The sequence below is a fragment of the Citrobacter sp. R4 genome, from assembly GCF_026719175.1.
Classification (GTDB): domain Bacteria; phylum Pseudomonadota; class Gammaproteobacteria; order Enterobacterales; family Enterobacteriaceae; genus Citrobacter_A; species Citrobacter_A sedlakii.
This window is the reverse complement of record NZ_JAPPSU010000004.1, coordinates 55,755-113,425: the sequence shown is the minus strand read 5'-3', so window position 1 is coordinate 113,425 and position 57,671 is coordinate 55,755. Positions and strand designations below refer to the sequence as shown.

Below are 57,671 nucleotides of genomic sequence, written 5' to 3'. Positions count from 1 at the left end.
ATCGACTTTGTTTATTACGGCGGGTACTACCCGGAAATGGGACAAATGCTGCGACAGGCGCGTTCGGTTGGCCTGAAAACCCAGTTTATGGGGCCGGAAGGGGTCGGTAATGCGTCGCTGTCGAACATCGCCGGTGATGCCGCAGAAGGCATGCTGGTGACGATGCCGAAACGTTATGACCAGGATCCAGCCAACAAAGCGATTGTCGATGCGTTGAAGGCAGACAAAAAAGATCCAAGCGGTCCTTATGTGTGGATCACCTATGCGGCGGTGCAGTCGCTGGCAACCGCAATGGACCGTTCCGGCAGCAAAGCGCCGCTGGATCTGGTGAAAGATTTAAAAGCGAACGGTGCTGACACCGTGATTGGGCCGCTGAAATGGGATGAAAAAGGCGATCTGAAGGGATTTGAATTTGGTGTCTTTCAGTGGCACGCCGACGGTTCGTCTACCGTCGCGAAGTAATTCCTGAAGACAAGTTATCCCACCGCCCGCGCAAAACGGGCGGGTTGAGAAAGGTTACCTTATGTCCGAGCAGTTCCTCTATTTTCTGCAGCAGATGTTTAACGGCGTCACGCTGGGAAGTACCTACGCGCTGATCGCTATTGGTTACACCATGGTGTACGGCATTATTGGCATGATCAACTTCGCCCACGGCGAGGTTTACATGATCGGCAGCTATGTCTCATTCATGATCATCGCCGCGCTAATGATGATGGGTATTGATACCAGTTGGCTGCTGGTGGCGGCCGGGTTTGTCGGGGCGATCGTCATCGCCAGCGCCTACGGCTGGAGTATTGAGCGGGTGGCCTACCGGCCGGTGCGCAACTCCAAGCGCCTGATTGCGCTGATTTCCGCGATTGGGATGTCCATCTTTCTGCAAAACTACGTCAGCCTGACCCAGGGCTCGCGTGATGTCGCGCTGCCAAGCCTGTTTAACGGTCAGTGGATTGTGGGGGCCAGCGAACACTTTTCGGCCAGCATTACCACCATGCAACTGGTGATCTGGATCGTCACCTTCCTCGCCATGCTGGCATTGACCCTTTTCATCCGTTATTCCCGCATGGGACGTGCCTGCCGCGCCTGCGCCGAAGATCTGAAAATGGCCAGCCTGCTGGGGATCAATACCGACCGCGTGATTGCGTTGACCTTCGTGATCGGCGCGGCGATGGCGGCGGTGGCGGGTGTTCTGCTCGGTCAGTTCTACGGGGTGATCAACCCCTACATCGGTTTTATGGCCGGGATGAAAGCCTTCACCGCCGCAGTGCTTGGCGGGATCGGCAGTATTCCGGGGGCGATGATTGGCGGCCTGATTCTCGGCGTCGCCGAAGCGCTTTCTTCTGCTTATCTCAGTACGGAATATAAAGACGTGGTGTCGTTCGCGCTGCTGATTCTGGTGCTGCTGGTGATGCCGACCGGTATTCTGGGTCGTCCGGAGGTAGAGAAAGTATGAAACCGATGCATTTTGCAATGGCGCTGCTCTCTGCCGCCATGTTCTTTGTGCTGGCTGGCGTCTTTATGGGCGTTCAGCTGGAGCTTGACGGCACGAAGCTGGTGGTGGATATCGCTGCCGACATCCGCTGGCAGTGGGTGTTTATTGGCACCGCAGTGGTTTTTTTCTTCCAGCTTCTGCGTCCGGCGTTCCAGAAAGGGCTGAAAAGCGTTTCCGGGCCTAAGTTCATTCTGCCGGCCATTGATGGCTCAACGGTTAAACAGAAGCTGTTTCTGATTGCGCTGTTGGTGGTGGCCGTCGCGTGGCCGTTTATGGTGTCGCGCGGTACGGTGGATATCGCCACCCTGACGATGATTTACATCATCCTCGGTCTGGGACTGAACGTAGTGGTGGGATTGTCCGGACTGTTGGTGCTGGGCTACGGCGGTTTCTACGCAATTGGCGCTTACACCTTTGCGTTGCTGAACCACTATTACGGCCTCGGTTTCTGGACCTGCCTGCCGCTGGCGGGGCTGGTGGCCGCTGCCGCCGGCTTCCTGCTCGGCTTTCCGGTGCTGCGCCTGCGCGGCGACTATCTGGCGATTGTGACCTTAGGGTTTGGCGAAATCGTCCGCATCCTGTTACTCAATAATACCGAAGTGACCGGCGGACCGAACGGCATCAGCCAGATCCCGAAACCGACGCTGTTTGGTCTCGAGTTCAGCCGTAGCGCCCGTGAAGGCGGCTGGGATACCTTCAGCAATTTCTTCGGTGTGAAGTATGACCCGTCCGATCGCGTTATCTTCCTGTATCTGGTGGCGTTACTGCTGGTGGTGCTGAGCCTGTTTGTTATCAATCGTCTGCTGCGTATGCCGCTGGGTCGCGCGTGGGAAGCTTTGCGTGAAGATGAGATCGCCTGCCGCTCGCTGGGTCTGAGCCCGACGCGTATTAAACTGACCGCATTTACCATCAGCGCCGCGTTCGCCGGTTTCGCCGGGACGCTTTTCGCCGCGCGCCAGGGCTTTGTCAGCCCGGAATCATTCACTTTTGCCGAATCGGCATTTGTGCTGGCAATTGTGGTATTGGGGGGGATGGGCTCGCAGTTTGCGGTGATCCTTGCGGCGGTATTGCTGGTGGTTTCGCGCGAGCTGATGCGTGATTTCAATGAATACAGCATGTTGATGCTGGGTGGTTTGATGGTGCTGATGATGATCTGGCGTCCGCAGGGCTTGCTGCCGATGACCCGTCCACAGTTGAAGCTGAAAAACGGGGAAGCGAAAGGAGAGCAGGCATGAGTCAGCCATTATTATCGGTTAACGGCCTGATGATGCGCTTCGGTGGTCTCTTGGCGGTCAACAACGTTGATCTGGAACTGCATCCCCAGGAGATTGTTTCGCTGATTGGGCCGAACGGCGCCGGGAAAACCACGGTCTTTAACTGCCTGACCGGGTTTTACAAACCGACCGGCGGTACGATCATGCTGCGCGATCAGCACCTTGAAGGGCTGCCGGGCCAGCAGATTGCCCGTATGGGCGTAGTTCGCACTTTCCAGCACGTACGTCTGTTTCGTGAAATGACGGTGATCGAGAATCTGCTGGTGGCGCAGCACCAACAGCTGAAAACCGGCGTGTTTTCCGGTCTGCTGAAGACACCCTCGTTTCGCCGGGCCCAGAGTGAAGCGCTGGACCGCGCCGCCACCTGGCTTGAGCGTATCGGTTTGTTAGAGCACGCCAACCGACAGGCCAGCAACCTGGCTTACGGCGATCAGCGTCGTCTGGAAATCGCGCGTTGCATGGTGACCCAACCGGACATTCTGATGCTCGACGAACCGGCTGCGGGGTTGAACCCGAAAGAGACGAAAGAGCTGGACGAACTGATCGCTGAGCTGCGCAATCATCACAACACCACCATCTTGCTGATTGAGCACGATATGAAGTTGGTGATGGGGATTTCTGACCGGATTTACGTGGTGAATCAGGGCACGCCGCTGGCGAACGGGACGCCGGAGCAGATTCGTAATAACCCGGACGTGATCCGCGCATACCTTGGTGAGGCCTAAGATGGAAAAAGTCATGTTGTCCTTTGACAAAGTCAGTGCCCACTACGGAAAAATCCAGGCGCTGCATGAGGTGAGCTTGCATATCAATCAGGGGGAAATCGTGACTCTGATTGGCGCTAACGGCGCAGGGAAAACCACGCTGCTCGGTACGCTGTGCGGCGACCCGCGCGCAACCAGCGGTCGGATTGTTTTTGATGACAAAGACATTACCGACTGGCAAACCGCCAAAATCATGCGTGAAGCGGTGGCGATTGTCCCGGAAGGGCGCCGCGTTTTTTCCCGTATGACGGTAGAAGAGAACCTGGCGATGGGCGGTTTTTTTGCCGAGCGCGACCAATTCCAGGAGCGCATCAAAGGGGTCTATGAACTGTTTCCGCGTCTGCACGAACGCCGTATTCAGCGAGCGGGAACCATGTCTGGCGGCGAGCAGCAAATGCTGGCGATTGGCCGCGCGTTGATGAGCCAGCCGCGCCTGCTGCTGCTGGACGAACCGTCGCTGGGACTTGCGCCTATTATCATCCAGCAGATTTTCGACACCATCGAGCAACTGCGCGAGCAGGGAATGACCATCTTCCTCGTCGAACAGAACGCTAACCAGGCGCTAAAGCTCGCTGACCGTGGATACGTGTTGGAAAACGGTCACGTCGTGCTCTCCGATACGGGCGACGCCCTGTTGGCGAATGAGGCGGTGCGCAGCGCTTACCTCGGCGGGTAACCGCCTGTCGTGCCCGTATGCGTGCAGCATCCGGGCTGACAACACCGTACTCCCCAGGCCGGGTAAGGCGAAGCCGCCCCCGGCTTTTATTCATAACACTTTTCATATTTCCATCATCCCATTGACGCCTGGCTGTCATCTTTTTGTAAATAAACGGTTATTTTTCTGTCATTCGCGCATGGCATGTTAACTCGCGAACAAAAAACGCGTGATATCGCGCATCCGGCACAACAAGAGAGATAACCGAATGACATCGTTACGACATACAGCGTTAGGCGTGGCGTTAAGCCTGGCATTCGTGGGAAATGCTTTGGCCGTGACCACCATTCCGTTCTGGCATTCTATGGAAGGCGAGCTGGGGAAAGAGGTGGATTCTCTGGCGCAACGTTTTAATGCCGCCAATCCGGATTACAAAATTGTGCCGGTGTACAAAGGCAACTACGAACAGAGTCTGAGCGCGGGCATCGCTGCCTTCCGTACCGGCAACGCGCCGGCGTTGCTTCAGGTGTACGAAGTAGGCACGGCGACGATGATGGCGTCGAAGGCTATCAAGCCCGTTTATGAGGTGTTCAAAGACGCGGGTATTCATTTTGATGAGTCACAGTTCGTGCCGACCGTCTCCGGTTACTACACCGATTCCAAAACCGGTCACCTGTTGTCTCAGCCGTTTAACAGCTCCACTCCGGTGTTGTATTACAACAAAGACGCCTTCCAAAAAGCCGGGTTAGACCCCGAACAACCACCAAAAACCTGGCAGGATCTGGCCGACTACACTGCGAAGCTGAAAGCGGCAGGGATGAAGTGCGGCTACGCCAGCGGCTGGCAGGGCTGGATCCAGATCGAAAACTTCAGCGCCTGGCATGGTCTGCCGGTGGCGACCAAAAACAACGGCTTTGACGGTACTGACGCGGTGCTGGAATTTAACAAGCCGGAGCAGGTGAAACACATCACCCTGTTGCAGGAACTCAATAAGAAGGGCGATTTCAGCTACTTCGGACGTAAAGACGAATCCACCGAGAAGTTCTACAACGGTGACTGCGCCATTACCACCGCTTCCTCTGGTTCGCTGGCAGACATTCGTCACTACGCCAAATTTAACTACGGCGTGGGCATGATGCCGTACGATGCCGACGTAAAAGGCGCGCCGCAGAACGCCATTATCGGCGGGGCGAGCCTGTGGGTGATGCAGGGGAAAGACAAAGAGACCTACAAAGGCGTGGCGACGTTCCTCGACTTCCTGGCGAAACCGGAAAACGCTGCTGAATGGCATCAGAAAACCGGCTATCTGCCGATCACCAAAGCTGCCTACGATCTGACCCGCGAACAGGGTTTTTATGACAAAAATCCGGGCGCGGATATCGCTACGCGTCAGATGCTGAACAAGCCGCCGTTACCGTTCACCAAAGGCCTGCGTCTGGGCAATATGCCGCAAATCCGTACCATTGTGGACGAAGAGCTGGAAAGCGTATGGACCGGCAAGAAAACCCCGCAACAGGCACTGGATTCTGCGGTAGAGCGCGGAAATCAACTGTTACGCCGCTTCGAGCAGTCGACCAAATCGTAATGTGAGTTGCCCGGTGGCTTCAGCTTACCGGGCCGACAAGAGTGTAAGCCGGGTAAGCCGAAGCCGCCGCCCGGCGCTGTTCAGGAAAGCCAATTTTCATGTCATCTTCTCGTCCGGTATTCCGCTCGCGCTGGCTGCCTTATCTTTTGGTCGCGCCGCAGCTGGCAATTACCCTTATTTTCTTTATCTGGCCTGCGGGCGAGGCGCTGTGGTATTCGCTGCAAAGCGTCGATCCGTTTGGGCTGTCCAGCCAGTTTGTCGGGCTGGATAACTTCGTCGCACTGTTCCATGACCGCTACTACCTCGATTCCTTCTGGACGACGGTGAAATTCAGCGCGCTGGTGACCGTCAGCGGCCTTTTGGCCTCGCTGTTTTTCGCCGCGCTGGTCGACTACGTGGTGCGCGGCAGCCGCCTGTACCAGACGCTGATGCTGCTACCTTACGCCGTCGCCCCCGCCGTCGCCGCCGTGCTGTGGATCTTTCTCTTTAACCCGGGGCGCGGGCTGATTACGCATTTTTTGGCCGAATTCGGTTATGACTGGAACCACGCCCAGAATAGCGGTCAGGCCATGTTCCTGGTGGTGTTTGCGTCGGTCTGGAAGCAAATTAGTTACAACTTCCTGTTCTTCTTCGCCGCGCTGCAGTCGATTCCCCGTTCGCTGGTGGAAGCCGCCGCCATTGACGGCGCGGGGCCGGTGCGCCGCTTCTTCAGGCTGTCGTTGCCGCTGATTGCCCCGGTGAGCTTCTTTCTGCTGGTGGTTAACCTGGTGTACGCCTTCTTCGACACCTTCCCGGTGATCGACGCCGCCACCGCCGGTGGGCCTGTGCAGGCGACCACCACGCTAATTTATAAAATTTACCGCGAAGGTTTCGCCGGGCTGGATCTGTCAGCTTCCGCCGCGCAGTCGGTGGTGCTGATGTTCCTCGTCATCATCCTCACGGTGGTGCAGTTTCGCTATGTGGAAAGTAAGGTGCGTTATCAATGATTGAGAACCGTCGCGGGCTGAAGATTTTCAGCCATACCATGCTGGTTCTGGGGATTGCCGTCATCCTGTTTCCACTGTACGTGGCGTTTGTCGCGGCGACGCTGGATAACCGGGCGGTATTCGACACGCCGATGACGCTGATCCCAGGATCACACTTGATTGAAAACATGAAAAATATCTGGGTCAACGGCGTGGGCGCCAACAGCGCGCCGTTCTGGTTGATGATGCTCAACAGCTTCATCATGGCATTCGGTATTACGGTGGGCAAAATCACCGTGTCGATGCTCTCGGCCTTCGCCATCGTCTGGTTCCGCTTTCCGCTGCGTAACCTGTTCTTCTGGATGATTTTCATCACCCTGATGCTGCCGGTGGAAGTGCGTATCTTTCCCACGGTAGAGGTAATCGCCAACCTGAAGATGCTCGACAGTTACGCAGGTCTGACGTTGCCGCTGATGGCCTCGGCGACGGCCACTTTCCTGTTCCGCCAGTTCTTTATGACCCTGCCGGACGAATTAATTGAAGCCGCGCGTATCGACGGCGCGTCGCCGATGCGTTTTTTCCGCGACATCGTGCTGCCGCTGTCAAAAACCAACCTCGCGGCGCTGTTTGTCATCACCTTTATCTACGGCTGGAACCAGTACCTGTGGCCGCTGCTGATTATCACCGACGTTAATCTTGGCACTACCGTGGCGGGTATTAAAGGCATGATCGCCACCGGCGAAGGCTCCACCCTCTGGAATCAGGTGATGGCGGCGATGCTGCTTACCCTTATCCCCCCGGTCGTTATCGTTTTAGCCATGCAGCGTGCGTTTGTGCGTGGTTTAGTGGACAGTGAGAAATAAGATGGCAGGTTTAAAATTACAGGCAGTAACCAAAAGCTGGGATGGCAAAACCCAGGTCATTCAGCCGCTCACGCTCGACGTGGCGGACGGGGAGTTTATCGTGATGGTCGGGCCGTCCGGCTGCGGAAAATCCACACTGCTGCGCATGGTGGCGGGGCTGGAGCGCGTGTCCTCCGGGGATATCTGGATCGACCGCCAGCGCGTCACCGAGATGGAGCCAAAAGATCGCGGTATCGCGATGGTGTTCCAGAACTACGCTCTCTATCCGCACATGAGCGTGGAGGAGAACATGGCCTGGGGGCTAAAAATTCGCGGGATGGGTAAAAGCCATATTGAGGCACGCGTGAAAGAGGCGGCGCGCATTCTGGAACTGGATGGCCTGCTTAAGCGCCGCCCGCGCGAACTCTCCGGCGGCCAGCGCCAGCGCGTGGCGATGGGGCGTGCCATCGTGCGCGATCCGGCGGTGTTTCTGTTTGATGAGCCGCTCTCCAACCTCGATGCCAAACTGCGCGTGCAGATGCGCCTCGAGCTGCAACATCTGCATCGTCGCCTGAACACGACATCCCTGTATGTGACCCACGATCAGGTTGAGGCGATGACGCTTGCCCAGCGGGTGATGGTGATGAACAGAGGTATCGCCGAACAGATTGGCACGCCGGTAGAGGTGTATGAAAAACCCGCCAGCCGCTTTGTGGCGAGCTTTATCGGCAGTCCGGCAATGAACCTGCTGGACGGGCGCATCACCAGGTCGGGCACGCATATTGAGCTGGAAAGTGGCATGGCGTTGCCGATTGGGGGAGACTACCGTGGTTATGCCGGGCGTAAGATGACGCTGGGTATTCGTCCGGAGCATATTGCGCTAAGCTCGCAGACGGAAGGCGGCGTGCCGCTGGTGATGGACACCCTCGAGATGCTGGGGGCTGACAATCTGGCCCACGGACGCTGGGGCGAGCAAAAGCTGGTGGTGCGCCTTACCCATCAGCAACGCCCGAAAGCAGGCAGCACGCTGTGGCTGCATCTACCGGGAAATCATTTGCATCTTTTTGACGGTGAAACAGGACAACGTGTATGAGTAACTGGCCGTATCCCCGCATCGTCGCCCACCGTGGCGGCGGTAAACTGGCGCCGGAAAACACCCTCGCAGCAATCGACGTGGGCGCCCGTTTCGGACACACCATGATTGAGTTCGACGCTAAGCTGTCAAAAGATGGCGAAATCTTTCTGCTGCACGACGATAATCTCGAGCGAACCAGCAACGGCTGGGGCGTGGCGGGTGAGCTGAACTGGCAGGATTTATTGCGTGTCGATGCGGGAAGTTGGTTCAGCGGGGAGTTTAAAGGCGAACCGCTGCCGCTGCTGGCGGATGTGGCGGACCGCTGTCGTCAACACGGTATGATGGCCAATATCGAAATCAAACCGACCACCGGCACCGGGGCGCTGACGGGAAAAGTGATTGCCCTTGCCGCGCGTGAGCTGTGGGCGGGGATGACCGCGCCATTGCTTTCATCGTTTGACATTGATGCGCTGGAGGCTGCGCAGGTTGCGGCACCGGAACTGCCCCGCGGGCTGTTGCTGGACGAATGGCGCCAGGACTGGCGCGAGTTAACCACCCGCTTAGGCTGCGTGTCGATCCATCTCAATCATAAATTGCTCGATGAAGCGCGCGTGAGCAGTCTAAAAGACGCCGGGCTGCGCATCCTGGTGTACACCGTCAATAAACCCCAGCGCGCCGCTGAGTTGCTGCGCTGGGGCGTGGACTGCATCTGTACGGATGCCATTGATATTATCGGTCCGGACGTTACTTCTGCTGGTTAAGCATATCGCCGTTCTGCCGCTGGGGCAGCATCTTCTGACTGCTGCTCTGGCCGCCGCTTAGCATCCCGCCGCCGCTGTTGGGGAGCGGCTGTTCACGCATTTGGCCCTGCTGGATCCGTTGCTGATTGCTGTTTATCTGCGTTTGCAGATGCTGCTGTTGTTGTTGAGTCTGGGTTTTGAGCTGTTGGTTCAGCATCCCTTTCTGCTGGATCTGCTGCGACTGCATTTGCGTCTGCATCCGCTGCTGGCTGGGGATCTGATAACCCGGTTGGTTCGGGTTGTTCATGGTATTGATCGGCTGTGCGAAACAGGCAAACGGCAGTAGCGCTGTCAAAATGAAGAGTCGTTTCATCGTCATTCCTCCTGTGTGAGGTATCTCTTAAGTTTACGCCTTTCCCGGCGAAACGATGGTTATTTCAGAGTTATGCACCAGGCTTAGTGGGGCGTTGCCCGTTCAATTCTGGAGAATAACGATGATGAAACCGACGTTTTTGCGCCGGGTAGCCATTGCTGCTCTGCTCTCAGGAAGTTGTTTTAGTGTGGTAGCCGCGCCGCCAGCGCCGCCTCCGGTCTCGTACGGCGTGGAAGAGGATGTATTCCATCCCGTTCGCGCAAAGCAGGGCATGGTGGCCTCGGTGGATGCGATGGCGACAAAGGTGGGGGTGGATATCCTCAAGCAGGGCGGTAATGCCGTCGATGCCGCTGTCGCCGTAGGCTACGCGCTGGCGGTGACCCATCCGCAGGCGGGGAACCTGGGCGGCGGCGGCTTTATGCTGCTGCGCACGAAAGAGGGTACGACCACCGCCATCGATTTTCGCGAAATGGCGCCCGCTAACGCTACGCGCGATATGTTCCTTGACGATCAAGGTAACCCCGACAGTAAAAAATCGCTGACTTCGCATCTCGCGTCCGGGACGCCAGGCACCGTGGCGGGGTTTTCACTGGCGCTGGAAAAATACGGCACGATGCCGCTGAACAAAGTGGTGCGTCCGGCTATTTCATTGGCGCAGGACGGCTTTGTGGTTAACGACGCGCTGGCGGAGGATCTGAAAACGTACGGCAGTGAAGTCATTCCCCATCATGAAAACAGCAAAGCGATTTTCTGGAAGGACGGCGAGCCGCTGAAGAAAGGCGACACGCTGGTACAGAAGAATCTGGCGAAAAGCCTGGAGATGATCGCCGAAAGCGGTCCGGATGCGTTCTATAAAGGCGCCATTGCCGATCAAATTGCCCAGGAGATGCAGAAGAACGGCGGGCTTATCACCAAAGAGGATTTAGCCAACTACAAAGCGGTGGAGCGTACGCCAATTAGCGGTGATTATCGCGGGTATCAGGTCTTCTCCATGCCGCCGCCTTCATCCGGCGGGATTCATATCGTCCAAATCCTCAACATCCTGGAAAACGTCGATATGAAGAAATATGGCTTTGGCAGCGCGGACGCCATGCAAATTATGGCGGAAGCGGAAAAATACGCTTATGCCGATCGTTCGGAGTATCTGGGTGACCCGGACTTCGTGAAAGTGCCGTGGCAGGCGCTGACCAACAAAGCCTATGCCAAAACGATCGCCGACAAGATTGATATCAACAAAGCGAAACCGTCCAGCGAAATTCGCCCCGGCAAACTCGCGCCTTATGAAAGCAATCAGACCACGCACTTCTCGGTGGTGGACAAAGACGGCAACGCAGTGGCGGTGACCTATACCCTGAATACCACCTTCGGTACTGGCATCGTGGCAGGCAATACCGGCATTCTGATGAACAACGAAATGGATGACTTCTCCGCGAAACCGGGCGTGCCAAACGTCTACGGACTGGTGGGCGGCGATGCCAACGCCGTCGGGCCGAAGAAGCGCCCGTTGTCGTCGATGTCGCCAACCATCGTGGTGAAGGACGGGAAAACCTGGCTGGTGACGGGCAGCCCGGGCGGCAGCCGTATTATCACCACGGTGCTGCAGATGGTGGTCAACAGCATTGATTTTGGGATGAACGTTGCAGAGGCAACCAACGCGCCGCGCTTCCATCACCAGTGGCTACCGGATGAGCTGCGCGTGGAGAAAGGCTTTAGCCCGGATACGTTGAAGCTGCTGGAGCAAAAAGGACAAAAGGTCGTGCTGAAAGAGGCGATGGGCAGCACCCAGAGCATCATGGTTGGGCCTGATGGCGAGCTGTATGGGGCTTCCGACCCACGTTCGGTGGATGATTTAACGGCGGGGTATTAACGTGTTGCCGGGTGGCGGCTCCGCCTTACCCGGCCTGCGTTTCAGTCTTATCAGTCCCGGTAGGCGTAGCGCCACCGGGCGATGTGTCACTTTATTCTTGCCATATAATACGCGTCCACGTACTCGCCGTCGCGCAGGGCGTAGCGCTTGCCGGTGCCTTCAATGTCAAAGCCATGCTTTTTATAGACCGCCACCGCTGGCGCATTATCGACAAACACCGTCAGTTCGATGCGATCTACCCGCAGCCAGTTATCGCACATATCGATCATCGTGCGAATCAACGCGCTGGCAACGCCGCGGTTTTGCCAGCGGGCGTCAACGCAGATGCCAAAATCGGCGACATGGCTGCGGCGGGGGCGCTGCGTAACCTCAATGCACAAATGCCCGACAACCTGCTCGTCAATGCAGGCGACAAGCTGTTTAATGCCCGGCTGGTCGGCCAGTCGCGCCTGCCACATTTCCATCGAGGGATGCGGAACCTGTAGCGTGTTGCGATACACCTCAGGCTGGGCGTGGATCTGACGAATCGCGTCATAATCTCTGGTTTCAGCGTGGCGTATCACTATTTCGCTCATTCTTGTCTCTCCGGCGGGGGTAAAGTCCCTTTTAACATCATTGACTTTCACATTGCAGTCAAATGCATTTATTTGCAAAAAGTGTTGGACAACTGCGAATGAGAATGATTATTATTGCTTTGCGTTCAGGGAGACCCTTGCGGAGAACCTGAAAGCACGACATTGCTCACATTGCTTCCAGTATTACTTTAGCCAGCCTCTGCTGGCTTTTTTTTGGGGTCTGTTTCAGCCTGGCTTACTTGTCATTTTGTCCCCGGGAAGTGCTCGTGCTCCTCACGTACATTAAGTACGCTCCGGGCCCTGCGCGCTTGCCGTGAACAAACTGACGGCGACGGCGGCGGCTGATTTTTTGGTTTTGCTTTTGTAGGCCGGATAAGCGTCAGCGCCATCCGGCAACGGTTTCTGGCTCTGACGTGTCGTCTTTCCCTGGTTTGCGCTAAGGTGTAGTCAATCACCTTAAAAAGGACACCTTCATGACGTTACATTGCGCATTTATTGGCTTTGGGAAAAGCACGACCCGTTATCATCTTCCTTATGTACTCAACCGTAAAGACACCTGGCACGTCGCCCATATTTACCGCCGCCGCGCGAAGCCGGAAGAACAGGCGCCGATCTATTCTCATATCCATTTCACCAGCGATCTTGATGAAGTGTTAAATGACCCGCAGGTAAAACTGGTGATTGTCTGTACCCATGCCGACAGCCATTTTGAATACGCGAAGCGTGCGCTGGAAGCAGGGAAAAACGTGCTGGTCGAAAAGCCCTTCACCCCAACCCTGGCAGAGGCCAGGGTGCTGTTTGAACTGGCGAAAAGCAAAGGACTGACGGTATCGCCGTATCAGAACCGCCGCTTTGACGCCTGCTTCCTGACCGCCAAAAAAGTCATCGAAAGCGGCAAGCTGGGGGAGATTGTCGAAATCGAAAGTCATTTCGACTACTACCGACCGGTGGCGGAAACCAAACCGGGTTTGCCGCAGGACGGCTCGTTCTACGGTCTCGGCGTGCATACCATGGACCAGATTATCTCGCTGTTTGGGCGTCCGGATCACGCCGCGTATGACATCCGTAGTCTGCGCAACAAAGCGAACCCGGACGATACCTTTGAGGCGCAGCTGTTTTACGGCGACCTGAAAGCGATCGTTAAAACCAGCCATCTGGTGAAAATCGATTACCCGAAATTTATCGTTCATGGCACCAAAGGCTCGTTTATTAAATACGGCATCGACCAGCAGGAAACCAGCCTGAAGGCCAACATCATGCCGGGTGAACCAGGGTTTGCAGCCGATGAGTCGCTGGGCGTGCTGGAGTACGTCAATGATGACGGTGTGACGGTGCGCGAAGAAGTCACGCCGGAGGTGGGGGACTATGGTCGCGTTTATGATGCGCTGTTCAAAACGATTACCCAGGGGGCGCCAAATTACGTCAAGGAATCTGAGGTTTTGACGAATCTCGAACTCCTGGAACGGGCGTTTGAGCAGGCGTCTCCGGCCACCATTACCCTTGCCAGATAAGGTTTACGGCTCCTCTATGCTTGTTCATATTTTTTGAACAGAGGAGTCAATTTTCACCCTCTATGATCGCAGCGCGATTGGGTCCACACTGACTCCATCGAAAACATCTGGGGGTGAACACAATGATCTACTTACGCAAAGCAAATGACCGCGGCCACGCCAATCATGGCTGGCTGGATTCCTGGCACACCTTTTCGTTTGCCGACTATTATGACCCGAACTTTATGGGCTTTTCGGCGCTGCGGGTGATTAACGATGACGTGATTGATGCGGGACAGGGGTTCGGTACCCATCCGCATAAAGACATGGAGATCCTGACCTATGTGCTGGAAGGCGCAGTAGAACACCAGGACAGCATGGGCAACAAAGAGCAGGTGCCAGCCGGTGAATTCCAGATCATGAGCGCGGGAACAGGGGTACGTCACTCTGAGTACAACCCGAGCAAAACGGATCGTCTGCGTCTTTACCAGATCTGGATCATCCCGGAAACAACCGGCATAACGCCGCGTTACGAACAGCGTCGTTTCGATGCCACGCAGGGGAAACAACTGGTGCTGTCGCCGGATGCCCGCGACGGTTCGCTGAAAGTGTATCAGGATATGGAACTGTACCGCTGGGCGCTGGTAAAAGACGAGCAGTCGGTGCATCAGATTGCCGCAGAACGCCGCGTCTGGATCCAGGTGGTGAAAGGCGAGGTGACGATAAACGGCACCAAAGCGACCACCAGCGACGGTCTGGCGATTTGGGATGAACAAGCGATCTCAATTCATGCCGACAGCGATAGTGAAGTGCTGCTGTTTGACTTGCCGCCAGTATAAATCGACATCACCCTGCCCGACGAGGGCTTACAGGCCGGATGCGACGTGAAAACGTCGCTATCCGGCTTTTTTCGTGTGTCATTAATTCTTCACGTCCGTGGTAAACTGGGAAAATCTATCCCTTTTATATCTTTCAGGACGATGAAAAAGAAAAGACCCGTACTTCAGGATGTCGCCGACCGCGTAGGCGTGACCAAAATGACGGTCAGCCGCTTTTTGCGTAACCCGGAGCAGGTCTCCGTCGCGCTACGCGGCAAGATCGCCGCTGCACTTGATGAACTGGGTTACATTCCCAATCGCGCCCCTGATATTCTTTCAAACGCCACCAGCCGGGCGATCGGCGTGTTGCTGCCTTCATTAACCAACCAGGTCTTCGCAGAAGTGCTGCGCGGGATTGAGGCGGTGACGGATGCCCACGGCTACCAGACTATGCTCGCGCACTACGGCTATAAGCCGGAAATGGAACAGGAGCGCCTGGAGTCGATGCTTTCCTGGAATATCGACGGTCTGATTCTGACCGAACGTACCCATACTCCGCGCACCCTGAAAATGATAGAAGTGGCAGGTATCCCGGTGGTTGAACTGATGGACAGCCAGTCGCCGTGTCTGGACATCGCCGTCGGCTTTGACAACTTTGAAGCAGCCCGTCAGATGACTGCCGCGATTATCGCCCGCGGGCATCGTCATATCGCCTATCTTGGCGCGCGTCTCGACGAACGTACTATCATCAAACAGAAGGGGTATGAGCAGGCGATGCGGGATGCAGGCCTGGTGCCTTACAGTGTGATGGTTGAGCAGTCTTCATCTTACTCGTCGGGGATCGAACTGATCCGCCAGGCGCGCCGCGAATATCCGCAACTTGACGGGATCTTCTGTACCAACGATGACCTGGCGGTCGGGGCGGCGTTTGAATGCCAGCGCCTGGGGCTTTCAATCCCGCGTGATATGGCGATTGCCGGGTTCCACGGTCATGATATCGGACAGGTGATGGAACCGCGTCTGGCCAGCGTCCTGACGCCGCGTGAACGGATGGGCAGCATTGGCGCAGAGCGCCTGCTGGCTCGCATCCGTGGTGAAAGCGTGACGCCGAAAATGTTAGATTTAGGTTTCACCTTGTCACCGGGCGGATCTATTTAAGCCAACAAATTTGAAGTAGCTCACACTTATTCACTTCTGGCACGTTTGGACATTGCGTCCAGGTTTGTCCGGTCGGACAATGTTACCGATAACAGTTACCCGTAACAATTCCTGAACTTTGTACTGTGAGGGCACCACTTTGAGCACGACTAACCATGATCACCACGTTTACGTTCTGATGGGCGTATCGGGCAGCGGCAAATCCGCTGTCGCAAGCGAAGTGGCGCATCAACTTCATGCCGCGTTCCTTGACGGCGATTTTCTCCATCCGCGTAGCAACATTGAGAAAATGGCCTCTGGCGAACCCTTAAATGACGACGACCGTAAACCGTGGCTGCAGGCGCTGAACGACGCCGCGTTTGCCATGCAGCGTACCAACAAAGTGTCGCTGATCGTCTGTTCCGCGCTGAAAAAACACTACCGCGACATCCTGCGCGACGGTAATCCAAACCTTTCTTTTATCTACCTGAAAGGCGATTTCGACGTCATTGAAAGCCGTCTGAAGGCGCGTAAAGGCCATTTCTTCAAAACGCAGATGCTGGTGACACAATTCGACACGCTGCAGGAACCGGACGCTGACGAGAAAGACGTGCTGGTGGTGGATATCGATCAGCCGCTGGACGGTGTTGTTGCAAGCACCATCGAGGTCATTACTAAAAGGCAGTAAGTTTTGAGTACATTAACGCTTGTTTTAACAGCAGTAGGCTCCGTTTTACTGCTGTTGTTTTTAGTGATGAAGGCGCGAATGCATGCCTTCGTTGCTTTGATGGTGGTGTCTATTGGCGCAGGGCTCTTTTCCGGTATGCCGCTCGATAAAATTGCAGCGACGATGGAAAAGGGAATGGGCGGTACGCTTGGCTTCCTGGCCATTGTGGTCGCGCTGGGCGCTATGTTCGGTAAGATCCTGCATGAAACGGGCGCGGTCGATCAGATCGCCGTCAAGATGCTGAAATCCTTTGGTCACAGCCGCGCGCACTATGCGATTGGCCTGGCCGGTCTGATCTGCGCGCTGCCGTTGTTCTTTGAAGTGGCGATCGTGTTGCTGATTAGCGTCGCGTTTTCGATGGCGCGTCATACCGGCACCAATCTGGTGAAGCTGGTGATCCCGCTGTTTGCCGGGGTTGCGGCGGCTGCGGCCTTCCTGCTGCCCGGGCCTGCGCCGATGCTGCTGGCTTCACAAATGCACGCCGACTTTGGCTGGATGATCCTGATTGGCCTGTGCGCCGCGATTCCGGGAATGATTATCGCCGGGCCGCTGTGGGGCAACTTCATCAGCCGTTTTGTGGAGCTGCGCATACCCGACGATATTACCGAGCCACACCTCGGCGAAGGCAAGATGCCATCCTTTGGCTTCAGCCTGTCGTTGATCCTGCTGCCGCTGGTGCTGGTGGGACTGAAAACCATCGCCGCGCGCTTTGTACCGGAAGGGTCAACGGCTTACGAATGGTTTGAATTTATCGGCCATCCGTTCACCGCGATTCTGGTTGCTTGTCTGGTGGCGATCTATGGCCTGGCGATGCGTCAGGGAATGCCAAAAGATAAAGTAATGGAAATCTGCGGTCACGCGCTGCAGCCGGCGGGGATTATTCTGCTGGTGATTGGCGCAGGCGGCGTGTTTAAGCAGGTGCTGGTGGATTCCGGCGTGGGCCCGGCGCTGGGGGAAGCGTTGACCGGCATGGGCTTGCCGATTGCCATTACCTGCTTCGTACTGGCCGCGGCAGTGCGCATCATTCAGGGTTCCGCGACGGTGGCCTGTCTGACGGCGGTGGGGCTGGTGATGCCGGTGATTGAACAACTGAACTTCTCCGGTGCGCAGATGGCGGCATTGTCTATCTGTATCGCGGGCGGTTCGATTGTTGTCAGCCACGTTAACGACGCCGGTTTCTGGCTGTTCGGTAAATTCACCGGCGCGACCGAAGCGCAAACGCTGAAGACCTGGACGATGATGGAAACCATCCTCGGTACTGTCGGCGCGATCGTCGGGATGATTGCCTTCCAGTTATTGAGCTGATTACTGTGCCCGGTGGCGCTTGCGCTTGCCGGGCCTGAGTACTGCATAGGTTGAAACCGTAGCACCCCCGCCGTTTTATCACCCCTTCATCCACATCCGGATACCGTCGAGGAACATCTGGGTCGCCATCATCACCAGAATCAACCCCATCAGGCGCTCCAGCGCGTTTACGCCTTTTTCGCCAAGCAGGCGCAGGAACAGCGATGACTGCATCAGAATGGCAAACGTGCCGCCCCAGGCCAGCAGCAGAGCAATGACCAGATGTCCCATCTGGTTTGGATATTGATGTGACAGCAGCATTAACGTCGCCAGAATGGTCGGACCGGCCACCAGCGGGATGGCCAGCGGCACGATAAAGGGCTCTTCACCCGCCGGTAACCCCGCGCTGTTGCCCGACGCGCTGGGGAAAATCATTTTAATGGCGATCAGGAACAGGATAATCCCCCCGGAGATGGACACTGTTTCGGCGCGTAAATTGAGAAAAGCGAGAATTTTCTCGCCCGCGAAAAGAAAAATCAGCATCAGCAGCAGCGCGATAAACAGCTCGCGAACCATAATCGCGCGACGCCGTTTTGGCTCGGTATGTTTCAGTACGGACATGAAGATAGGCAGATTACCGAGCGGATCCATAATCAGGATCAATAAAACTGCTGCTGAAATGATTTCATTCATAACTCAAATTCCCTGATAATTGCCGCGGACTTTCTGCTTGCTAACGCAGCGGGATAAGTCGCATTACTGATGGCATCGCTATCATTGATTAATTTCACTTGCGACTTTGGCTGCTTTTTGTATGGTGAAGGATAAGCCAGTAGGACACTGGTTAGCATACACAGCACACATCTCTGCAGGAAAAAACGCTATGAAAAATGTTGGTTTTATCGGCTGGCGCGGTATGGTCGGCTCTGTTCTCATGCAACGCATGGTTGAAGAGCGCGACTTCGACGCCATTCGCCCTGTTTTCTTTTCGACTTCTCAGCTGGGGCTGGCTGCGCCGACGTTTGGCGGCACCACCGGCACACTTCAGGACGCATTCGATCTCGAGGCGCTGAAGGCGCTCGACATTATTGTGACCTGCCAGGGCGGCGATTATACCAACGAAATTTATCCAAAGCTGCGTGAAAGCGGGTGGCAGGGCTACTGGATTGACGCCGCCTCCTCGCTGCGTATGAAAGATGACGCCATCATCATTCTCGACCCGGTTAACCAGGATGTCATCAACGACGGCCTGAATAAAGGCATCAAAACGTTTGTCGGCGGTAACTGTACCGTCAGCCTGATGCTGATGTCGCTGGGCGGCCTGTTTGCTAACGACCTGGTGGACTGGGTGTCTGTTGCCACTTACCAGGCGGCTTCCGGCGGCGGCGCGCGGCATATGCGTGAGTTGCTCAACCAGATGGGCCAACTGCATAACCACGTGGCGGATGAACTGGCGACCCCTTCTTCAGCGATTCTCGATATCGAACGTAAAGTCACCCATCTTACCCGCAGCGGCGATCTGCCGGTGGATAACTTTGGCGTACCGCTGGCAGGCAGCCTGATCCCGTGGATCGACAAACAGCTCGATAACGGCCAGAGCCGCGAAGAGTGGAAGGGCCAGGCGGAGACCAACAAAATTCTCAATACCGCTTCCGTGATCCCGGTGGATGGCCTTTGTGTGCGCGTGGGCGCGCTGCGCTGCCATAGCCAGGCTTTCACCATTAAATTGAAAAAAGATGTGTCTATTCCGACCGTGGAAGCACTGCTGGCGGCGCACAATCCGTGGGCCAAAGTCGTGCCAAACGATCGGGATATTACCCTGCGCGAACTGACCCCGGCGGCCGTTACCGGTACGCTGACCACGCCAGTGGGCCGTCTGCGTAAGCTGAATATGGGACCGGAGTTCCTGTCAGCCTTTACCGTGGGCGACCAACTGCTGTGGGGCGCGGCGGAACCGCTGCGTCGGATGCTGCGCCAACTGGCGTAACCGTGAATTGCCCGATCGCGCTTTGCGTATCGGGTCTGCGGGTGATCCGCAAAAATTTGTCAAAGTGTTATCCAGGGTGCTGAGTCACCCTTTTTTATGCGTTATACAGGAGTAATCGCAGATGTTTCATTTTTTCACAGGAGTTAATTAAAGCGTTGGCTATTCTTTAAAGGTGCCCTGATACCTCCGCGGTATTACGGTTTTGCCTGAAGCCAGGACGGCGCAGAGAGGATGCACAATTGTGCTGCGCTGTTAAAGTTAAAAAAGCGTCTCCGCCCGATGCCATAAGCAGCGGGAAAGGGAGGCTGTAAAACAGGATGACAACCATGTCCGTTCGTATCGATAGAGACGTGATTAACGCGCTAATTGCAGGCCATTTTGCGGATCCTTTTTCCGTACTCGGAATGCACCAGACCCCCGCCGGACTTGAAGTCCGCGCTCTGTTACCTGACGCCACCGAAGTGTGGGTCATTGAACCGAAAACCGGACGTAAAGTCGGCAAACTCGAATGCCTTGACTCGCGCGGTTTCTTCAGCGGCGTATTACCGCGTCGTAAAAATCCTTTTCGCTATCAGCTTGCGGTTGTCTGGCACGGCCAGCAGAACCTGATTGACGATCCCTACCGTTTTGGTCCATTGATTCAGGAGATGGATGCCTGGCTGCTGTCGGAAGGCACCCATCTTCGTCCGTATGAAACCCTCGGCGCCCATGCGGATACGATGGATGGCGTGACCGGAACCCGCTTCTCGGTGTGGGCGCCGAACGCCCGACGCGTCTCGGTTGTGGGGCAATTTAACTACTGGGATGGACGTCGTCATCCGATGCGCCTGCGCAAAGAGAGCGGCATTTGGGAGCTGTTTATTCCCGGCGCGCAGAACGGTCAGCTGTATAAATACGAAATGATCGACGCCAACGGCAATCTGCGCGTGAAAGCCGATCCTTACGCGTTTGAAGCGCAGATGCGCCCGGATACCGCCTCGCTGATTTGCGGGCTGCCGGAAAAGGTTGAGCAAACCGAAGAGCGCAAAAAAGCCAATCAATTCGATGCGCCTATCTCCATTTATGAAGTGCACCTTGGGTCGTGGCGTCGTCATACCGACAACAATTTCTGGCTGAGCTACCGTGAGCTGGCGGACCAGCTTGTCCCGTACGTGAAGTGGATGGGCTTTACCCATATTGAGCTGTTGCCCGTTAACGAGCATCCGTTCGACGGCAGTTGGGGCTATCAGCCCACCGGTTTGTATGCGCCGACCCGTCGCTTCGGTACCCGCGATGATTTCCGCTATTTCATCAACGCCGCGCATAACGCCGGGCTGAACGTTATTCTCGACTGGGTGCCGGGTCATTTCCCCTCCGACGACTTTGGCCTGGCGGAATTTGACGGCACGAAGCTGTACGAACACAGCGACCCGCGGGAAGGCTATCACCAGGACTGGAACACGCTGATCTACAACTACGGACGCCGTGAAGTCAGCAACTATCTGGTCGGCAACGCCCTGTACTGGATTGAACGCTTCGGCATTGACGCCCTGCGCGTGGATGCGGTGGCGTCGATGATCTACCGCGACTATAGCCGGAAAGAGGGAGAGTGGATCCCGAACGAGTTCGGCGGACGGGAGAACCTGGAAGCGATCGAATTTTTGCGCAATACCAACCGGATCCTTGGCGAACAAGTGCCGGGCGCGGTGAGCATGGCGGAAGAATCCACCGACTTCGCCGGGGTGTCCCGTCCGCAGGACATGGGCGGGTTGGGATTCTGGTACAAATGGAATCTTGGCTGGATGCACGACACCCTCGACTACATGAAGCTGGACCCGGTCTATCGTCAGTATCACCACGATAAACTGACGTTTGGCATGCTCTACAACTACACCGAAAACTTTGTGTTGCCGCTGTCGCATGACGAAGTGGTTCACGGCAAGAAATCGATTCTCGACCGTATGCCGGGCGATGCATGGCAGAAGTTCGCCAACCTGCGCGCCTACTATGGCTGGATGTGGGCCTTCCCTGGCAAAAAACTGCTGTTTATGGGTAACGAATTCGCCCAGGGCCGCGAATGGAACCACGACGCCAGTCTCGACTGGCATCTGCTGGAAGGGGGCGACAACTGGCATCATGGCGTCCAGCGGCTGGTTCGCGACCTCAACCACACTTACCGACACCATAAAGCGCTGCACGAACTCGATTTTGACAGCTATGGTTTTGAATGGCTGGTGGTGGATGACAACGCGCGCTCGGTGCTGATTTTTGTGCGCCGCGATAAGGTCGGCAACGAAATTATTGTTGCCAGTAACTTCACCCCGGTGCCGCGCCACGATTATCGCTTTGGCGTAAATCAGCCGGGCAAATGGCGTGAAATCCTCAACACCGACTCGATGCATTACCACGGCAGCAACGCGGGTAACGGCGGTGTCGTGCAAACCGACAACATCGGCAGCCACGGACGTCCGCAGTCGTTGAGCCTCACCCTGCCGCCGCTGGCGACCATCTGGCTGGTTCGGGAGGGGGAATGAGCCAACTGGAGACGGGCAATGCGACGCCTCACGGCGCGACGTATGACGGGCATGGCGTGAACTTCACGCTGTTCTCCGCCCATGCCGAGCGCGTCGAGCTGTGCGTGTTTGACCCGCAGGGTAACGAACAGCGCTACGATCTGCCTGCGCGTACTGGCGATATCTGGCACGGCTATTTGCCCGACGCGCGCCCCGGTCTGCGCTATGGTTATCGCGTGCATGGCCCATGGGCGCCTGCTCAGGGGCACCGCTTTAATCCGGCAAAGTTGCTGATTGACCCCTGCGCGCGGCGCGTTGAGGGAGATTTTAAAGACAACCCGCTTTTTCATGCGGGTTATGACGCACCGGATCATCGCGATAACGCCACCATCGCAGCGAAGTGTGTGGTAACAGCCGATAACTATGACTGGGAAGGCGATACGCCACCCCGCACGCCGTGGGGCAAGAGCGTGATCTACGAAGCCCATGTCAAAGGCTTAACGTATCTGCATCCACAGATCCCGGCGGCGATCCGCGGCACTTATCGGGCGCTCGGCCATCCGGTGATGATCGCGCATTTTAAGCGTCTCGGGATCACCGCGCTGGAACTGCTGCCGGTGGCGCATTTCGCCAGCGAGCCGCGCCTGCAACGGTTGGGGCTTTCGAATTACTGGGGGTACAACCCGGTAGCGCTGTTTGCGCTGCATCCGGCCTATGCCTGTTCGCCCGAAACGGCGCTCGACGAGTTTCGCGATGCGGTCAAAGCGCTGCACAACGCCGGTATTGAAGTCATTCTCGACATCGTGCTGAACCACAGCGCCGAGCTGGATCTGGACGGACCTCTCTTCTCCCTGCGCGGAATCGACAACCGTAGCTATTATTGGATAAGGGACGATGGTGATTACCACAACTGGACCGGCTGCGGCAACACGTTGAATCTCAGTCAGCCCAGCGTGGTGGCATATGCTTGCGAATGCCTGCGCTATTGGGTGGAGACCTGCCATGTAGACGGTTTCCGTTTTGATCTGGCGTCGGTCATGGGCCGCACGCCGGCGTTTCGTCAGGATGCGCCATTGTTTACGGCCATCAAAAATTGTCCAGTGCTTTCCCGCGTGAAGCTGATAGCAGAACCGTGGGACATTGGCGAAGGCGGGTATCAGGTGGGCAACTTCCCGCCGCCGTTTGCGGAGTGGAACGACCATTTTCGCGACGCCACGCGCCGCTTTTGGCTACGGCAAAACCTGACGCTCGGCGAATTCGCCGGACGCGTTGCCGCCTCCAGCGACGTGTTTAAACGTGACGGACGTCTGCCCAGCGCGTCGGTCAATCTGGTGACGGCCCATGACGGTTTCACGCTCAGGGACTGCGTTTGTTTCAACCAGAAACACAATGAGGCGAACGGAGAGGAAAATCGGGACGGAACCGACAACAACCAAAGTAATAATCATGGTAAAGAAGGGTTAGGCGGGACGCTGGATGTGGTTGAGCGTCGGCGCGACAGCATTCACGCGCTGTTGACGACGCTGCTGCTGTCACAGGGAACGCCGATGCTGCTGGCGGGCGATGAACAGGGTCACAGCCAGCACGGCAACAATAACGCCTATTGCCAGGACAATGCGCTGACCTGGCTGGACTGGTCGCAGGCAAGCGACGGTTTGATCGACTTTACCGCCGCGTTGATACATCTGCGCCAGCAAATCCCCGCGCTGGTGGACGACCGCTGGTGGGAAGAGGGCGATGGCAATGTGCGCTGGCTTAACCGCTTCGCGCAGCCTTTAAGCGCAAACGAGTGGCAGAACGGTGCCAGACAGATGCAAATCCTGCTGTCGGGCCGTTTTCTCATCACGATCAATGCCACCACTGAAGTGGCTGAAATTGTATTACCTGACGGGGAGTGGCGCGCTGTTCCCCCATTTGCCGGTGAGGATAATCCGGTGATTACGGCTGTCTGGCCGGGACCTGCGCACGGATTGTGTGTGTTCCAGAGAGGATAAAAAGGAGTTAGTCATGGTGAGTTTAGAGAAGAACGACCGTTTAATGTTGGCGCGCCAGTTGCCGTTGAAATCCGTTGCCCTGATTCTGGCGGGCGGGCGGGGCACCCGTCTGAAAGATTTAACGAACAAGCGCGCAAAGCCGGCCGTTCATTTTGGCGGTAAGTTCCGCATTATCGATTTTGCTTTATCCAACTGTATTAACTCCGGGATCCGCCGTATCGGCGTGATCACGCAATATCAGTCTCACACTCTGGTTCAGCATATTCAGCGCGGTTGGTCGTTCTTTAGCGAAGAGATGAACGAGTTTGTCGACCTGTTGCCCGCGCAGCAAAGAATGCAGGGTGAAAACTGGTATCGCGGCACTGCCGATGCCGTGACGCAGAACCTTGATATTATTCGTCGCTACAAAGCGGAATACGTGGTGATCCTCGCCGGAGACCATATCTACAAGCAGGACTACTCGCGTATGCTCATCGACCATGTCGAGAAGGGCGCGCGCTGTACCGTGGCCTGTATGCCGGTACCTATTGAAGAAGCCAGCGCCTTTGGCGTGATGGCGGTGGACGAAAACGACAAGATTATCGATTTCGTTGAAAAACCGGCGAATCCGCCCGCCATGCCAGGGGATGCCACGAAGTCCCTTGCCAGCATGGGGATCTATATTTTCGACGCTGATTACCTTTATGAGCTGCTGGAACAGGACGACGCTAACGACGCCTCCAGCCATGACTTCGGTAAGGACATTATCCCGTCCATCACGAAAGCTGGCATGGCCTATGCCCATCCTTTCCCGTTGTCCTGTGTGCAGTCGGACCCGGAATCGGAACCTTACTGGCGCGATGTCGGAACGCTTGAAGCGTACTGGAAAGCCAATCTTGACTTAGCCTCGGTGACGCCAGAACTGGATATGTACGATCAGAACTGGCCGATTCGCACTCATATGGAGTCCCTGCCGCCGGCGAAGTTCGTTCAGGACCGCTCCGGCAGCCACGGCATGACCCTGAACTCGCTGGTGTCCGGCGGCTGTATTATCTCGGGTTCGGTGGTGGTGCAGTCTGTCCTGTTCCCGCGGGTACGGGTGAACTCATTCTGTAATATTGATTCGGCGGTGTTACTGCCGGAAGTCTGGGTAGGGCGCTCGTGTCGCCTGCGTCGGTGCATTATCGATCGCGCGTGCGTTATCCCGGAAGGGATGGTTATTGGCGAAAACGCGGAAGAAGATGCCCGTCGCTTCTACCGATCCGAAGAAGGCATTGTTTTAGTTACGCGCGAAATGCTGCGCAAACTGCACGTCAAACAGGAGCGATAATGCAGGTTTTACATGTATGTTCGGAGATGTTCCCCCTGCTCAAAACAGGTGGTCTGGCAGATGTGTTAGGTGCGTTACCTGCGGCGCAAATTGCGGACGGCGTGGATGCCCGCGTACTGTTACCCGCGTTCCCGGATATTCGGCGCGGCATTACGGATGCGCAGGTGGTATCGCGTCGTGATACCTTCGCAGGCAAGATCAGCCTGCTGTTCGGCCATTACAACGGGGTGGGGATTTACCTGATCGATGCGCCGCATCTTTATGATCGTCCGGGGAGCCCGTATCACGATACGAACCTGTACGCCTATACCGATAACGTGCTGCGTTTCGCGCTGCTCGGGTGGGTGGGCTGTGAGATGGCCTGCGGACTTGACCCGTTCTGGCGCCCGGATGTGGTGCATGCGCACGACTGGCACGCGGGCCTGACGCCCGCCTATCTGGCGGCGCGCGGGCGCCCGGCGAAGTCGGTCTTTACCGTACACAATCTGGCGTATCAGGGCATGTTTTATGCACAGCATATGAATGACATCGAACTGCCATGGTCGTTCTTTAATATGCATGGTCTGGAGTTTAACGGACAGATCTCCTTCCTGAAGGCCGGTCTGTACTACGCCGACCATATTACGGCGGTCAGCCCAACCTATGCGCGGGAAATCACTGAACCGCAGTTCGCCTACGGTATGGAGGGGCTGTTGCAGCAGCGCCACCGTGAAGGCCGACTGTCCGGAGTGCTGAACGGGGTGGATGAAAAAATCTGGAACCCGGAGACGGATCTGTTGCTGGCCTCGCGCTACACCCGGGATTCACTGGAAGAAAAGGCCGAGAACAAACGTCAGTTACAGATTGCGATGGGGCTGAAGGTCAACGACAAAGTACCGCTGTTTGCCGTCGTGAGCCGCCTGACCAGTCAGAAAGGGCTGGACCTGGTGCTGGAAGCGCTGCCGGGTTTACTGGAACAGGGCGGTCAACTGGCGCTGCTTGGCGCGGGTGACCCCGTATTGCAGGAAGGGTTTCTTGCCGCGGCGGCGGAACATCCCGGTCAGGTGGGCGTGCAGATCGGCTACCATGAGGCTTTTTCGCACCGCATCATGGGCGGCGCGGACGTTATCCTTGTACCGAGCCGTTTTGAGCCGTGCGGCTTAACGCAGCTTTATGGTTTGAAATACGGCACGCTGCCGCTGGTGCGGCGTACCGGCGGTCTGGCGGACACGGTGTCCGACAGTTCGCTGGAAAATCTGGCGGACGGCATCGCCAGCGGCTTTGTGTTTGAGGACAGCAACGCCTGGTCTCTGCTACGGGCGATCCGGCGTGCGTTTGTGTTGTGGTCACGACCTTCGCTCTGGCGGTTTGTGCAACGGCAAGCGATGGCGATGGATTTTAGCTGGCAAGTCGCGGCGAAGTCATACCGCGAGCTTTACTATCGCTTGAAATAGTTATTCAGGAATCACCATTATGAATGCTCCATTTACCTATGCATCGCCGACCCTGAGCGTAGAAGCGCTTAAGCACTCTATCGCTTATAAGCTGATGTTCACGATTGGTAAAGATCCGGTCATTGCCAATAAGCATGAATGGTTGAACGCCACGCTGTTTGCGGTGCGCGATCGTCTTGTGGAGCGCTGGCTGCGTTCTAACCGGGCCCAGCTGTCGCAGGAAACTCGCCAGGTTTACTATCTGTCGATGGAGTTTCTGATTGGCCGCACACTGTCCAACGCGCTGTTATCGCTGGGCATTTATGACGATGTGAAAGGCGCGCTGGAGGCGATGGGGCTCGATCTCGAAGAACTGATCGACGAAGAAAACGACCCGGGGCTGGGTAACGGCGGTCTTGGGCGTCTGGCGGCCTGTTTCCTTGATTCGCTGGCGACGTTAGGGCTGCCGGGACGCGGCTACGGTATTCGTTATGACTACGGCATGTTCAAGCAGAACATCGTCGACGGACGGCAGAAAGAGTCCCCCGACTACTGGCTGGAATACGGCAACCCGTGGGAATTTAAACGTCACAACACACGCTATAAGGTGCGTTTCGGCGGGCGTATCCAGCAGGAAGGCAAGAAAACGCGCTGGATTGAAACCGAGGAGATCCTGGCGGTCGCTTACGACCAGATCATCCCCGGCTATGACACCGACGCCACCAACACCCTGCGTCTGTGGAACGCCCAGGCCAGCAGCGAAATTAACCTGGGTAAATTCAACCAGGGCGACTACTTCGCGGCGGTGGAAGATAAAAATCACTCTGAAAACGTCTCGCGCGTGCTGTATCCGGATGACTCTACCTATTCCGGGCGTGAACTGCGTTTGCGGCAGGAATATTTCCTTGTTTCCGCCACGGTGCAGGATATTCTCAGCCGTCATTACCAACTGCATAAAACCTACAAAAACCTGGCGGATAAAATCGCCATCCACCTCAACGACACCCATCCGGTGCTGTCGATCCCGGAGCTGATGCGCCTGTTGATCGACGAGCATAAGTTTAGCTGGGACGACGCGTTTGAAGTCTGCTGTCAGGTCTTCTCTTACACCAACCACACGCTGATGAGTGAAGCGCTGGAAACCTGGCCGGTGGATATGCTTGGTAAAATCCTGCCGCGCCATTTGCAGATTATCTTTGAAATAAACGACTATTTCCTGAAAACCCTGCAGGAGCAGTATCCGAACGATACCGGTCTGCTGGGACGCGCCTCGATTATTGATGAGTCCAACGGTCGCCGCGTGCGTATGGCGTGGCTGGCTGTGGTCGTCAGCCATAAGGTGAACGGCGTGTCTGAACTGCACTCCAACCTGATGGTGCAGTCGCTGTTCGCCGATTTCGCCACTATCTTTCCGACCCGTTTCTGTAATGTGACCAACGGCGTGACGCCGCGTCGCTGGCTGGCGCTGGCGAATCCGTCACTTTCTGAGGTGCTGGATGAAAACATTGGCCGCACCTGGCGTACCGATCTCAGCCAGCTTAGCGAACTGGAGCAGCACTGCGATTTTCCGCTGGTGAATCACGCGGTGCGTCATGCGAAGCTGGAAAATAAAAAGCGGCTGGCGGTGTATATCGCTCAGCAACTGAACGTGGTGGTGAACCCGAAATCGCTGTTTGATGTGCAGATCAAACGTATTCACGAGTACAAGCGGCAACTGATGAACGTGCTGCATGTGATCACCCGTTACAACCGGATCAAGGCCGATCCGGATGCGCAGTGGGTGCCGCGGGTGAATATTTTTGCCGGTAAAGCCGCGTCGGCGTACTACATGGCGAAGCATATTATTCATCTTATCAACGACGTGGCGAAGGTGATCAACAACGACCCGCAGATTGGCGACAAACTGAAGGTTGTGTTTATCCCGAACTACAGCGTCAGCCTCGCGCAGTTGATTATTCCGGCGGCGGATCTCTCTGAGCAGATTTCCCTGGCAGGGACGGAGGCATCAGGCACCAGTAACATGAAGTTCGCCCTCAACGGCGCACTGACCATCGGTACGCTGGACGGCGCGAACGTCGAGATGCAGGAGCACGTCGGTGAAGAGAATATCTTTATTTTTGGTAATACCGCGGAAGAGGTGGAGGAACTGCGCAGGCAGGGCTACAAACCGCGCGAGTACTACGAGAAAGATGAAGAACTGCATCAGGTGCTGACGCAGATTGGCAGCGGGATGTTCAGTCCGGATGAGCCAGGACGCTATCGTGATCTGGTGGATTCGCTGATTAACTTTGGCGACCACTATCAGGTACTGGCTGACTATCGCAGCTACGTGGATTGTCAGGACAAGGTCGATGAGCTGTATGGTCGACCAGAAGAGTGGACCGCAAAAGCGATGCTCAATATCGCGAATATGGGGTATTTCTCTTCTGACCGAACCATCAAAGAGTATGCCGATACCATCTGGCATATCGATCCGGTTCGGCTGTAACAGGCATAGCGCCGGGGGCTTCGCTTACCCGGCCTACAACACGCGTTGTAGGCCGGGTAGGGCGCAGCCGTCATCCGCCAATGCTGGTTTTACGATGCCAGCGACAGCGCCTGTTTTTCCGTATACGCCGCCAGCCACTGGGTTATGCGTGACTGTTGCTCAGCGTTGAGCCACATTCCCTCTTTGGTGCGGCGCCAAAGTGCATCGTCCGCGCGGCGCACCCATTCATGATCCACCAGATACTTCAGCTCCGCCTCGTAGAATTCATGACCGAAATCTTCGCCGAGATCCGCCAGCGACGTCGCTTCGCCGAGGATCAGCCTGGTGTTGCTGCCGTAGGTGCGGGAATAATGGCGCGCCAGTGATTCGCTCAGGAACGGATAGCGGCGGCGCAATTTAGCGGCATAATCTTCACGGTCGCCGCCAATCTCACCGCCCGGCAGCACGCAGTCTTTGGTCCACGCCGGACCGATACCCTGATAGTACGACGACAGTTTTTCCATTGCGTGTTCGGCGAGTTTACGGTAGGTGGTCAGCTTACCGCCGAACACCGACAGCAGCGGCGCTTTACCATTTTCATCATGAATATCAAGCGTGTAGTCGCGGGTGATGGCCTGCGGAGAATCGGATTCATCATCGCACAGCGGACGTACGCCGGAATAGGTCCAGACGATATCGTCGCGGCCCAGCTGTTTTTTAAAGTGGGCGTTATACACCTTCAGCAGGTAATTGATTTCGCTTTCATCGATTTTCACCGCTTTCGGATCGCCTTTGTACTCAACGTCGGTGGTGCCGATGATCGAGAACTCATCCATCCACGGGATCACAAACACGATGCGTTTGTCTTCGTTTTGCAGAATGTAGGCCTGTTTCTGGGTATGAACGCGCGGCACCACGATGTGGCTGCCTTTGATCAAGCGAATACCGTACGGTGAAGGCAGATGCATGCCCTCGTCGAAAAACTCTTTTACCCACGGACCGGTAGCGTTGACCAGACCACGCGCCTGCCAGGTGTATTTTTTGCCGGAATCAATGTCTTCTGCTTCGACAATCCACAGACCGTTTTCGCGGCGCGCTGAGGTAGCCCGGGTGCGGGTTAACACCTCACCGCCTTTTTGCACCACCATCTGCGCATTCGCCAGCACCAGTCGGGCATCGTCCACCCAGCAGTCAGAATATTCGAAACCGCGCACGATTTCCGGTTTAAGAACGGATTCTGCGCCAAAACGCAAACCGGTCGAACCCGGCAGGCTGGTGCGTTTGCCGAGGTGATCGTACATAAACAGACCGATGCGGATCATCCATGCCGGACGTAAATGGGGGCGATGCGGCAGACGAAAACGCATCGGAAAGGCAATATGCGGCGCCATTTTCAGCAGCACTTCTCGCTCGGCCAGCGCTTCGCTAACCAGGCGGAATTCGTAGTGTTCCAGGTAGCGCAGGCCACCATGAATGAGTTTTGAACTGGCGGAAGAGGTGGCGCACGCGAGATCCTGCGCTTCCAGCATCAGCACGGATAAACCGCGTCCAGCGGCATCTGCCGCGATACCGGCACCGTTAATGCCTCCCCCTATCACAATCAGATCTTTGGTTTCCATGCTGCCCTCTTGCACTTTCGTTATAGCTCATAAATGTTCGTTATCGAACATAATAGCAAAGAAACGCGCTATTGGTAACATCGAATAAACAATTTACAGTGATACATATAACATTATGGCGTTTCACTGCCGCCGGGACGTACACTACACGGTAACATGCCTGAAAAACGTCACCTGCAATAACCTGTACGATAAAGAAGAGAATGTATGGATCAGTTTGAATGTATCAACGTAGAAGAAGCGCACCAGAAGCTGCATCAGGGCGCGGCGGTGCTGGTGGATATCCGCGATCCGCAAAGTTTCGCAATGGGACATACTCCGCAGGCGTTTCATCTGACGAACGACACGCTGGGCGCGTTTATGCGCGAGCATGATTTTGACACGGCGGTCATGGTGATGTGCTATCACGGCAACAGCAGCAAAGGCGCGGCGCAATATTTGTTACAGCAAGGGTATGATGCGGTCTACAGCGTAGACGGCGGCTTTGACGCCTGGCACCGCAACTTTCCCGCCGAAGTGGCGTATGGCGGTTAAGCCAACAAAATGCAGCCTGAAGGAAGAAGGGCCTATATACTGTCCTCTTTTGTGTGGAATAAGCGACAGCAACAATGTTGATGATTACTTCTTTTGCTAACCCCCGCGTGGCCCAGGCTTTTGTCGACTATATGGCGACGCAGGGCGTTATCCTGACCATTCAACAACATCAGCAAAGCGATGTCTGGCTGGCGGATGACTCCCAGGCTGAACGGGTACAGGCAGAGCTGGCGCGTTTTCTGGAGAATCCTGCCGATCCGCGCTATCTTGCGGCCAGCTGGCAGTCGGGGCATACCGGCAGCGGCCTGCACTACCGTCGCTTCCCGTTTCTCGCCACCCTGCGCGAGCGCGCCGGACCGGTCACCTGGTTTATCATGGCGCTCTGCGTTGTGGTATTTATCGTGCAAAATATCGTGGGCGATCAGACGGTAATGGTATGGCTGGCCTGGCCGTTCGATCCGTCACTGAAGTTTGATGTCTGGCGCTACTTCACGCATGCCTTTATGCATTTCTCACTGATGCATATCCTCTTTAACCTGCTGTGGTGGTGGTATCTTGGCGGCGCGGTAGAGAAGCGACTTGGCAGCGGGAAGCTGATAGTCATTACCGTGATCAGCGCGCTACTGAGCGGCTACGTACAGCAGAAATTCAGCGGTCCGTGGTTCGGTGGCCTGTCCGGTGTGGTCTACGCGCTGATGGGCTACGTCTGGCTGCGCGGCGAACGCGATCCGCAAAGCGGTATCTTTTTGCAACGCGGACTGATTATTTTCGCGTTAATCTGGATTGTTGCCGGTTGGCTGGATTTCTTCGGCATGTCGATGGCGAATGGCGCACACATTGCCGGGCTGGCGGTCGGACTGGCGATGGCGCTGGCTGACACGCTGAATGCGCGAAAACGAACATGATTCCAGGGAATAACAATGAAACAAACACAACGACATGACGCGATCATTGAGCTGGTAAAAAAACAGGGATACGTCAGTACCGAAGAGCTGGTGGAGCATTTCTCCGTGAGCCCGCAAACCATTCGCCGCGATCTCAACGATCTGGCCGATCAAAACATGATTCTGCGTCATCACGGCGGCGCCGCGCTGCCGTCCAGTTCGGTGAATACCCCGTGGCACGATCGAAAGGCCACTCAGACGGCGGAAAAAGAGCGCATTGCGCGCAAAGTGGCCACGCAAATCCCCAACGGTTCCACTCTGTTTATTGACATCGGCACCACGCCGGAAGCCGTGGCCCACGCGCTACTCGGTCACAGCAATTTGCGTATTGTGACTAACAACCTGAACGTGGCGAACACGCTGATGGCGAAAGACGATTTCCGCATTATCCTCGCGGGCGGCGAATTGCGCAGCCGCGACGGTGGAATTATTGGTGAAGCGACGCTCGACTTTATTTCGCAGTTCCGTCTTGATTTCGGCATTCTGGGGATCAGCGGCATCGACAGCGACGGTTCGCTGCTGGAGTTCGACTATCACGAAGTGCGTACTAAGCGTGCGATCATTGAAAATTCCCGCCATGTGATGCTGGTGGTGGATCATTCGAAGTTTGGCCGTAACGCGATGGTGAATATGGGCAGCATTAGTATGGTGGATGCCGTTTATACCGACACCCTGCCGCCCGCAGGCATTATGCAGGTGATTTCGGACAACCATATTCAACTGGAACTGTGTTAGTCACACCGCCGGGTGGCCACGCAATGCGCCCTGGCCGCCCTGACGGGATAATTACACCCCATAACCCATCATTTTTAGCAACTGCTGCGCATGCTGTACCGCGTCCTGACGGTGCGCCACGCCAAGTTTCTGATACAGGTTGCGGATATGGGTTTTGATGGTGGTCGCGGCGACGGCCAGCTCGCCGGCGATCTGCTCGTTGCTGTACCCGGAGTAAATCAGCCCCAGCACCTGCCATTCACGTTGGGTCAGTGGGCTGGTGCGGATCAGCTCCGGCACTTCCGGATGGTTCAGCAGACGCTCGACAAAGCCTTCGTCGAAGTGGGCAAACTTGTGACGGTGATGCTGGTTAATTTCGCGCAAGATCCGCTGGGCGCGATGCTGGTCCAGCTCCGGCAAGGTATTCAGTTGAATCAACTGGCGTAACTGCTGCGCCATCGCTTCGCCTTCAATCACAAAATGGCTGATAAAACCGGTGCGGTTGGCAAGCTGTAAGGCGTCGAGCAGCACGCGCTGGGCGTCGTTTTTCCGCCCTGCCTGCCAGTAAAGTTGGTTCAGGAGCAGCAGGTTACGGTTGAGATCGCTCATCAGCCGTAGGCTGCGCGCATTCTCATTCAGTTCTTCAAGCACGATTTCCGCGGGTTCGAATTCCCCCAGCAGGATCTGCGCGCGGGCAATGTTGCGCCACTGGCCCTGCAGGAAGTGGTTATTGGCAAACTCCGGTTTCGGTGTGTGGCGCAACCAGTTAGCGGCGGACTTTTTATCGCCGGTCATCTGCCAGTAGATTACCCGTACTTTGTCGGCGTTGGAGATCCAGTCGCTATGATAGTGACCGTTGCCGAGCAGGTTTTCCAGACGGTTAAGATGGCTGCGGGCATTATCCAGATCGCCGCGCGCCAGCGAGCACTGGATCAGCAGGGCCAGACACTGAAGCTGCTGCTGGGGCTGGAAGGTGGAAAGCACTTCAATGCCGCTACGGGCAGAGGCTTCCGCTTCGTCCAGACGCGCCCATGCCCACAGTAACTGTGCGCGGATGCGTACCAGGAACTCGTGCATCGGCAACTGTTCCAGATGCTGATCTTTGATCAACTGGAACGCTTTTTCCTGTGTTTCCCAGGCGGCCTGCAAAAAGCCCTGGGCAAACAAGATTTCGCTTTGCTGGATCAGACTCCACAGCGCGTAGTGCCAGACGTCATGTTGACGCGCCATCTGCTCGGTCTGCTGCATCAGCGCCAACGAGCGGGAGAGGTCGCCTTTACAGTGCAGCACTTCGCCGTGCACCGAGGTGGCGACAATGCGGCTATAGAACCAGGCAATGGGCAGTTCGTCCAGCGCCAGTTTCGCCAGGCGCTCCGCTTCGTCAGGGTTGCCGTCGTTGATCGCCACCTGCGCCCGCAGCGCGTTAAATTCGGCATGCAGGGTGCTGTCCATCACGCCTTTGATCTCTTGTTCGGCGCGCGCCAGCAGAGTATTCACTTCGCTGTAGCGGTGCTGGCTCTGCATCAGCCAGGCCTGGAGCAGCACCAGGCGCGGGTTTTCCAGCAAACTTTCCCACGGCAGCGCTTTGAGTGACTCTTCCAGCAGCGCCAGTTCGCTGTGGTTGAACAGACCCCAGGCGTGATTCAACAAGATATCGCGCAGCATATGCGCGTCACCTGCCGCCAGCGCGTGGTGGATAGCTTCGCTCGGGAAGCCCTGCGCCATCCAGCTTTCGGCGGCGGCGCGGTGAATCTCCGGCAGTTCTGTCGCCAGTTCCCACTGGCAGCGCTGGCGCAGGAAGCTACCAAACAGTGGGTGGTAGCTGAACCATTCGCCGGTGTCATCCATTCGTTGCAGGAATAAACCCTGACGCTCGATCTCCTCCAGGCGCATTTGACCGTTTTCTTCACCGGTCACCCGGACGATCAGCGCATCGTTCATTGATCGCAGAATGGCGCTTTTCAGCAGGAAATGACGGGTGCTGACGTCGACGCTGTCGAGCACTTCATCAACCAGATAATCTGAGAGATGGCTGGCGTTGATGCCTGCCAGTCGGCGTGCGGACTGGTGGGCTGAGTTGTTATTTTGCCGTGCAGAGAGGGCGATCAGCTGCAGGGCTGTCGCCCAACCGGCAACGTCGTCGCACATCCGGCTACTTTCAGCCGCTTCAATGGGGGAGGATAAACGGCGATCGAAAAACTGCTTCGCTTCCTGATGATTAAAGGCCAACTGCTGGCTGCCGATCTCCAGAAGCTGATCGCGTACGCGCAGATTGGCAATGCCTAACTGCGGTAAATTACGCGACAGCACCACCAGGGTAAGATTTTCCGGCTGATGGCGCAGGAAGAAGCGCATGGATTCGTGAATCACCGGATTGGTGATCAGGTGGTAGTCGTCGATAACCAGGTACAGCGGGCGATGCCATTCGGCCAGTTCAATAAACAGCTGCGCAAACAGCGAGGTCAGACTGACGTACTGGCGTTTTTGCACCATCACTTCACTGGTGGCGCAGTGTCCGTTGGTGGCCTGTTGAATTGCCGCAATCAGATAGCTGGCAAACCGTTCCTGCTGGTTGTCACCTTCATCCAGCGAATACCAGCCGAGATCGGTTTTGCCTGCGGCCCATTGTGAAACCAGCGTGGTTTTCCCATATCCCGCAGGACTTGTGATCAGGGCGAGCCTGTAATTGTTCGCGCCGGAAAGTTTAGCCAACAGGCGCTCGCGAACCACCGTATGGTCGAGACGAACCGGACGACTTAGTTTAGACGGAATCAACATAGTTAACACTTCACTGTGGAAAATGGGGGAACTGCGATTTTTTTTGCGCTTCGTAATTAATGGTTATAAGGTCGGCCAGATTAGAAACTTTTGCAAGTTATGTCCGGTAATGGACTGCCTTAATTTGCACTGCATCACAAATTTTTCTGAAGCCTAATCCGCGTCGGGTCTGGTTTGCCCGGCATGACGTTGGGTTTTTTACTCTTGCTGAAGAATAATTACAGTTTGCAAGGGCTTGCATTCATGAAAGTGACCGCGTTAATTGTAACTTACGGTGATAAATTATTATTAAAAATGCCCTGCGGCGAAGCAGCAGAAAACGGTTTGAAATAGCAGCAGTATTTTTCTGGCAACAGACGTTGTTTAAGGATCATCACCAGAAACTACGATTATCGACGAGCGTTTTGCAGAGCGCGATATCGGTTACATGATAATCGCGAAGCGTGTCCTGAGGGCAGGAATGGTAAGACAACGCCATGAATAAAAAAGGGATAATGCAATCAGCAATGAGACCAAGGATAAAAGAAAAGGTAATGGTAAGAAGCACCCATTTTTCATAAGGGTCTGGAAGTGCCTGGTACTTTACGTCTTTGCTAAATAAAACCCTAACCATAGCAACAACAACATACATGACTAAAGGTATCGCGCCAATAAGTACGCATGTTTTATTATAAGAGATCCTATCCCCCATGCTGATTAAAGATAAAAAGTCAGCCATTACCCTGCCAAATAACAAAAAATGCAGGTTTTCGAGGAAAAAAAGAATAAGCGCAATAGCGCAAAGACGCAAATGACTCTTCTTCATTATCCCTCCTCAGAATGAGTAAAAGTTGGGGTGGGAGGATCCGCAATCATAATGTTTATGATTAAACGTATAGTCATGCAATTTATTTTTTAATTCACTTGATAGCCCTGCTTTTTCATCAATAACATTTAATCTGTTGTTAAAGATTAAACCCATAACAACAATGATAGTCGTGGTGACTATTACCGGTGAACTCATCAAAGCCAAAACGCCTGCGACTAACCCAATCAAAACTCCCGACACCACAGCTTTTGCCATATCCATTGTGATATCGACCAGAAAATCAGTCAGGTTATAGTCAGACTTAAAAATGAGTTCGATAGCTCGCCAGGCCAGCGAAAAATAGATGCAATATCTGACTCCGTTGCGGATGTTGTGGTAAAGCCCCTGTTTACCGATGGCCATTTCCAGTATTTGCGGGTGATTAGCGCCGTAGCGAGTACCGGTAAGTATGCGCCGTAAGCCGGGGTATCCGGTAATTTTTATATAGGTTTTACCGCCCACTTTGTATTCAATGGCTTTGATTTTCAAAACATCAAAGTTAAACATCAACTCCTTAGCAGGGTTGTACCAGGTGGTGAGCTTTGTCAGACTGCGAAAGGCATCCAGCCCATCCTTTATATTGCCAGGCCCTGCCCGATATGAAAAAAAACGATCGACGCCACCCATCAAATCGTCGATAACTTGCTGCGCTTCTTCCAGGGTCAGCAGGAGAATGTGATGATGTTGGGTAATAAATGAACCATCCATAAAAGCCATATCACGCAGCGCAGGATTCATTGAATGCCAGCGGAAGTCTGATGAATCGCGTAGTGGATCTTCCCTGTAATGATCGGTGTTGTATAACGAAGAGGGTCGGTGACGCATACTATTCCCTTATATAAGCTGTCCAGATTCAGAAAAGACGGTCGTTCCAGAAACTGAAAGCGCTGGTGCTCGCTATACAGTGTTCCCAACTGATGGATTCATACGTAAAACAAACGCGTTCCTGTGCTTCGTTACCATTTTCAATAATATTATGTGGTACTATCATTTTGATGCTAGAAATATGCGCTTTGAATAACTTTATTTTATAATAAATCTCTTGATGCCCTTCCGGATTAACCCGATAGAGATGGATCTCACACTCAAGCGTTTCGTTATCATTTATAGCTTTGTTGAGTAACGGCGACGAACGGTCAACGGGCTTGATGATTTGCAATTCATGATGGCAAACATTTTGCTGGCGGGATGTTTCATGCTCAAGTGCGTAAATCATTATCTGATCAATATGACTGGCTTGAGATTTATTACCAATCGAATTCCGTGAGCCGCACCGGGCCGAGATATCACCCTGTAACTCTCCCTTTAGCGTAAGCCAGGATAAATGAGCCATATTATTTCCTTATAACATATTTGCGTAAATAATATATTGAAATAAAGCTATTTAAGTGTGCGCGTGTTATATCGGTAATTCAACTATTTTTATTATGGCATTCCAGTAATAATAAAAGACGTCGTAACACATTCTCATATATACCGGACAGGCGATTCATCCCCATTCACGGAGGTTGGTCTGGCCAGACCAAATTTGGGTTAAAATAAGCAAGTGACGGTAAGCTGAACCGCAGGGAAAGATGCGCGAAAGTGGCCTCGATCACATTTTTGCGCTCATCCCCACTACTCCTCCCTGTCTAATCCCGGGTGGGATGAGGAAGGTCAACAATGAGCCAGGCAAACTAGCGATAACGTTGTTTTATTACCAAAGGACCCGGAATTCCTATGTCACAGCCTACCTTCAATCAAGAGCAATTTCAGGCTGCCCTGACGCGTCAGTGGCAGCGTTTCGGTTTACTGTCAGCTCACGAGATGACGTCCCGCCAGTGGTGGCAGGCGGTCAGCGGCGCGCTGGCGGAATTACTCAGCGCCCAACCTGTGGCGAAGCCGGTGAAAAACCAGCGCCATGTGAACTACATTTCAATGGAGTTTCTGATTGGACGCCTGACCGGTAATAACCTGTTGAATTTGGGCTGGTATGAAGGGGTGAGCGAGACGCTGAAAGCACACGGCGTTCACCTCACTGACCTGCTGGAAGAAGAGATTGACCCGGCGCTGGGCAACGGGGGGCTGGGCCGTCTGGCGGCCTGCTTCCTTGATTCCATGGCGACCGTCGGACAGTCTGCGACCGGCTATGGCCTCAACTACCAGTACGGGCTGTTCCGCCAGTCGTTTGCCGACGGTAAGCAAATGGAAGCGCCGGACGACTGGCATCGCGGTAGCTACCCGTGGTTCCGCCATAATGAAGCGCTTGACGTGCAGGTGGGGATCGGCGGGAAAGTAACGAAGGACGGGCGCTGGGAGCCTGGCTTTACGATCACCGGGCAGGCGTGGGATCTGCCGGTACTGGGTTACCGTAACGGCGTAGCGCAACCGCTGCGTCTGTGGCAAGCCACCCATGCGCATCCGTTTAACCTGACCAAATTTAACGACGGCGATTTCCTGCGTGCCGAGCAACAGGGCATCGATGCTGACAAACTGACCAAAGTGCTCTACCCGAACGACAACCATACCGCTGGCAAAAAGCTGCGCCTGATGCAGCAATATTTCCAGTGCGCCTGCTCGGTGGCCGACATTCTGCGTCGCCATCATCTGGCGGGGCGTAAGCTGCACGAGCTGGCGGATTACGAAGTCATTCAACTGAACGACACCCATCCGACCATTGCGATCCCGGAACTGCTGCGTGTGCTGATTGACGAACATCAGATGAACTGGGATGACGCCTGGGCGATCACCAGCCGCACCTTCGCCTACACCAACCACACCCTGATGCCGGAAGCGCTGGAGTGTTGGGATGAGAAGCTGGTAAAAGCGCTGCTGCCGCGTCATATGCAGATTATTAAAGAGATTAACACCCGCTTTAAAACGCTGGTCGATAAAACCTGGCCTGGCGACAAGCAGGTCTGGGCGAAGCTGGCGGTGGTGCATGACAAACAGGTGCGCATGGCGAACCTGTGCGTGGTCAGCGGCTTTGCGGTTAACGGCGTGGCGGCACTGCACTCCGATCTGGTGGTGAAAGATCTGTTCCCCGAATACCACCAGCTGTGGCCAAACAAATTCCACAATGTCACCAACGGCATTACCCCGCGCCGCTGGATCAAACAGTGCAACCCGCAGTTGGCGGCGCTGTTGGATAAGACGCTGAAAAAAGAGTGGGCCAACGATCTCGATCAGTTGATCAACCTTGAGAAGTACGCTGACGACGCGAAATTCCGTCAGACCTGGCGCGACATCAAACAGGCTAACAAAGTACGTCTGGCCGAGTTTGTAAAAGCGCGTACCGGTATTGCGATTAACCCGCAGGCGATTTTTGACATTCAGATTAAGCGCCTGCATGAGTACAAACGCCAGCATCTGAACCTGCTGCATATTGTGGCGCTGTATAAAGAGATCCGCGAAAACCCCCAGGCTGACCGTGTGCCGCGCGTGTTCCTGTTTGGCGCGAAGGCGGCGCCGGGCTACTACCTGGCGAAAAATATCATCTTCGCTATTAATAAAGTGGCGGACACCATCAACAACGATCCGAAGGTCGGCGATAAGCTGAAAGTGGTGTTCCTGCCGGACTACTGCGTGTCGGCGGCGGAAATGCTGATCCCAGCGGCGGATATCTCGGAGCAAATCTCCACGGCGGGTAAAGAAGCCTCCGGAACCGGCAATATGAAGCTGGCGCTGAACGGCGCGCTGACGGTCGGTACGCTGGACGGGGCGAATGTCGAAATCGCCGAGAAAGTTGGTGATGAAAACATCTTTATTTTCGGCCATACCGTGGAAGAAGTGAAAGCCCTGAAGGCGAAAGGCTACGACCCGGTGAAGTGGCGTAAGAAAGATAAGCTGCTGGATGCGGTGCTGAAAGAGCTGGAAAGCGGTAAGTACAGCGACGGCGACAAGCACGCTTTCGACCCGATGCTGCACAGCATCGGCAAGCAGGGCGGCGACCCGTATCTGGTGATGGCCGATTTCGCCGCTTACGTAGAGGCGCAGAAGCAGGTGGATGTGCTGTACCGTGACCCGGAGGGTTGGACTCGCGCGGCGATCCTGAACTCTGCGCGCTGCGGCATGTTCAGCTCGGATCGTTCTATCCGTGATTATCAGACCCGTATCTGGCAGGCCAAACGCTAAGGGAGCGCGATGGAGAGCAAACGTCTTGATAATGCCGCGCTGGCGGCGGGGATCAGCCCCCATTACATCAATGCCCACGGCAAACCGCAGTCAATTGGCGCCGAAACCAAGCGGCGTTTGCTGGACGCAATGCACCGTATCCCCGACGCCGCGAAGGCGGCGGCGACGCCTGTGCCGGGCGTCAGGGTGTTTACCGCGGGCAAAAAAATGTCGTTCACCGTCGAAGGCAAAGGCGAGTTTAGCTGGCTGTTGACGACCGAACAGGGCGAGCCGTTTAAAGGCCATGCGACAGGCGGCAAAGCGTTCAACCTGCCGGCGAAGCTGCCGCCCGGTTATCACTCGCTGACGCTGACGCAAGGGGAGCAGCGCAGCCATTGCCGGATCATTGTCGCGCCGAAGCGCTGCTATGAACCGCAGGCATTACTGGACGGTAAAAAATTGTGGGGCGCGTGCGTGCAGCTTTATACGCTGCGCTCAGACAACAACTGGGGAATTGGCGATTTCGGCGATCTGAAAGCCATGCTGGTTGACGTCGCCAAACGCGGCGGGGCGTTTATTGGATTAAATCCGATTCACGCGCTTTATCCTGCCAACCCTGAAAGCGCCAGCCCTTATAGCCCATCGTCACGCCGTTGGCTGAACGTGATTTATATTGACGTGAATGCGGTCGACGATTTCCGTCTGAGTGAAGAGGCGCAGGCATGGTGGCAAATGCCAACCACGCAGCAAGCGTTGAAGCAGGCGCGGGAGGCCGAATGGGTCGATTATTCGACCGTCACCGCGCTTAAATTGGCGGCTCTGCGCATGGCGTGGAAACGCTTTGCCGTGCGTGATGATGAGCAGATGGCGGCGTTCCGCCATTTTGTGGCGCAGGAAGGTGAAAGCCTCTACTGGCAGGCGGTGTTTGATGCGTTGCATGCCGCACAGGTGAAAGAAGACGAACTGCGCTGGGGGTGGCCGGTCTGGCCGCAGGCGTATCAGTCGGTGGACTCACCGGCGGTCAAAGCCTTTTGTGACGCACACCGCGACGAAGTGGATTTTTATCTCTGGCTACAGTGGCTGGCGTACACCCAGTTTGCGGCGTGCTGGGAAACCAGCCAGGGCTATAGCATGCCGGTCGGCCTGTACCGTGATCTGGCGGTAGGCGTGGCGGAAGGCGGGGCGGAAACCTGGTGCGATCGCGAGCTGTATTGCCTGAAAGCGTCGGTTGGCGCGCCGCCGGATATTCTCGGTCCGCTTGGGCAAAACTGGGGGCTGCCGCCAATGGATCCGCATATTATGGCGGCGCGTGCTTACGAACCATTTATTGAGCTGCTGCGCGCCAATATGCAGAACTGTGGCGCGCTGCGTATCGACCACGTGATGTCGATGCTGCGTCTGTGGTGGATCCCGTATGGTGAAACCGCCGACCACGGCGCGTATGTTCATTATCCGGTCGACGATCTGCTGTCGATTCTGGCGCTTGAAAGCCACCGGCATCAGTGCATGGTGATTGGGGAAGATTTGGGTACGGTGCCGGTGGAGATTGTTGGCAAGCTGCGTGACAGCGGCGTGTACTCGTACAAAGTCCTCTACTTCGAGAACGATCATGAGAAGACCTACCGTGCGCCGAAAGCGTATCCGGAACAATCAATGGCTGTCGCGACGACGCATGACCTCCCTACGCTGCGAGGCTACTGGGAGAGCGGAGACCTGACGCTTGGAAAAACGCTGGGGCTGTATCCTGACGACGTCGTGCTGCGCGGCCTGTATCAGGATCGCGAGCTGGCGAAGCAGGGGCTGCTGGACGCTCTGCACAAGTATGGCTGTCTGCCTAAACGCGCCGGGCATAAGGCTTCGCTGATGGCGATGACGCCAACGCTGAATCGCGGTATGCAGCGATATATCGCCGACAGTCACAGCGCCCTGTTGGGTTTACAGCCGGAAGACTGGCTGGATATGGCGGAACCGGTGAACATTCCGGGCACCAGCTATCAGTACAAAAACTGGCGTCGTAAGCTGTCCGCCACGCTTGAAGCGATGTTTGCGGATGAAAAGGTGAATAAACTGATTAAGGATCTGGACAAGCGGCGACGCGCGGCCACGAAGAAGAGGTAAAACAAAACCCGTCGAAAGACGGGTTTTTACTGTCCTGATGATGTGCCGGATACGACGTTTCGTGTCGCCATCCGGCACAGAAAGCGATCAGACCACCATCCCCAGCAGCAGACAGCCAATCAGGCCGCAGACTGAGATAATGGTTTCCAGCATCGACCAGGACTTGATGGTCTCGCCGATTGTCAGGTTGAAGTATTCTTTAAACAGCCAGAAGCCCGGATCGTTCACGTGAGAGAAAATCACGCTACCGGAGCCAACTGCAATCACCATTAGCTCAGGACTCACGCCGGTTGTGGCAATCAGCGGCGCGACAATCCCGCCAGCGGTAATTGCTGCAACGGTTGCAGAACCCAGCGCGATACGCAGAACGGCTGCGATAGACCACGCCATCAGGAGCGGGGAAATGTTGGTTTCATGCATCATTGACGCGATGTATTTGTCCACGCCGCTGTCAACCAGCACCTGTTTGAACGCACCGCCGCCGCCGATGATCAACAGCATCATGGCGATAATTTTGATCGAAGAAGTCAGGGTATCGTTAATCTGATCCATCGAACGACCACGGTTCAGGCCGAAGGTGAACAGGGCGATCAGCACCGCAATCAGTGTCGCCATTACCGGGTCGCCAAAGAACTCCGCCACCGGCAGGAAGGCGTGGCCTTTCGGCAAGACCATTTCGGCAACGGCGCGCATTGCCATCAGCACAACCGGGACCAGCGAAGTCCAGACGCTGACGCCAAAGCTCGGCATCTCTTCTTCGCTAAAGGTTTTCGCGCTGTACAGACCCTCCGGGATCGGCTTATCGATGCCTTTCAGGCAGCGAGCAAATACCGGACCTGCCAGAATGACGGTCGGGATCGCCAGGATGGTACCGAACAGCAGCGTTTTACCCATATCGGCCTGGAAAATGGTGGCGATAGCGGTCGGGCCCGGGTGCGGCGGCAGAAAGCCGTGGGTGACGGACAGCGCAGCCGCCATGGGTACGCCGACGTACAGCAGCGGAATGTTGGCCGCAGCCGCAATCGTAAAGACCAGCGGCAGCATCAGCACAAAGCCCACTTCGTAGAACAGGGCGAAGCCAACGGTAAAGCCGGTTAATACCACGGCCCACTGGATGTGCTGTTTACCAAATTTGGCAATCAGGGTGGTGGCGATACGCTGTGCGCCGCCGCAGTCCGCCAGCATTTTGCCCAGCATGGCGCCAAAGCCCATGATCAGGGCGAGGCTTCCCAGGGTACCGCCGACGCCCGCTTTGATCGAGCCGATAACTTTATCCAGCGGCATTCCTTGCATCAATCCAACAGCAAGCGCCACCAGGACGAGAGCGATGAAGCCGTTCATTTTGAAGCGGATCATCAGGAGTAATAGCAAGATTACACCGATAGCAACGATGACTAATGGCATGATTTACCTGGCCTTTCATTTTGTTATGGGTAACGTCAGTGTTTAGACGACAATTTCCGGTTGTCCCAACTGGGAACAGAGACGTAACGGCACCGTGACTGATTTCCTTCGAACTATTTAGTTTAGTCGGATGTTATGTGTGTGTTGGGTGCCCATGCGAATGATACGGGTAACATGTTGTGATTGAAAATCACCCCGGTAGGCAAAATTTAAATTATGCGAGGCAGGTCAAATTATTGGGGTAGCAGAAGGGCATTTTATGACGGATGAAGAGCCGTATGTGCAAGGCAGATACGCGTGAGCAGGCCCGGTAAGCGGTAGCCCACCGGGCAAAAGGGAGGCCGGACTTAGTAGTATGAGTGTTCGCCGCGCTGGTGTTCAGTCAGGTCGCGAACGCCTTTCAGTTCCGGGAATTCGTTCAGCAGTTGCTTTTCGATCCCTTCTTTCAGGGTGACGTCAACCATGGAGCACCCGTTACAGCCGCCACCAAACTGCAGGATGGCGTAGCCTTCGTCGGTGATCTCCATCAGTGAAACGCGACCGCCGTGACCGGCAAGCTGCGGGTTAATCTGCGATTGCAGCATATATTCAACGCGTTCCATCAGCGGCGCATCGTCAGCCACTTTACGCATTTTGGCGTTCGGCGCTTTCAGGGTTAACTGAGAACCTAACTGGTCGGTGACGAAATCGATTTCCGCATCTTCCAGAAACGGTGCGCTCAGTTCATCAACATACGCAGTCAGCAGATCAAATTTCAGGGCGGTGTCGGTTGCTTCCACGGCGTCCGGCGGACAATAAGAAACGCCACATTCAGCGTTAGGCGTACCGGGATTGATCACAAATACGCGGATTTGTGTCCCTTCTTCCTGATTTGCCAGCAGTTTGGCAAAGTGCGCTTGTGCAGCATCGGAAATACGGATCATAGTAATGGCCTAATAGTTGACTATTTTAGTTGGTTATAATACGCCCATCATCGAGGCTCTACAAGGTTCGACACAGGCACCATACCTGGACCGTCGCCGCGCCGTTGCGCAAAAGCAGCTTCGCGAGCTCCCCGACGGTACTGCCGGTAGTGACGACATCATCCACAACAACCATATGGAGTCCCTTTACCGGCAATTCAAGGCGAAAGGCGTTTTTCAGGTTGCGTTTACGCAGTCGGGCGCTGAGATGATGCTGGGGCGCGGTAGGACGTATGCGCGTGACGCAGCGATCGTCCCAGGGACAATTTAGCCAACGCGCCAGCGGTCGGCACAGCAGTTCGCTTTGATTAAATCCTCTGCGCCAGTGGCGACGCGACCAGAGCGGAACGCTAATCAGCCTGTCTGGGCGGATGAATCCGCTCTGACGACGTGCCTGTAACACTGACAGCAACAGCAAACGCGCCAGCGCGGGGGCGATCTCCCCGCGTCGGGAAAACTTAAGCTGGTGAATAAGCGTACTCAACGGCGGCGTATAGTCGTTTACCATAATCAGCCGCTGCCACGGCGGCGGTTTTTGCAGACAGCGGCCGCAGGGCAGGGTTGGATGCGCGCAAGGCAGCCCACAGCGCGGACAAAGCAAGACGCGATGGCCCGTCGCCCGCTGGCAGACGGAGCAAAGACCCCAACGGCTTAGCGCCAGCGGCATCCGACATAGCCAGCATAATCCCGGTACTGTTAGCATAGGTTCATCCTTGTAAGTGAAAAGAGAACAGTAACTGATGAATGACATTTGGTGGCAGACCCGCGGCGAGGGAAAGTGTCATCTTGTGCTGCTGCACGGATGGGGACTGAATGCGGAGGTGTGGCATTGCATTAGCGAGGAACTTAGCTCGCATTTCACGCTGCATCTGGTCGATCTTCCCGGTTTTGGGCGCAGTCAGGGGTTTGGCGCGATGTCGCTTGAGGAGATGGCGGTTCACGTACTGAAACAGGCGCCAGAGAACGCGATCTGGCTGGGCTGGAGTCTGGGAGGGCTGGTGGCAAGCCAGGTGGCGCTAACGCGTCCTGAACGTGTGCAGGCGCTGGTAACGGTGGCGTCCTCTCCCTGCTTTAGCGCCCGTGACGGCTGGCCGGGGATCAAGCCTGAAGTATTGGCGGGTTTCCAGCAGCAGCTAAGTGAGGACTTTCAGCGGACGGTTGAGCGTTTTCTGGCGCTGCAAACCATGGGCACGGCGTCGGCGCGCCAGGATGCCCGCGCGCTGAAGAAAACGGTGCTGGCGTTGCCCATGCCGCCGGTAGACGTGCTCAACGGCGGACTGGAGATCCTTAAAACGGTTGATCTGCGCGAACCGCTGAAAGCCGTGCAGGTGCCTTTCCTGCGCCTGTACGGTTACCTGGACGGTCTGGTGCCGCGTAAGATTGTGCCAGTGCTGGATGCGCTGTGGCCGCAGAGTGAATCGCAGATCTTTACGAAGGCGGCACATGCCCCGTTTATTTCTCATCCAGCGGCGTTTTGTGAAGCGCTGATTGCGTTGAAAAAGTCACTGTAATGCCTGTTGCCAGGCCCGGCACTCACGCACTCGCGCACTCGCGCACTCGCCGGGCAGGGTATCAGTGGCTTAATCGCATTACTTCAGCGGCAGACAGGCCGGTGATTCTTGACACCGTACGCCGATCGATTCCATCCGCCAGCATGGTGCGCGCAATGCGTTGCGCTTCTTCGCGTTTACCTAACCGTAAGCCTTTTTTTATGCCCTTTTTCAATCCATTTTCAAGGCCTTTTTCCAGGCCGCGCTGATGGCCTTCCTGGCGTAATCTTTCGGCAATCGTCATCATCCTCTCCTTGTGCTGGGGTAAACGTTCGGTCACCGCGTGAATAAACTCATCAAAGCGATCGCTGTCGCCGGAACGCAAGAGATAATTAAATAGCGCTTTAAGCTGTTTGTCATTAGCGTGTCCTTTAACAAGCAGCGTCGCCAGCTTTTCCACCAGCCCAAGCAGGTCACGGGTGCGAATATGCTTTTGTATCAGCTCAAGCAACGCCATTCGTCGATGCTGCATGATCTCGTCATCCGGTATGACGGTGATATCCACAAGGGGAAATGCAGTGGCATAAAGCTCTCTTGCCAGTGAGGGGTTATCAAATTCATCAAGCCAGCAAAGGGAAAATGGGTAGGGACTTTCCGTGCCGTGATAAAACAGCATCGGCACCACCAGTGGCAATTTTTTATGCCCCGCGTCCAGGTGCTGCTGCATCGCCGCGATGGCGTAACGCATCAGCCGAAACGCCATGTGAGCATCCGGCGTGCTTTGATGCTCAATAACAATGTAGATATAGGCGTCTCCTTCGCGGGTTTTAAGCGACCACAAGATATCGGAATAATAAGCCCGCAGTTGTTCCTCGATAAAGCTGCCCGATTCCAGCTTCAGCGTTTTCAAATCGCAGAGGTGTCGCACCGCTGCGGGCAGATGGAGTTTAAGGAAGTCCCGCGCGGTTGGGGGATGGCGGAGAAAGGTTTTGAAAATCGCATCATGCGGCGTTGAGGTCATTATGGTGTTCCGTCACGTAAATAGTCAGAGGACGGAAGCGTAAACGTCGGGGCTGTTGGCCGCACCCGGTAAAAGTTCATCCTGCGAAAGAGGACGAAGGAATCATCACGCGTGGTGAAAGCGGTTCATTTTCGCGGAACGGAGCGCGCAAAAAACGACACGGGGCAGAAGGTATCGTTTTTAGCGCCGGGGGAGGGTTTAGCGCAATGTCCACCATTCGCGCAGGCAGGCTTTGCCTTCCGGACAACTTTTACAGCTTCCCGAAAGGCAGCCGTCGGGTTCTTCCTGAACCCGCGCGGCTTTTCCCATCGTTTCCAGTTGATTCAGCATCGCGTCGATCATTGCCTGTGGCGTATGCAGCGTCTGGCTGATTTGCGCCGCCTCCATGCGCCCGCGCAGCGCCAGTAAATCGCGAACCTGAATCAGTGAAGCCATCGTTCAGCCCTTAGTGACAGTCGCCGGTGGTGGTCGACGCGGCGCAGCAGGCGCTGGCGCTTTTACGCGTCGCCAGCAGATTAACATCCACCCGGCTCCGCGCCCGACGCAGCAGGCCAATCACCACGACGTTAAACAGAATCACCGCCAGAATGCACACCAGGCTATAGGTTGGATGTTCGCCGTAGCTGGCGACCTGATAGAACAGGGTCGACAGCGAGTATGCGATGTTCAGCCCCCACAGAATGGAGAAGCCCATCCAGCCGCGGCTGGACTCGCGAGCGATTGCGCCCATCACTGAGATGCACGGAACGTACAGCAGGACGAAAATCAGGTAGCTGTAAGCCGCCGCCGCGCTGCCAAATTTCGCATCCATGACGCCCATCGCGCCGGTCGCCATTTCGCCATCACCCTTGCTGGCTTCGATCGGGTTCGCCAGAACGCTCAGGCTGAGCGTATCTTTCAGGCTCTGCCAGGTTTCTTCCAGCGCGTCGAGCAGTTCGCCGCCAAGGCTGAACTCAGCTGGGTTAAATGCCTCTTCCTGAATGTTTTCCGCGGTGTAAAGGGTGTTGAGCGTACCGACCACCACTTCTTTCGCCATCGCACCGGTGAACAGACCTACTGTGGCCTGCCAGTTATCCTCGTGTACGCCGATCGGCTTGAAGACGGGCGTAATTACGCGGCTAACGGAAGCCAGGGCAGAGTCGTTGATGTTGTCGACGATTTTACCGTCCAGCGAGAAGCTGTTAAACGCGCTCAGGAAGATGCTGACGATGACGATCACTTTACCGGCGCGCAGTACAAAGCCTTTCAGACGCTGCCAGGTCTGGATCACCAGGCTTTTAATGTGGGGGATATGATAAACCGGCAGTTCCATCACAAACGGCGAGGCTTCGCCGCGCATAATGGTGTGTTTGAGCATCAGGCCGGTCAGCACTGCCATCACAATGCCCAGCACGTACAGGGAGAACACTGCCAGCGCGCCGTTTTGCCCGAAGAAGGCGGCCGCAAAGACGGCGAAAATCGCCAGGCGCGCGCCGCAGGACATAAACGGCGCCATCATGATGGTCATCAGGCGTTCACGCGGCGCGTCCAGCGTACGGGCGCCCATCACCGATGGGACGTTGCAGCCAAAGCCGACGATCAGCGGAACAAACGATTTTCCTGGTAGCCCCAGCGCCTGCATCAGGCGGTCCATGACAAACGCGGCGCGCGCCATGTAACCGGAGTCTTCGAGGAAAGAAAGGAACAGGTACATCATGCCGATTTGCGGTACCAGCGGCAGAACAGTATTGATACCGCCGCCAATCCCCTGGGCGAGGAAAATGGTCAGCCAGTCCGGGAAGTGGAGGGTGTAGCCAATCCACTGGATGCCGTGAATAAAGACGGCGACAGAACCGGCGTCGAAGATGGGCGCCAACGCGCCGCCGATGTTAATGGCGAGCAGGAACATCAGGTACATCACAAACAGGAAGACTGGCAGCCCCAGGAAGCGGTTGAGGACGATTTTGTCCACCGCCGTGGTGAAGCGGCTGGGCTCCGCCGTCAGGGTGTTGCTCACCACGTCGCAGATGGCGGCGATGCACTGGTAGCGGGCGTCGGCGATGTGTAGCGCCGGATCGTCCATCTCTTCGCTCAGGCGAGCGAACGAGGCGTCCAGTTGCTGCGCGGCATCCCCGGCGTAAGCGCGGCTGTAAATGTCGCCCTCCAGCATCTGTAAACCGAGCCAGCGACGCTGGTGCGAAGGCATGGTCTGCGCCATCAGGTTTGCCAGATTATCCGCTTCACGTAGCAACGGCTGGGCATAATGTACCAATTCGACGTTTTCATTTTTGCTGTGGCGATCGATCGCCAGCTTCAGTGCTTCGATACCGCGTCCACGGGTGGACACCAGCGGAACTACCGGGCAGCCGAGACGCGCGGACAGCGCATCAATGTCGATCCGGATCTGCTGTTTTTCGGCGATATCCAGCATGTTAAGCGCGACAATGCAGGGGATCCCCAGCTCCAGCAATTGCAGCGTCAGGTACAGGTTACGCTCGAGGTTGGAGGCATCCACGACGTTGATTAACAGATCTGCGTCGCCGCTCAGAATGTAATGGCAGGCAATCTGCTCATCGAGAGAGGTTTGTGACGAAATGGTGGTCAGAGAATAAGTGCCGGGCAGGTCGACCAGCGTCACCTGGTGGTCAGTGGTAGAAAACAGGCCTTCTTTGCGTTCGACCGTCACGCCAGCCCAGTTGCCCACGCGCTGGCGCGCGCCGGTAAGCTGGTTAAATAATGTTGTCTTGCCGGAATTTGGATTACCAATTAAACCAATGGTTAATTTTTTCATTGTTATAGACTCACTGTATTAGCAGGAAACCGCTTCCACTTCTAATAACGCCAGGTCTTTTTTCCGTAATACCAGGCTGACGCGGCGGGTTTCGATATGCACCGGATCACCCAGGGGCGCGACGCGCACCACGTTAAATGAGGAACCCGGCAGCATGCCGAGGGAAAGCAGTTTCTGACGGTATGCAGGACTTATTTCACGGGCAAAGCCGGTAATTTTCCACGCAGTATCTGGAGTAAATTGCATAAGAGCCTACTTGTATCTTGCTTACTGGTTATTACCTCATGGGGCTGAGGAACGCGGCATGAGACCAGCTGATTAGCCAACGAAGGAAAGATTAAATAATCAACAATGCAATGATAATGAGAATGGTTTCTATCATCAATAGAATAAATGTGACGGAATGTTGGTTTGAATAATAATTTGCGTCAACTTTGACATGGCTCAACATTTATTGTCGGCAGGTGAAATGATTCGAGGAATTAATAAATTAACAGTATTAATGTTTAATTATCGTTTCATCTGTTAACGATGTGATAAATATTAGTGCGGGGGTAAAAGAAGAATTGAATGTTGCCGGATGGCGGGTTAACCGCCTTTCCGGCAGACAGCGCGACAATGTCCTCCAGGCCGGACAAGACGCATTCGTGTCGTTATCCGGCACAGGTTTCTGGGTTAGCGTTTTTTACCCATTGCCGCCGCCAGCGCATCCATCATCGCGCTATTGCCTGTCGGCTGCGCGTCGCGACCGCGCGGTCTGGCGGCTTTCGCGGCGGGACGTTCGTTCCCGTTCGTCCCCCCACGGCGCGCCTGAGTCTCTCCTGGCTGTTCATCGAGACGCATGGTCAGGGCAATGCGCTTACGTTGCAGATCCACCTCCAGCACTTTCACCTTCACGATGTCGCCTGCTTTCACTACAGTATGGGGATCTTCCACAAACTTGTTCGACAGGGAAGAGATGTGAACCAGGCCATCCTGATGGACGCCGATATCGACAAACGCGCCAAAGTTGGTGACGTTGGTGACGGCGCCTTCCAGAATCATCCCCGGCTGCAGGTCGTTCATGGTTTCGACGCCGTCGGCAAACTGCGCGGTTTTGAACTCCGGACGCGGGTCACGCCCCGGTTTTTCCAGCTCTTTGATGATGTCAGTCACGGTCGGCACGCCGAATTTGTCGTCGGTGAAGTCAACGGCTTTCAGGTTGCGCAGTTCGCTGCTGTTACCCATCAGATCTTTCAGTGCCTGCTGGGTTGCCGCCAGAATACGTTCTACCACCGGATACGCTTCCGGGTGGACGGTTGAGGCGTCAAGCGGGTTATCGCCGTGATTGATGCGCAGGAAGCCCGCGCACTGCTCAAAGGCTTTTGGCCCCAGACGGCTTACCTTCAGCAACTGCTGACGATTCTGGAATTGTCCGTTTTCATCGCGCCAGGCGACGATATTTTGCGCCATCATACGGGTTAAGCCCGCCACGCGGGTCAGCAGGGGGACGGAGGCGGTGTTCAGGTCCACGCCGACGGCGTTTACGCAATCTTCCACCACCGCGTCCAGCTTACGCGCCAGCTGTGTCTGGCTGACGTCATGCTGATACTGGCCGACGCCGATGGATTTCGGGTCGATCTTCACCAGCTCCGCCAGCGGGTCCTGCAGACGGCGGGCGATAGAGACCGCACCGCGCAGGGAAACGTCAAGATCCGGAAATTCCTGCGCCGCCAGCTCAGAGGCGGAATAAACCGACGCGCCCGCTTCGCTGACAATTACTTTTTGCGCGGTGACTTTCGGGAACTGCTTCTGCACGTCGAGGAAGAAACGCTCGGTTTCACGCGAGGCCGTACCGTTACCAATCGCCACCAGTTCAACGTGATATTTTTCACACAGCGCGGCGACGACCATCGCGGCTTTAGCGGCCTGGCCGGTATGGGGATAAATGGTGTCAGTGGCGACCAGCTTACCGGTACCATCCACCACCGCCACTTTCACCCCGGTACGCAGACCCGGATCGAGGCCCATGGTTGCGCGCAGGCCCGCCGGCGCGGCCATCAGCAAGTCATGCAGATTACGGGCAAACACGTTGATCGCCTCGTCTTCCGCGCGTTCACGCACGGTGCCCATCAGTTCGGTTTCGAGGTGCATCAGGACTTTAATGCGCCATGTCCAGCTCACCACGCCCTTGCGCCAGCTGTCCGCTGGCGCGTTGTTCAGCCGCAGACCGAGGTGATCGAGAATGATCTGCTCACCGTGGCTCTGTTTTGGCGGCTCATCAAACTGTGGGTCGGGGTTCAGTGACAGTTGCAGGACGCCTTCGTTACGGCCGCGAAACATCGCCAGCGCGCGATGAGACGGCACGCCGGAAATGGGTTCGTGATGATCGAAATAATCGCGGAATTTCGCGCCTTCCTCTTCCTTGCCGCTGACCACAGTGGCAACCAGATGCGCGTTTTTCCACAGATAATCGCGCACTTTTGCCAGCAGCGCCGCGTCTTCCGCGAACCGTTCCATCAGGATGTAGCGCGCGCCGTCAAGGGCGGCTTTGCTGTCGGCAACGCCTTTGTCGGCGTCGATAAATTTCGCCGCTTCCGTGTCAGGATCGTGCGATGGATCGTTCCACAGCAGATCCGCCAGCGGCTCAAGACCCGCTTCAATGGCGATCTGACCGCGGGTGCGGCGTTTGGGTTTGTAGGGGAGATACAGGTCTTCCAGCTCGGTCTTACTTAACGTGCCGTTGATGGCGTTAGCCAGCTCATCGGTCAGCTTGCCTTGCTCAGAAATGGACTTAAGAATGGCCTGGCGGCGCTCTTCCAGTTCACGCAGATAGCCCAGTCGGGTTTCCAGATTACGCAGTTGTGTATCATCCAGACCGCCGGTGATTTCCTTACGATAACGTGCGATAAACGGCACAGTGTTCCCTTCATCAAGCAGGCGAACGGCAGCTTCAACCTGTTCGGCGCGTGCCTGAATTTCACCCGCAATAATGCGGCAGAAAGAATTGTTCATCATGGATAGGCTTCATCTTTAGGATCAAAAATCAGGGGATAGTTATACGGACTGGCACGATAAAATGCCAGTCGCGGAGGGCGCTCTCGGATTATTTTACGTACTCGATGGCGTTGACGTACCAGCTGGCTTCTCCGCCGGGCGTATTGACCACAGCAAGGTCGCCGATCTCTTTTTTCAGCAACGCGCGCGCCATCGGCGAGTCAATCGAGATGTAATCCTTACGGCCGAAAATTTCATCGTAGCCGACAATACGAAAGCGGCGGATATCGCCGTCGTCATTTTCAATCTCCACCCACGCGCCGAAAAACACTTTGCCTTCCTGCTGCGGTGAATAGTCGACGATTTTTAAATTTTCCATGCATTTCGTAAGATAACGAACCCGACGGTCGATTTCACGCAGGCGCTTTTTATTATACTGGTAGTCGGCATTCTCGCTGCGGTCGCCAAGGCTCGCGGCCCAGGTCACCTTTTTCGTGACTTCCGGGCGCTCTTCACGCCAGAGATAATTCAGCTCTTGTTTCAGTTTCTCGTACCCTTCCCGGGTGATCAGGGGCGTTTTCATCTTATTGAATACCTTTAAGTCTGTGACGATGCGCACAAATCGTATTACGTCACCCTGCTAACAGAATAAATAATGTGCCGCACGTTTCATTGTATACTTAAGCTGCTGTTAAATATGCTTTGTAACAATTTAGCCTGGAATTCATACCAGAATTCGCTGGTGACGAACGTAAGCTTTTTTAAGAATACATACCTTCAATTGTTGCGAACCTTTGGGAGTACAAACAATGCAAGAGAACTATAAAATTCTGGTGGTGGATGACGACATGCGTCTGCGTGCGCTGCTGGAGCGTTATCTTACCGAGCAGGGCTTCCAGGTTCGAAGCGTCGCGAACGCTGAGCAAATGGATCGTCTGCTGACCCGTGAATCTTTTCACCTTATGGTACTGGATCTCATGCTGCCGGGTGAAGATGGTCTGTCAATTTGCCGCCGCCTGCGCAGCCAGAGCAACCCGATGCCGATCATCATGGTGACGGCGAAAGGGGAAGAAGTTGACCGCATCGTCGGCCTGGAAATCGGCGCCGATGATTACATCCCGAAACCGTTTAACCCACGTGAACTGCTGGCGCGTATTCGCGCGGTGCTGCGCCGTCAGGCCAACGAGCTGCCGGGCGCGCCTTCCCAGGAAGAAGCGGTCATTGCCTTTGGTAAGTTCAAACTGAACCTCGGCACCCGCGAAATGTTCCGTGAAGATGAGCCGATGCCGCTCACCAGCGGAGAGTTCGCGGTGCTGAAAGCGCTGGTGAGCCACCCGCGTGAACCGCTTTCCCGCGATAAGCTGATGAACCTGGCGCGTGGTCGCGAGTATTCCGCGATGGAACGTTCCATTGACGTGCAGATTTCCCGTCTGCGCCGCATGGTGGAAGAGGATCCGGCGCATCCGCGCTACATTCAGACCGTGTGGGGTCTGGGCTACGTTTTCGTGCCGGACGGTTCTAAAGCATGAGGCGAATGCGCTTCTCGCCACGAAGTTCATTTGCCCGCACGCTGTTGCTCATCGTCACGTTGCTGTTTGTCAGCCTGGTGACGACCTATCTGGTGGTGCTGAACTTTGCGATTCTGCCGAGCCTCCAGCAGTTTAACAAGGTGCTGGCGTACGAAGTGCGTATGCTGATGACCGACAAGCTGCAACTGGAGGACGGTACGCAACTGGTGGTGCCCCCCGCTTTTCGACGGGAAATTTACCGTGAGCTGGGAATTTCTCTCTATTCCAACGAGGCCGCCGAAGAGGCAGGGCTGCGTTGGGCGCAACATTATGAGTTTTTAAGCCATCAGATGGCGCAGCAGCTGGGCGGCCCGACGGAAGTGCGCGTTGAGGTTAACAAGAGTTCGCCTGTCGTCTGGCTGAAAACCTGGCTGTCACCCAATATCTGGGTGCGCGTACCCTTAACGGAAATTCATCAGGGCGATTTCTCGCCGCTGTTTCGCTATACGCTGGCGATTATGCTGCTGGCGATAGGTGGGGCGTGGCTGTTTATCCGAATCCAGAACCGACCGTTAGTGGATCTTGAACATGCCGCATTACAGGTCGGTAAAGGGATTATTCCGCCGCCGCTGCGTGAGTACGGCGCGTCCGAAGTGCGCTCGGTAACTCGCGCCTTCAACCATATGGCGGCCGGGGTGAAGCAGCTTGCCGACGACCGTACGCTGCTCATGGCTGGCGTCAGCCACGATCTTCGCACCCCGCTGACGCGCATTCGTCTGGCCACGGAGATGATGGGGGAGCAGGATGGTTATCTTGCGGAGTCGATCAACAAAGATATCGAAGAGTGTAACGCGATCATTGAGCAGTTCATCGACTACCTGCGTACCGGCCAGGAGATGCCGATGGAAATGGCCGATCTCAATGCGGTGCTCGGCGAGGTTGTGGCGGCGGAGAGCGGCTACGAGCGTGAAATTGAAACCGCGCTACAGCCAGGCAGCATTCAACTGAAAATGCACCCGCTCTCTATCAAGCGCGCGCTCGCCAATATGGTGGTGAACGCCGCCCGCTACGGAAACGGTTGGATTAAGGTTAGCAGCGGTACGGAACAGCATCGGGCGTGGTTTCAGGTGGAAGACGACGGGCCGGGCATCAAGCCCGAACAGCGTAAATACCTGTTCCAGCCGTTTGTGCGCGGCGACAGCGCGCGCAGCACCAGCGGCACCGGACTCGGATTGGCGATCGTGCAGCGCATTGTTGACAACCATAACGGTATGCTGGAAATCGGCACCAGCGAACGCGGCGGCCTTTCTATCCGCGCCTGGCTGCCCGTTCCCGTGGCGCGTGTCCAGGGAACCACGAAAGAGGCATAAAAGGGGAGGCATTTAGCCTCCCCTTTGTTGTGGTAACAGCCGGTAACGCTGTACCGTATGCCGTCATCCGGTCATGTCAGTTACAGCTTCGGACCTGCGCTGACCAACGCGGCGCCTGCAGGCGTATCGGTGTACTTCTCGAAGTTCTCAATGAACAGTTTCGCCAGCGCGGTGGCTTTTTCCTGCCACTGTTCCGGCGACGCGTAGGTATTACGCGGGTCGAGAATGCGCGTATCCACCCCCGGCAGTTCGGTCGGGATCGCCAGATCGAACATCGGCAGGCTGAAGGTTTCCGCATCGTCCAGCGAACCGTTCAGGATGGCGTCGATGATGGCGCGGGTATCCTTGATCGAGATACGTTTGCCGGTGCCGTTCCAGCCGGTGTTGACCAGGTACGCCTGCGCGCCTGCGGCCTGCATGCGTTTTACCAGCACTTCCGCATACTGGGTCGGATGCAGTGACAGGAACGCTGCGCCGAAGCAGGCAGAGAAGGTTGGCGTCGGTTCGGTTACGCCGCGTTCGGTACCGGCCAGTTTGGCGGTAAAGCCAGACAGGAAATGGTACTGCGTCTGGTTAGCCGTCAGGCGAGAAACCGGCGGCAGCACGCCAAACGCGTCGGCGGTCAGGAAGATCACCTTCGTGGCATGACCCGCTTTAGAGATCGGTTTGACGATGTTCTCGATGTGATAGATAGGATAAGAAACGCGGGTGTTCTCTGTTTTCGAACCGTCATCAAAATCAATCGAACCGTCGGCACGAACGGTAACGTTCTCCAGCAGCGCATCGCGGCGGATCGCGTTGTAAATCTCGGGTTCAGCCTCTTTCGACAGCTTGATGGTTTTCGCGTAGCAGCCGCCTTCGAAGTTAAACACGCCGTCGTCGTCCCAGCCGTGCTCATCATCGCCAATCAGGCGACGTTTCGGGTCGGTGGAGAGGGTGGTTTTCCCGGTGCCGGACAGGCCGAAGAAGACTGCCACGTCACCTTTCTCGCCGACGTTGGCGGAGCAGTGCATAGACGCGATGCCTTTCAGCGGCAGCAGGTAGTTCATCACCGAGAACATCCCTTTCTTCATTTCGCCGCCGTACCAGGTTCCGCCGATCAGTTGGATCCGCTCGGTCAGGTTGAACGCCACGAAGTTCTCGGAGTTCAGACCCTGCTCTTTCCACTGCGGGTTGGTGCATTTCGCACCGTTCATTACGATA

At 55.7% G+C, this 57,671-nt stretch carries 48 protein-coding genes (2 of these 48 cut by a window edge); 30 read left to right on the top strand and 18 right to left on the bottom strand.

The features are described from left to right. The 10 genes from livK to ugpQ all read left to right on the top strand — a co-directional run. Positions 1-462 carry the 3' portion of a high-affinity branched-chain amino acid ABC transporter substrate-binding protein LivK gene (livK, locus tag OOJ60_RS11200; protein ID WP_042286514.1) on the top strand. Its footprint begins 648 nt before the window's first position, so the window shows 462 of its 1,110 coding nt (coding positions 649-1,110); its start codon lies beyond the left edge, outside the window; the stop codon is at positions 460-462. A gap of 61 nt (positions 463-523) precedes the next feature. Next, complete coding sequence (livH, locus tag OOJ60_RS11195) at positions 524-1,450, top strand: high-affinity branched-chain amino acid ABC transporter permease LivH (protein ID WP_042286511.1); 927 nt, start codon at positions 524-526, stop codon at positions 1,448-1,450. Next, positions 1,447-2,724: a branched chain amino acid ABC transporter permease LivM gene (livM, locus tag OOJ60_RS11190; protein WP_181822400.1), complete on the top strand. Its 1,278-nt coding sequence runs from the start codon at positions 1,447-1,449 to the stop codon at positions 2,722-2,724. The genes livH and livM overlap by 4 nt, the downstream gene beginning before the upstream one ends. Next, positions 2,721-3,488: a high-affinity branched-chain amino acid ABC transporter ATP-binding protein LivG gene (livG, locus tag OOJ60_RS11185; protein WP_042286506.1), complete on the top strand. Its 768-nt coding sequence runs from the start codon at positions 2,721-2,723 to the stop codon at positions 3,486-3,488. Before livM ends, livG begins: the two co-directional genes overlap by 4 nt. A gap of 1 nt (position 3,489) precedes the next feature. Then, the gene (gene livF / locus OOJ60_RS11180; protein ID WP_181822401.1) at positions 3,490-4,203 is read left to right on the top strand and encodes a high-affinity branched-chain amino acid ABC transporter ATP-binding protein LivF; all 714 of its coding nucleotides are present in this window, start codon (positions 3,490-3,492) and stop codon (positions 4,201-4,203) included. A 247-nt stretch (positions 4,204-4,450) separates the two neighbouring features. Continuing rightward, the gene (gene ugpB / locus OOJ60_RS11175) at positions 4,451-5,767 is read left to right on the top strand and encodes a sn-glycerol-3-phosphate ABC transporter substrate-binding protein UgpB (protein WP_205612564.1); all 1,317 of its coding nucleotides are present in this window, start codon (positions 4,451-4,453) and stop codon (positions 5,765-5,767) included. 98 nt (positions 5,768-5,865) lie between these two features. After that, the gene (gene ugpA, locus OOJ60_RS11170) at positions 5,866-6,753 is read left to right on the top strand and encodes a sn-glycerol-3-phosphate ABC transporter permease UgpA (protein ID WP_042286499.1); all 888 of its coding nucleotides are present in this window, start codon (positions 5,866-5,868) and stop codon (positions 6,751-6,753) included. Beyond that, the gene (gene ugpE, locus OOJ60_RS11165) at positions 6,750-7,595 is read left to right on the top strand and encodes a sn-glycerol-3-phosphate ABC transporter permease UgpE (protein WP_205612563.1); all 846 of its coding nucleotides are present in this window, start codon (positions 6,750-6,752) and stop codon (positions 7,593-7,595) included. The genes ugpA and ugpE overlap by 4 nt, the downstream gene beginning before the upstream one ends. A gap of 1 nt (position 7,596) precedes the next feature. After that, complete coding sequence (locus OOJ60_RS11160; RefSeq protein WP_205612562.1) at positions 7,597-8,667, top strand: sn-glycerol-3-phosphate import ATP-binding protein UgpC; 1,071 nt, start codon at positions 7,597-7,599, stop codon at positions 8,665-8,667. Then, the gene (gene ugpQ, locus OOJ60_RS11155) at positions 8,664-9,410 is read left to right on the top strand and encodes a glycerophosphodiester phosphodiesterase (protein ID WP_199957535.1); all 747 of its coding nucleotides are present in this window, start codon (positions 8,664-8,666) and stop codon (positions 9,408-9,410) included. The genes OOJ60_RS11160 and ugpQ overlap by 4 nt, the downstream gene beginning before the upstream one ends. Here the strand turns inward: ugpQ and OOJ60_RS11150 are convergent. Continuing rightward, positions 9,394-9,762, bottom strand: coding sequence for a DUF2756 family protein (locus OOJ60_RS11150; RefSeq protein WP_042286487.1), 369 nt, complete (start codon positions 9,760-9,762; stop codon positions 9,394-9,396). The two genes, ugpQ and OOJ60_RS11150, sit on opposite strands and share 17 nt — an antisense overlap. Before the next feature lie 121 nt (positions 9,763-9,883). Between OOJ60_RS11150 and ggt the strand changes: the two genes are divergently transcribed. Next, complete coding sequence (gene ggt, locus OOJ60_RS11145) at positions 9,884-11,629, top strand: gamma-glutamyltransferase (RefSeq protein ID WP_205612561.1); 1,746 nt, start codon at positions 9,884-9,886, stop codon at positions 11,627-11,629. Positions 11,630-11,715: 86 nt separating this feature from the next. Here the strand turns inward: ggt and yhhY are convergent, their stop codons facing one another. Beyond that, complete coding sequence (gene yhhY, locus OOJ60_RS11140) at positions 11,716-12,204, bottom strand: N-acetyltransferase (protein ID WP_181822408.1); 489 nt, start codon at positions 12,202-12,204, stop codon at positions 11,716-11,718. Positions 12,205-12,677: 473 nt separating this feature from the next. On the opposite strand from yhhY, the gene OOJ60_RS11135 reads away from it, so the two are divergent. The 5 genes from OOJ60_RS11135 to gntU all read left to right on the top strand — a co-directional run bounded on the left by OOJ60_RS11135 (position 12,678) and on the right by gntU (position 17,681). Next, on the top strand, positions 12,678-13,715 hold the full coding sequence (locus tag OOJ60_RS11135; protein ID WP_200035592.1) for an oxidoreductase: 1,038 nt from the start codon (positions 12,678-12,680) through the stop codon (positions 13,713-13,715). Between the two features lie 122 nt (positions 13,716-13,837). After that, positions 13,838-14,533 carry a pirin family protein gene (locus tag OOJ60_RS11130; protein WP_042286476.1) on the top strand — a complete coding sequence of 232 codons (696 nt, stop codon included), beginning with the start codon at positions 13,838-13,840 and terminating at the stop codon, positions 14,531-14,533. 141 nt (positions 14,534-14,674) lie between these two features. Beyond that, on the top strand, positions 14,675-15,670 hold the full coding sequence (gntR, locus tag OOJ60_RS11125; protein ID WP_042286472.1) for a gluconate operon transcriptional repressor GntR: 996 nt from the start codon (positions 14,675-14,677) through the stop codon (positions 15,668-15,670). Positions 15,671-15,809: 139 nt separating this feature from the next. Then, a complete protein-coding gene (gene gntK / locus OOJ60_RS11120; protein WP_042286469.1) occupies positions 15,810-16,337 on the top strand; it encodes a gluconokinase in 528 nt (175 codons plus the stop codon). Positions 16,338-16,340: 3 nt separating this feature from the next. Beyond that, positions 16,341-17,681, top strand: coding sequence for a gluconate transporter (gene gntU / locus OOJ60_RS11115; RefSeq protein WP_042286465.1), 1,341 nt, complete (start codon positions 16,341-16,343; stop codon positions 17,679-17,681). A gap of 78 nt (positions 17,682-17,759) precedes the next feature. Here the strand turns inward: gntU and yhgN are convergent, their stop codons facing one another. Continuing rightward, positions 17,760-18,353, bottom strand: coding sequence for an NAAT family transporter YhgN (gene yhgN, locus OOJ60_RS11110; protein WP_012908322.1), 594 nt, complete (start codon positions 18,351-18,353; stop codon positions 17,760-17,762). Positions 18,354-18,543: 190 nt separating this feature from the next. On the opposite strand from yhgN, the gene asd reads away from it, so the two are divergent. The 6 genes from asd to glgP all read left to right on the top strand — a co-directional run bounded on the left by asd (position 18,544) and on the right by glgP (position 29,342). Continuing rightward, on the top strand, positions 18,544-19,647 hold the full coding sequence (gene asd, locus OOJ60_RS11105; protein WP_042286462.1) for an aspartate-semialdehyde dehydrogenase: 1,104 nt from the start codon (positions 18,544-18,546) through the stop codon (positions 19,645-19,647). 326 nt (positions 19,648-19,973) lie between these two features. Continuing rightward, a complete protein-coding gene (glgB, locus tag OOJ60_RS11100; RefSeq protein WP_042286460.1) occupies positions 19,974-22,160 on the top strand; it encodes a 1,4-alpha-glucan branching enzyme in 2,187 nt (728 codons plus the stop codon). Beyond that, complete coding sequence (gene glgX, locus OOJ60_RS11095) at positions 22,157-24,133, top strand: glycogen debranching protein GlgX (RefSeq protein WP_205612560.1); 1,977 nt, start codon at positions 22,157-22,159, stop codon at positions 24,131-24,133. The genes glgB and glgX overlap by 4 nt, the downstream gene beginning before the upstream one ends. A gap of 13 nt (positions 24,134-24,146) precedes the next feature. Next, a complete protein-coding gene (glgC, locus tag OOJ60_RS11090; protein ID WP_042286454.1) occupies positions 24,147-25,442 on the top strand; it encodes a glucose-1-phosphate adenylyltransferase in 1,296 nt (431 codons plus the stop codon). Next, positions 25,442-26,875, top strand: coding sequence for a glycogen synthase GlgA (gene glgA, locus OOJ60_RS11085; protein WP_042286452.1), 1,434 nt, complete (start codon positions 25,442-25,444; stop codon positions 26,873-26,875). Before glgC ends, glgA begins: the two co-directional genes overlap by 1 nt. A gap of 19 nt (positions 26,876-26,894) precedes the next feature. Next, on the top strand, positions 26,895-29,342 hold the full coding sequence (glgP, locus tag OOJ60_RS11080) for a glycogen phosphorylase (RefSeq protein ID WP_042286448.1): 2,448 nt from the start codon (positions 26,895-26,897) through the stop codon (positions 29,340-29,342). An 89-nt stretch (positions 29,343-29,431) separates the two neighbouring features. On the opposite strand, the gene glpD is transcribed toward glgP, so the two are convergent. After that, complete coding sequence (gene glpD / locus OOJ60_RS11075) at positions 29,432-30,940, bottom strand: glycerol-3-phosphate dehydrogenase (RefSeq protein ID WP_042286444.1); 1,509 nt, start codon at positions 30,938-30,940, stop codon at positions 29,432-29,434. Between the two features lie 207 nt (positions 30,941-31,147). Here glpD and glpE point away from each other — a divergent pair, with 207 nt between their 5' ends. The 3 genes from glpE to OOJ60_RS11060 all read left to right on the top strand — a co-directional run bounded on the left by glpE (position 31,148) and on the right by OOJ60_RS11060 (position 33,153). After that, positions 31,148-31,474, top strand: a complete 327-nt coding sequence (gene glpE / locus OOJ60_RS11070; RefSeq protein WP_042286441.1) for a thiosulfate sulfurtransferase GlpE — start codon at positions 31,148-31,150, stop codon at positions 31,472-31,474. Between the two features lie 74 nt (positions 31,475-31,548). Further along, positions 31,549-32,379 carry a rhomboid family intramembrane serine protease GlpG gene (gene glpG, locus OOJ60_RS11065; protein WP_042286439.1) on the top strand — a complete coding sequence of 277 codons (831 nt, stop codon included), beginning with the start codon at positions 31,549-31,551 and terminating at the stop codon, positions 32,377-32,379. A 15-nt stretch (positions 32,380-32,394) separates the two neighbouring features. Continuing rightward, on the top strand, positions 32,395-33,153 hold the full coding sequence (locus tag OOJ60_RS11060; protein WP_042286437.1) for a DeoR/GlpR family transcriptional regulator: 759 nt from the start codon (positions 32,395-32,397) through the stop codon (positions 33,151-33,153). Positions 33,154-33,204: 51 nt separating this feature from the next. Here OOJ60_RS11060 and malT read toward each other — a convergent pair whose 3' ends face one another. From malT to OOJ60_RS11040, 4 genes are all read right to left on the bottom strand, one after another. Beyond that, a complete protein-coding gene (malT, locus tag OOJ60_RS11055; protein WP_060571170.1) occupies positions 33,205-35,910 on the bottom strand; it encodes an HTH-type transcriptional regulator MalT in 2,706 nt (901 codons plus the stop codon). A gap of 373 nt (positions 35,911-36,283) precedes the next feature. Then, a complete protein-coding gene (locus tag OOJ60_RS11050) occupies positions 36,284-36,715 on the bottom strand; it encodes a DUF1240 domain-containing protein (RefSeq protein ID WP_205612559.1) in 432 nt (143 codons plus the stop codon). A 9-nt stretch (positions 36,716-36,724) separates the two neighbouring features. Next, positions 36,725-37,582 (bottom strand): hypothetical protein, encoded by an 858-nt coding sequence (locus OOJ60_RS11045; RefSeq protein ID WP_205612558.1) that lies wholly within the window; start codon positions 37,580-37,582, stop codon positions 36,725-36,727. 28 nt (positions 37,583-37,610) lie between these two features. Continuing rightward, positions 37,611-38,090 carry an Hcp family type VI secretion system effector gene (locus OOJ60_RS11040; protein WP_042286423.1) on the bottom strand — a complete coding sequence of 160 codons (480 nt, stop codon included), beginning with the start codon at positions 38,088-38,090 and terminating at the stop codon, positions 37,611-37,613. 386 nt (positions 38,091-38,476) lie between these two features. Between OOJ60_RS11040 and malP the strand changes: the two genes are divergently transcribed. Both malP and malQ read left to right on the top strand, forming a co-directional pair. Beyond that, positions 38,477-40,870 (top strand): maltodextrin phosphorylase, encoded by a 2,394-nt coding sequence (malP, locus tag OOJ60_RS11035; protein ID WP_205612557.1) that lies wholly within the window; start codon positions 38,477-38,479, stop codon positions 40,868-40,870. Positions 40,871-40,879: 9 nt separating this feature from the next. Continuing rightward, positions 40,880-42,967, top strand: a complete 2,088-nt coding sequence (gene malQ / locus OOJ60_RS11030) for a 4-alpha-glucanotransferase (protein WP_205612556.1) — start codon at positions 40,880-40,882, stop codon at positions 42,965-42,967. Between the two features lie 87 nt (positions 42,968-43,054). Here the strand turns inward: malQ and gntT are convergent, their stop codons facing one another. From gntT to gntX, 3 genes are all read right to left on the bottom strand, one after another. Continuing rightward, a complete protein-coding gene (gene gntT / locus OOJ60_RS11025) occupies positions 43,055-44,371 on the bottom strand; it encodes a gluconate transporter (protein WP_042286414.1) in 1,317 nt (438 codons plus the stop codon). A gap of 347 nt (positions 44,372-44,718) precedes the next feature. After that, complete coding sequence (nfuA, locus tag OOJ60_RS11020; protein ID WP_012908340.1) at positions 44,719-45,294, bottom strand: Fe-S biogenesis protein NfuA; 576 nt, start codon at positions 45,292-45,294, stop codon at positions 44,719-44,721. 58 nt (positions 45,295-45,352) lie between these two features. Next, positions 45,353-46,036: a DNA utilization protein GntX gene (gene gntX / locus OOJ60_RS11015; RefSeq protein WP_060571176.1), complete on the bottom strand. Its 684-nt coding sequence runs from the start codon at positions 46,034-46,036 to the stop codon at positions 45,353-45,355. Between the two features lie 37 nt (positions 46,037-46,073). On the opposite strand from gntX, the gene bioH reads away from it, so the two are divergent. Continuing rightward, on the top strand, positions 46,074-46,844 hold the full coding sequence (bioH, locus tag OOJ60_RS11010) for a pimeloyl-ACP methyl ester esterase BioH (protein ID WP_205612555.1): 771 nt from the start codon (positions 46,074-46,076) through the stop codon (positions 46,842-46,844). Between the two features lie 61 nt (positions 46,845-46,905). On the opposite strand, the gene OOJ60_RS11005 is transcribed toward bioH, so the two are convergent. From OOJ60_RS11005 to greB, 6 genes are all read right to left on the bottom strand, one after another. Further along, positions 46,906-47,844: an Rpn family recombination-promoting nuclease/putative transposase gene (locus OOJ60_RS11005; protein ID WP_205612554.1), complete on the bottom strand. Its 939-nt coding sequence runs from the start codon at positions 47,842-47,844 to the stop codon at positions 46,906-46,908. A gap of 198 nt (positions 47,845-48,042) precedes the next feature. After that, a complete protein-coding gene (gene feoC / locus OOJ60_RS11000) occupies positions 48,043-48,279 on the bottom strand; it encodes a [Fe-S]-dependent transcriptional repressor FeoC (RefSeq protein WP_200035603.1) in 237 nt (78 codons plus the stop codon). 10 nt (positions 48,280-48,289) lie between these two features. Next, entirely contained in the window at positions 48,290-50,614 is a 2,325-nt protein-coding gene (gene feoB / locus OOJ60_RS10995; RefSeq protein WP_042286400.1) for a Fe(2+) transporter permease subunit FeoB, read from the bottom strand. Between the two features lie 18 nt (positions 50,615-50,632). Next, positions 50,633-50,860, bottom strand: a complete 228-nt coding sequence (feoA, locus tag OOJ60_RS10990; protein WP_012908346.1) for a ferrous iron transporter A — start codon at positions 50,858-50,860, stop codon at positions 50,633-50,635. A 429-nt stretch (positions 50,861-51,289) separates the two neighbouring features. Further along, positions 51,290-53,611 (bottom strand): Tex family protein, encoded by a 2,322-nt coding sequence (locus OOJ60_RS10985; RefSeq protein ID WP_205612553.1) that lies wholly within the window; start codon positions 53,609-53,611, stop codon positions 51,290-51,292. 88 nt (positions 53,612-53,699) lie between these two features. After that, a complete protein-coding gene (gene greB / locus OOJ60_RS10980) occupies positions 53,700-54,173 on the bottom strand; it encodes a transcription elongation factor GreB (RefSeq protein WP_042286394.1) in 474 nt (157 codons plus the stop codon). Positions 54,174-54,399: 226 nt separating this feature from the next. Between greB and ompR the strand changes: the two genes are divergently transcribed. Together ompR and envZ are read left to right on the top strand one after the other, a co-directional pair. Beyond that, positions 54,400-55,119 carry an osmolarity response regulator transcription factor OmpR gene (gene ompR / locus OOJ60_RS10975; RefSeq protein WP_001157751.1) on the top strand — a complete coding sequence of 240 codons (720 nt, stop codon included), beginning with the start codon at positions 54,400-54,402 and terminating at the stop codon, positions 55,117-55,119. After that, on the top strand, positions 55,116-56,468 hold the full coding sequence (gene envZ / locus OOJ60_RS10970) for a two-component system sensor histidine kinase EnvZ (RefSeq protein ID WP_042286390.1): 1,353 nt from the start codon (positions 55,116-55,118) through the stop codon (positions 56,466-56,468). Before ompR ends, envZ begins: the two co-directional genes overlap by 4 nt. Before the next feature lie 80 nt (positions 56,469-56,548). On the opposite strand, the gene pckA is transcribed toward envZ, so the two are convergent. Beyond that, positions 56,549-57,671 carry the 3' portion of a phosphoenolpyruvate carboxykinase (ATP) gene (gene pckA, locus OOJ60_RS10965; RefSeq protein WP_042286388.1) on the bottom strand. 497 nt of this gene lie beyond the right edge of the window, so only the last 1,123 of its 1,620 coding nucleotides appear in the window; its start codon lies off the right edge, out of view; the stop codon is at positions 56,549-56,551.

Bases quoted from the DNA above. Each gene is read 5' to 3' on its own strand.
- yhhY (WP_181822408.1), bottom strand. From the start codon at position 12,204: ATGAGCGAAATAGTGATACGCCACGCTGAAACCAGAGATTATGACGCG.
- glgB (WP_042286460.1), top strand. From the start codon at position 19,974: ATGTCCGTTCGTATCGATAGAGACGTGATTAACGCGCTAATTGCAGGC.
- yhgN (WP_012908322.1), bottom strand. From the start codon at position 18,353: ATGAATGAAATCATTTCAGCAGCAGTTTTATTGATCCTGATTATGGAT.
- glgP (WP_042286448.1), top strand. From the start codon at position 26,895: ATGAATGCTCCATTTACCTATGCATCGCCGACCCTGAGCGTAGAAGCG.
- livG (WP_042286506.1), top strand. From the start codon at position 2,721: ATGAGTCAGCCATTATTATCGGTTAACGGCCTGATGATGCGCTTCGGT.
- feoB (WP_042286400.1), bottom strand. From the start codon at position 50,614: ATGAAAAAATTAACCATTGGTTTAATTGGTAATCCAAATTCCGGCAAG.
- livH (WP_042286511.1), top strand. From the start codon at position 524: ATGTCCGAGCAGTTCCTCTATTTTCTGCAGCAGATGTTTAACGGCGTC.
- feoA (WP_012908346.1), bottom strand. From the start codon at position 50,860: ATGCAATTTACTCCAGATACTGCGTGGAAAATTACCGGCTTTGCCCGT.
- ompR (WP_001157751.1), top strand. From the start codon at position 54,400: ATGCAAGAGAACTATAAAATTCTGGTGGTGGATGACGACATGCGTCTG.
- glpE (WP_042286441.1), top strand. From the start codon at position 31,148: ATGGATCAGTTTGAATGTATCAACGTAGAAGAAGCGCACCAGAAGCTG.
- glpG (WP_042286439.1), top strand. From the start codon at position 31,549: ATGTTGATGATTACTTCTTTTGCTAACCCCCGCGTGGCCCAGGCTTTT.
- OOJ60_RS11130 (WP_042286476.1), top strand. From the start codon at position 13,838: ATGATCTACTTACGCAAAGCAAATGACCGCGGCCACGCCAATCATGGC.
- malQ (WP_205612556.1), top strand. From the start codon at position 40,880: ATGGAGAGCAAACGTCTTGATAATGCCGCGCTGGCGGCGGGGATCAGC.
- envZ (WP_042286390.1), top strand. From the start codon at position 55,116: ATGAGGCGAATGCGCTTCTCGCCACGAAGTTCATTTGCCCGCACGCTG.
- bioH (WP_205612555.1), top strand. From the start codon at position 46,074: ATGAATGACATTTGGTGGCAGACCCGCGGCGAGGGAAAGTGTCATCTT.
- OOJ60_RS11040 (WP_042286423.1), bottom strand. From the start codon at position 38,090: ATGGCTCATTTATCCTGGCTTACGCTAAAGGGAGAGTTACAGGGTGAT.
- ugpQ (WP_199957535.1), top strand. From the start codon at position 8,664: ATGAGTAACTGGCCGTATCCCCGCATCGTCGCCCACCGTGGCGGCGGT.
- OOJ60_RS11050 (WP_205612559.1), bottom strand. From the start codon at position 36,715: ATGAAGAAGAGTCATTTGCGTCTTTGCGCTATTGCGCTTATTCTTTTT.
- OOJ60_RS11135 (WP_200035592.1), top strand. From the start codon at position 12,678: ATGACGTTACATTGCGCATTTATTGGCTTTGGGAAAAGCACGACCCGT.
- malT (WP_060571170.1), bottom strand. From the start codon at position 35,910: ATGTTGATTCCGTCTAAACTAAGTCGTCCGGTTCGTCTCGACCATACG.
- gntT (WP_042286414.1), bottom strand. From the start codon at position 44,371: ATGCCATTAGTCATCGTTGCTATCGGTGTAATCTTGCTATTACTCCTG.
- livM (WP_181822400.1), top strand. From the start codon at position 1,447: ATGAAACCGATGCATTTTGCAATGGCGCTGCTCTCTGCCGCCATGTTC.
- glgX (WP_205612560.1), top strand. From the start codon at position 22,157: ATGAGCCAACTGGAGACGGGCAATGCGACGCCTCACGGCGCGACGTAT.
- livF (WP_181822401.1), top strand. From the start codon at position 3,490: ATGGAAAAAGTCATGTTGTCCTTTGACAAAGTCAGTGCCCACTACGGA.
- nfuA (WP_012908340.1), bottom strand. From the start codon at position 45,294: ATGATCCGTATTTCCGATGCTGCACAAGCGCACTTTGCCAAACTGCTG.
- glgC (WP_042286454.1), top strand. From the start codon at position 24,147: ATGGTGAGTTTAGAGAAGAACGACCGTTTAATGTTGGCGCGCCAGTTG.
- OOJ60_RS10985 (WP_205612553.1), bottom strand. From the start codon at position 53,611: ATGATGAACAATTCTTTCTGCCGCATTATTGCGGGTGAAATTCAGGCA.
- ugpE (WP_205612563.1), top strand. From the start codon at position 6,750: ATGATTGAGAACCGTCGCGGGCTGAAGATTTTCAGCCATACCATGCTG.
- gntX (WP_060571176.1), bottom strand. From the start codon at position 46,036: ATGCTAACAGTACCGGGATTATGCTGGCTATGTCGGATGCCGCTGGCG.
- greB (WP_042286394.1), bottom strand. From the start codon at position 54,173: ATGAAAACGCCCCTGATCACCCGGGAAGGGTACGAGAAACTGAAACAA.
- ugpA (WP_042286499.1), top strand. From the start codon at position 5,866: ATGTCATCTTCTCGTCCGGTATTCCGCTCGCGCTGGCTGCCTTATCTT.
- glgA (WP_042286452.1), top strand. From the start codon at position 25,442: ATGCAGGTTTTACATGTATGTTCGGAGATGTTCCCCCTGCTCAAAACA.
- OOJ60_RS11045 (WP_205612558.1), bottom strand. From the start codon at position 37,582: ATGCGTCACCGACCCTCTTCGTTATACAACACCGATCATTACAGGGAA.
- feoC (WP_200035603.1), bottom strand. From the start codon at position 48,279: ATGGCTTCACTGATTCAGGTTCGCGATTTACTGGCGCTGCGCGGGCGC.
- OOJ60_RS11060 (WP_042286437.1), top strand. From the start codon at position 32,395: ATGAAACAAACACAACGACATGACGCGATCATTGAGCTGGTAAAAAAA.
- OOJ60_RS11150 (WP_042286487.1), bottom strand. From the start codon at position 9,762: ATGAAACGACTCTTCATTTTGACAGCGCTACTGCCGTTTGCCTGTTTC.
- OOJ60_RS11160 (WP_205612562.1), top strand. From the start codon at position 7,597: ATGGCAGGTTTAAAATTACAGGCAGTAACCAAAAGCTGGGATGGCAAA.
- malP (WP_205612557.1), top strand. From the start codon at position 38,477: ATGTCACAGCCTACCTTCAATCAAGAGCAATTTCAGGCTGCCCTGACG.
- asd (WP_042286462.1), top strand. From the start codon at position 18,544: ATGAAAAATGTTGGTTTTATCGGCTGGCGCGGTATGGTCGGCTCTGTT.
- gntR (WP_042286472.1), top strand. From the start codon at position 14,675: ATGAAAAAGAAAAGACCCGTACTTCAGGATGTCGCCGACCGCGTAGGC.
- OOJ60_RS11005 (WP_205612554.1), bottom strand. From the start codon at position 47,844: ATGACCTCAACGCCGCATGATGCGATTTTCAAAACCTTTCTCCGCCAT.
- ggt (WP_205612561.1), top strand. From the start codon at position 9,884: ATGATGAAACCGACGTTTTTGCGCCGGGTAGCCATTGCTGCTCTGCTC.
- glpD (WP_042286444.1), bottom strand. From the start codon at position 30,940: ATGGAAACCAAAGATCTGATTGTGATAGGGGGAGGCATTAACGGTGCC.
- ugpB (WP_205612564.1), top strand. From the start codon at position 4,451: ATGACATCGTTACGACATACAGCGTTAGGCGTGGCGTTAAGCCTGGCA.